A 47,480-nucleotide genomic window follows, 5' to 3' on the forward strand; every position below is an offset into this window, starting at 1 on the left:
TGGCTAGTTGTGGTGGTGTTACTATTTCAACCCTTAAAACTTATATACAGAATCAAGATGAAATCAAATAAGGACGCGATTCATCTCACGCTTATTTGAGAAAATAAAGCTTGAGGCTTCTCGCGGTTAAGCTAAGTGCGTAGCTGGCGATCGCAGGGTTCAGTTTTAGCTATTGTCTCCTGTGGTTGACACAACAACGGTTCTAGGTGCTTCAAAGCGATTAAATTCTTCTGGAGGAACTTCTGTAAGGGGACTTAAATCGTCAACGGAATTAATCACAGCTCCTAATAGCGGTAATTCTCCTTCCGAAAACTGTTCGATAGTTTCATTAAGCAGACTTTTCTGGGTGATTCCAGGACGAGTAACTAAAACAACCGCATCGATAAGAGACTCTAATAAGAGAGCATCGTTACAAGTAGCCAAAGAGGGAGTATCGATAATTACCAAGTCAAAACGACCACGAGCATCTCTAAGCAGTCTTTGCAATTCGTTAGATTCAATGATGCTCACTGCTTGTTTTTGTGGACCTGTGCTAGGAAGTAGATAGAGGTTTTCTTGCTCAGGGACTAAATTAATACAATCACCACGAGAACTATAGTAGCGTAATGGTTCGGTTTTAGCTTCAGGGGAGACTGTTAGATCAAAAACTGACGCTAAAGAAGATGAGCGTAAATCTGCTTCTACGAGTAGGGTACGTTTTCCTGCTTGAGCTGAAGCGATCGCTAAATTATAAGCGGTAACGGTTTTGCCTTCAAAGCGATTAATACTGGTTACTAGAATTAATTTATAGGATTCTGTACCAAAACGACGAATATTACTCCGCACTCGTTCATAAAAAGCTACATAGGGTGAATCGGGGTTTTTTAAGACAGAATGAGATATTTCTCCTGGTTGGTTAGCAATAGCAGGTATTTGTCCTAAGACTGGTAAATCTGCACTTCCGAGGGTTTCCCGTAATTCTTGCGCGGTATGGAGGCGATCATCTAGAGTAGCTAGTAGGAAGGTTAAACCGCTGACTGCTAAACCTCCTAAGACAACACCTCCACCGAGAATTAATAGAGGGTTAGTGGGTAATTCTAGGGTAGGAATCGCTCTCGGAACGTATGGCTCTTGTGCGATAACTAAACTACTTACTGTTTCTGCTTCAGCGGCTTTAGCATCAGTGAGAGCGGCTAAGATAGTTTGATAGAGGATACGTTGACTTTCCACCGTTTGGACTAATCGAGCTTGTTGTAACTGTTTATCGGGAGAAGCTTCGTATTCTTGACGTAATTGTTGTTCTAATTCTTCTAAAGCTACTAATTGACTAGTTAAACCTTCTTTTTGTGTTTGCAGGGCGACTAATTGATTAGCTAATTCTTGTCTAGCTAAATCTAGGTTACTTTCTTTACGAATATTTTCGGGTAAGGAGGTTAAGACTCCATCATCACCTATTAATTCTTCGGCGCGTTGTTGTAATAATCTCTCTGTGGCTTGTTGTTGATTATATAGCTCTACCATAGTGGGATGTTCTGGGCGCAGTTCGTTTTGTAGTTGTTCGATACCTGCTTCAATTTCCAGAATTTGTGCTCGTAGAGTAGCGATAATTGGGTCAGCACTAAGCACTGATGAAGTATAAGCTTGTTCTGGTGTTAAACCTAATTGCTTAACGATACTATCGATTTGAGCATTAATTTGCTCTAGAAATAACCTAATTTGTCTTTGTTGAGTTTGAGCACTAGTAATGCCATTAAATAGACTACCATCTTCTAAGGCTAACAAAGCCGAACCGTCGGTGCTAATATAACGGTAAAATAATTCTTCTGCTTCTGTCAGGTCGTTTTGTACCACTTCGAGTCTTTCATCAAGAGCGTTAATTCTTTCTCTAAGTTGATAACCATTTAACCAACGACTGTAATTAACCATCTCTTCCATGAAGACTCGCAGAATAAAACGAGACTGCACAGAATCTACAGTACCATTATATTCTAGGGAAATTAATTGTTCTTGTTGTGGGCTTCCTGGTGGTAGATTGGCTGTGCTAGGGAGGCTAACCTTTAATTGTCTAACTATAGCTGCGAGTTGATTATTATCTATATCAAGGGAATCTCTGACAGCTTCTAAAACTTGGGGAGATAGTAATAACTCTTGAGAGATCAAACTTCTTCCCTGGATTTGTACTTGTTCTCCTGTTGCGGTAAAAATAGGTGGAGGGTTACGAAAAGATAGTGTACCTAATGCTCTATAAGTTACTTGAGGTTGTTCTGGTTTAGGTCTAAGGGCTAAAACAACGGAAGCACCAATTATTAAGCTAAATAAAACTATATTGAGAAGTTTATGCTCATTTAAGGCTATTAAAAAGCGTTTGACTAAAGGTGGTGTCATATTTTTTAAGTTAATCTTATGGTTAATCTTGTCTGGGAATTGTTTCTACTACTATTTAAAACAATATTATATTAGCTTTTTTCCAAACTTTATCTTATTTGATAACCATATCCCCTCTAGGGGGATTGAAAGAAACCAGTCAAAAGGATCATAATAAGGGATTGAACAGGTCTGGTCAATAAACATGAAGCAAATAAAGTGGTTATCACCGTTATTATATTTGGGTATCTTAACTCAATCGGGAGAAGCACTAGCTCATGGTGCTCACATTACCTACCAGGAAGCCACTGGGATTCAGATTATAGCTACTTATGACCAAGGAGATCCCATGAATAATGCTCAAGTAGTTATTTATGCTCCTGATGATCCCACAACTCCTTGGTTAAGGGGTGAAACCGACTCACAGGGTAATTTTAGCTTTGTACCAGACGTTAATCAGCCAGGTAATTGGGATGTTCAAGTACGTCAAGCTGGTCATGGTGCTATGATTAGTATTCCTATTGGTGCTGCATCTTCTAACCCTGAAACGGAAATTATTACTGTTACTACTCCAGAGTCAGATTATACTTTTCGTCAAAAAATTTTGATGAGTGTTAGTGCTGTTTGGGGTTTTGTGGGTACTGCGTTATTTTTTTCGCGTCAACCTACTAAAAAAAGTTAAGAATTTATGCACATTCCTGATGGTTTTCTCCCTCCTAGTATCTATTTAGCTGGTTATTCTCTCACAGGAGTGACGACTTGGTATTGTTTACGTCAAATTCGTCGCGCTGCTATACCTCCTGAACAAGAAATTCCTAAAGCTTCATTATTAACTGCTGCTTTTTTTGTCTCTTCAGCTATCTATCTCCCTATTCCTCCTACTAGTATTCATTTTGTCATGAATGGATTAATGGGAATACTATTAGGTTATTATTCTTTTTTAGCAATTTTAATCGGTTTATTTTTTCAAGCCATAATGTTTGGACATGGGGGTATGACTAGTTTAGGTCTTAATGCTGTAATTATGGGTTTCCCTGCTTTAATTGCTTATTATTTGTTTGGTTTAAATTTTTTACCACTGAAATTAAGAAGTTTCCTGGTTGGGGCTTTGGCTTTGGCTTTATCTGCGGCTATTTTTACTGTTGTTATGATTAGTTTTATTCCCGCTGATATCGATGCTGATGTAGAAAGAAAAGCTATTTTATTTAGTTTAGTTGGTTATGGTATTCAGTCGATTATTGAGGGTATTTTTACGATGATTATTGTTAGTTTTTTGAGCAAGGTAAAACCAGGTATATTAACTGATAAACATGAAACTAATTCTTGATCAACACGCTCATCTAGATTCTTTGATTCATCGTTGGGAACAACGCTCTAAAATAGTCGCTTTATTTGGGTTAATTATCGCTTTTGCTTTTGTTAATCAGTTGTTTTTACTCCCAATTATTATAGTGCTTACAGCTATTTTATATGCTTTATCTAGGTTGCCATTATCATTTCTATTAACTCGGTTACGCTATCCTGGTTTATTTATCGTAGCGATGGTGGTTGCTCTTCCTTTAGTAGCGGGAGAAACGGTAATTTTTCAGTTGGGTTGGCTCAGTATTAGACAAGAAGGTTGTTTAGCTGTTTTGTTAATTATTACTCGCTTTGTTTGTATTTTAACGGTTAATTTAGTTTTATTTGGTACTGCTCCTTTTTTGACTACTATTCAATCTCTACGCTCTCTTTATGTATCAACAATTATCGTGGATATGATGTTATTATCTTATCGTTATTTGGAGGAATTAGCGGAAACTTTAACCACTATGCAAAGAGCGATGCAGTTACGAGGTTTTCAAGCTAATCGCTTTGATAAACGCAATTTGTCGGTTTTAGCTCGGTTAATGGGAAGTTTGTTAATACGCAGTTATGATCAGTCTAAACTAGTTTATCAAGCCATGATTCTGCGAGGTTATGGTTATAGTAAAATAATGCCAATTAATCAGAAAAATAGTGATATAATCAGCAGGGTTGCTTCTACAGTGACTCTGAGTATTGCGGTTAGTTTAATGATTTTAGAAATAAAGGTTAATGGCTGAAAATAACCTGGCTTTGAATATTGAGAATCTAGATTATGAGCTAGATAAACACACAATTCTGCATAACATTAATCTGCGCGTAACTCAACCAGAAAAAATTGGTGTCATCGGACCAAATGGAGCAGGTAAAACGACTTTATTTTTGTTAATGTGTGGGATACTTTCACCTAGTGGGGGAAGAATTTCTTTATTTAATCAAGAGGTTAAACCTGGTAAATTTTATCCTGATATCGGTTTGGTTTTTCAAAATCCTAATGACCAGTTATTTTGCTCTACAGTAAGAGAAGATGTGGCTTTTGGTCCTGAAAATATGGGGTTGAGTCCAACATCTGTTAAGCAAAGGGTGGAAAATGCACTATCTGTGACTGGAACTCTTCCTTTAGCTAATCGTGTTCCCTATCAATTATCGGGGGGTGAAAAGTGTATGGTAGCAATTGCTACAGTTTTAGCGATGCAGCCACGGTTAGTACTATATGATGAACCTAGTGCTAATTTGGATTTACGCGCGCGTCGTCGTTTAATTCGGTTTTTACAGTCAGCTTCACATAGTTATTTAATCGCTTCTCATGATTTGGAGTTGATTCGGGAAAGTTGCGATCGCCTAATTTTATTGAGTGGGGGTGAAATAGTTGCTGATGGGATACCTAAAAAGATTATGAGCGATCGCTCTTTGATGGAAGCTAATTGTTTAGAAGTTCCCGCTTCTTTGTTGTAAAAGCTAATGTTATAGTCTAAGATTGTGAGCGATCGCACTTTGAGGGATACCCATTCTGCGGATGGACAAATTAAATTTCATTTTTAGTACAAATGAATTGCTATAACTTTTGTCCTCAGATGCAAGATCTAAGTTTAGAGATACCCATCTCTTTTTTTCCTTGACTTAGTAACTTTTGAATGGTTGCTGGTTTAAGGGGTTTTTGCTGTTTATATTTTTGATGAATTAAAGGTTGTTCAGGATTTAAGATAGCTAAATTAATGGGCATTTGTTGCCATGATTTTAATGGTATAATAATACTTTTTTGACAGTCATAAGCAATTAAAATATATTCATTTTGTTGAACTAAATTGTTAACTTTTAGTTGACTAATTTCTTGAGAATTTAACCCTAAATAATTTAATAATAAAATTAACTTAATCCGCACATCGCATTTACTAAATGTATATTGTTTTTTAAAATTATCTTGGAGTTGTAAATTTAATAATTCAAATAAATGGGGATACTCTTTTTTAGTTAAGACTTTTTGTAAATCTCGCAGACGTTGTATAGGAAGATATGCTTTTATTTGTGGGTATAAATCAATTTGATTATTATTAACTAAATCCACTAAGGCTTTTTCTAATCCTTGGGGAGTGGTTTCAGTATCAAGACAGATATAAATGGTTAAATCGGGTAAATCTTGAAGATATTTTTTAATTAATTGATAAACATCATTCCAGTTTAACCCACCGCGATCGCAACCTAATTTAGGAAAAGCAACAGAAGTTATTCCCCATTGGGGGTATTGTTGGACAAAATCTTGTAAACCTTGTTCAATCCAGGAGAGTTTAGATGGATATTTCCAATGATTTTTAGTAGGAAAATTAATAATAATGGGTGTATAATCATCTCGATAATAACTAAGTTTGCCTACTTTAATTTCTTGTCTGCGACAACGAGAGACGTAATCTACATACATTTTGGGGAAACGTAATTTAAATTCTAAAGCTAAACCCGCACCCATAACCCCGACACAGTTAACGGTATTGACGATTGCTTGAGCATTAGTATTAAATACAGTAGTTTCAGTTTCGTGTAACATGAGTGTTAAAAATAGAGATTGTGGTTAACTTCTACAGTCACAGGGAGATGATTTAATTTAGAGAGAGTATTTTGACCATAACAGAAAACTTTGTTGATTTTAGCTACTGCTATTCTTGGATAAACTAAAACTTCAGCGCATCTAATTCTTTTACCATCTGGTTGATCACTCCAATGAGAGGATTGTCGGATTATCTCCCAATTTAAGCGAGGAAGATTGCTGAGATTAGCTTCATAAAAACTAGTCTTCTCCGAAGCTGCATTCCCATCACTAAAAACAGTATAAGGTTGAAATAAGACATAAGGATCGATTGCGAGGATAATCAACTTAGATTGTTGAGACCTACGTAGGAATAACATAGGGTTTTTGGGATTAAAATAAAGAGGGACGTATTGATGTAAAGGAATTCCCTTGATGATTTTACCATCTCTGAGTTGTTGTACTTGAGAATGGGAAATATCGGTATATTTAAGGTTATGTTGCTGAATGTATTGATGAGAGAGAAGACCACGGAATAAAATTGAGTCAAGATTAGCAATAGAGGTTATATGGTAGAGATATTCTATACCATATTTTTTTAAGATTGTTTGACCTCTAAAGTTTTTCAAGATTATAGCGCTACTTGAAAAGGGAATAGGGAAAAGACGGGGAGACGGGAGTAGGGAGCTTCTGAGTATGTTATCTAGAAATAATAAAACCTAACCCCTAACTAGCCTTATTATAGCATAGCTGAAACTTACTGACTTAAAGCTTTAAGAAATTGTTGTAAACTTCCGAGTAAACCTGATTTTTTCTTAGCTATAACAGGGGTAGGGGGGGTATCTTCAGAGGTACTCGGTTGAGTTAAGATCCGTTCTAAAGCTTCTCCCATGGGTTTTTGCGTTTGTTCACAGAGTAATTCATAGTTGTTATTATCTGCTGTTTCTACCCAAACTTGCCAAGTCCCGGGATAAACTTTGATTACTGCTGCTCCTTCTAGGGGTCTAAAATAGTAACAGGATTCTATGGTACTCAGGAAACGCTCTCGCAATTGACGCGCAGCTAAACCAATACCGACTATAGATACGTCTTCGAGTTGGGGAATTAGTAACACCACAGGGCGATCGCCTGGGAGATTACAGAGTTTTTCGACCTGGTTTACTTCTACCGCGGAAGGAGATACCACTAGGAATAATTGATCACTATCGCTAATTCTACGCTCTACAGGGCTACGAGACGTACCGATATCGGTAATTTTAAAGGTAGTCTCACCCCAATCTCTACGGGCTAAAGCTGCTGCTCCTGTATCGGGGAAGATTACTTTTAAACCTGAACCATAATCAGAGAAGATAGTGGTAAATTCTAGAGCTATTGCTTGAGCTTGTAGGGCTATTTCTGGTATAACTAGCTCTACTTGTACACGTTGATAACCATCAGCTAGAGCTGCTTTTACTGCTGTTTTGGCGTTGCTAATTGCTTCTTCTAAACTTTGAGGTACAGACATAATGTTAAACTGTGAGTAATTGAGGTTTGAGACGTTGAAGAATTTGTTTTAAGACCATAGCTGTCCAATCTATATCAGCAATCTGAGTATCTTTACCTAAAGTCAGACGAATTCCTCTAATTGCTTCACTTTGAGAGTAACCCATAGCTAATAGTATGGGACTAGGATTGAGTTTACCACTTTGACAAGCTGAACCAGAACTTATTCCTATTCCTGCGAGGTTAAGTTGACGTACCATGGTTTTACCAGTAATCTTCTTATCAAAATAGTTGGGATTAATAATAAAGCTGAGGTGATGAGGTAAACGATTGATTCTATCTCCTGTAGGGATAAGGTAGGGAGAATCTGCTAGGTGAGTAAAGAGGCGATCGCGCAGTTGTTGTAAACGTAGTGATTCTCTACTTAATTCTTGTTTAGCTTTTGCTGCTGCTGCCCCAAATCCTGCTATGATAGCTATTGGTTGAGTACCTGGGCGTAATCCTTGTTCTTGTGCTCCTCCGTATAAATGGGGTTCTATCTGTACTCCCTGACGTATATATAGTGCTCCTACCCCTTGTGGTCCATAAAGTTTATGACTAGACATGGAGAGTAAATCAACCCCAAGGGTTTCTACGTCGATATCTACTCTTCCTGTTACTTGTACTGCATCTGTATGCAAGAGAATTTGATTATTTCTAGCTATTTGGGCTAATTCTGCTATAGGTTGTAAAGTTCCTACTTCACTTTGTCCATAGATAATGGAGATTAAAACTGTATTTTTTTGTATAGCTGCTTTTAAGTCTAGGGGATTGATTCTACCTTGAGTATTGACTGGTAATTGGGTGATTTCCCATCCTGATTGAGCAAGGATTTTGACTGGTTCGCTAACTGCGGGATGTTCTACACTAGAGATGATTATATGTTGGGGTTGGCTATATTGTTTAGCTATACCAAAGATAGCAAGATTATTACTTTCTGTTCCTCCTGAAGTAAAGGTAATGTCTGTTGGTTGTGCGTTGATTAAATCAGCTACCTCTATGCGCGCTATTTCTAAAGCTGTAGCTGCTTTTTCTCCCCAAGAGTGTAAACTAGAAGCGTTACCCTCTAGCGCGAAGATTTCTTGTACTAGAGCGATCGCTTCTGTACAGGGTTTGGTTGTGGCACTATAATCTAGATAAATTTGCATTGTTTCTGCTGAATAATTTAACCTCCTGGTTTACATACATTGTAATCTTCATGAGAAATTACCGCTTCAGGGTTGACAAAACTACCATGGTCTCGACAAATTAAACGATAATTACGCGTGACTGGTATGCTGATGATAAAGCGATCGTGTCTAAGACGCTTCCCGTGAAAATCTCGGTAGTTTCTGTGATTTTGTAAACCTTTAATAATGGTACGCGCTTTTAAGACAACTTTCTTAGGAAGTGCACTTAAATCAATGGGATCATGTGCAAAAGTTGCCTCCCATTCTATTTTATGGGTTTTTTTGTCTTCCTTCTGAGAATGTTGAGCGGCGCATTGATGACAAATTTGACCATATCCTCGATGACCGCAGGAAAACCTCTTTTTTCTCTTGGACATACATTTACTCAGCTCTTATTGCTTCGATTTTCTCCTGAATTAGAAATCAGGATGGTGTATCTTAACTTGTTTATAACCTTATTTATAACTTTACAATAACTTTACAAAATTGAAACTAAGACTTGCTAAGACGCTAAGTTTCAAATATAGTGAAGTTAAGTCTAAATTAAGAGAAAATTCGTGAAACTAGTCCAATATCTACTCTTAAGCCTATTGGTAATCTGTTTGAACGCTTGCTCAGTTCAAGCCGAACAACTCAGAGTAATCACTTATAACGTTGAATCTAATCCCATTGAAAGAACTAATCCACGCTTAGTCGCAGAAGATATTAAGTTAATCCCACCTGCTGATATTTGGGGTTTAACAGAGGTAGGAAATGCCAATGATGCAGAAATTTTTACTCTCGCTATAGCTAGGGGTAATCCTAATTATCAGTCCATCCTAGGCACAACAGGAGGACGCGATCGCCTACAAATTATCTTCAATAGTCAAAGATTAGCATTAATCGATAGTCGAGAAATAGCTAATATCGGCGGAACACGCGCACCCTTGGTGGCTAAATTTAGGTTTCTCCCCAATAATCAAGAGTTTTTATTCGTGGTTAATCACTTTAATCGTGTTGACGCGGATAAAAGAGAGTTACAAGCGGAAAATTTACGGAATTGGGGGCGATCGCAAGGACTACCCATCATCGCTGTAGGAGATTATAACTTTGATTTCTCTATCTCTAGTCAAAGAGGTAACCAAGCTTTCGATATTTTCTTATCTGATGATACTTTTGTGTGGTTGAAACCGAATTGTTTAAGTAGGGGTAATTGCCCCACAACAGGAACACAGTGTAACCCTAGATACGATGGTATCCTAGATTTTATCTTTCTAGGCAATCAAGCCCAAACTTGGAGGGGGAGTTCAGAAATTCTCTTCAAAGATAAGCCGGTGTGTGAGAAAAGAAATCGCGGTTACTCCGATCATTATCCCGTAGAAGCAGAAATCCTGATCACCCCTGTTGGTACTAATATAACTGATAATGCTGTGGTTATCCTAGGGCTTTTACCTCGTCCCGAAGAAGACGAAAGTAACAACGAAGCTGCTATCATCGGTAATTATAGCTCAAATCCTGTTAATCTCCAAGGATGGCAGTTACGCGATCGCGCTCAAACTACTTGGGATTTGGACGAGTTAGGTATCCTACAACCAAGAGAGAAAAAAGAAATCAAGCGCAACGGACAACCAATGATTCTTAACAATAATGGAGACAGTGTTGATTTACTCAACCCCCAAGGTGAGATAATCGATTCGGTCACCTATTCTAGAGCTAAATTGGGAGAATACATTTATTTTCACTAAAATAATTGAGAATAATCACAAAAAACACCTATGCTAAAAGTCAAACTATACGCCAGCTTATTTAGTGCTGCTCTTATTTTAACCACAGGTTGCGCTCAAGAACAAAATCAAGCAACCGCACCCCAAGCTTTACCCGTTAAGTTAGAAACCCTCGAACAAACTAGCTTAATCAATAGTAGCCAATTTGTCGGGAGTCTCGAAGCCACTAGGACAGTCAATCTCGCACCTAGAATCAGTGGTAGAGTTTTAGAAATACTTGTACCTAGTGGAACTATTGTAACCAGAGGTACACCTTTAATGTTACTAGAGCCTGAACAACAACAAGAAGAGGTTAACGCTAGAGAAGCTAGGGTACAATCAGCTAGAGCGGATTTAGCGGCTACCCAATCTCAATTAATCAGTGCTCAAGCTCAAAAAGCCGAAGCAGAAGCTAATTTACTCAGAGCTAAAGCTCAATTAGAAAACGTTACCGCTAACCTGGATTTAGCCCAAACTAACTTTGCTCGTGCTCAGTTTTTAGTAGAAGAGGGAGTAGCTTCTCAACAAGAATTAGATAATCGCACTAACGAATTAAAAACCAGTGAAGCTAATGTAGAAGCTCAAGAAAAAACCGTCAGCGCTCAAGAGCAAGCACTAGAAGCAGCTATACAAGGTATTGAACAAGCTAAAGCTAATATCGCTCGTGCGGAATCACAAGTAGCAGCAGCAGAAGGTGAATTAGGGGTAGCTAGAGTTAGTTTACAAGATAACCAAGTTGTCGCTCCTGTTGATGGTGAGGTGGGCGATTATATCCCCCAAGCGGGAGATTTCGTTAATGTTGGTCAGGTTGTAACTACTTTGACTGATAACCGTGAGTTTGATTTACGTATTTTTGTCCCTGTTGAGCAAAGATCTTTATTAAAGTTAGGTCTTACTGTAGAAATTATCGACGGTGGAGGAACAGGAGAAGGTCAGACAGGTACAATTACTTTTATCTCTCCTAATGTAGATCCAACTACTCAAAGTATCTTAGCTAAGGTAACTTTTCCTAATGATGGTATTCTGCGTAATGGACAGTTTGTCACTGTCACAATCATCTGGAATGAACAACCAGGATTATTAGTACCAACGATCGCTGTTTCTACTCTCGGTAGTCAGAGATTCGTCTTTGTCGCTGAACAAGGGGAAGGGGATTCTGGTTTAGTCGCTAAACAGACACCAATACAAGTAGGACCAATCCAAGGTCAAGCTTATCAGGTAATCTCGGGATTAGAGCCAGGAGATCAAATAGCTGTGTCAAGAATACTTGACTTGTCTAATGGACGACCGATACAACCCGATAATACGCAATCTCAAGCTAATTAGGACAACTCCCATGACTAAACAGAAAAATTCCCTCAAAGACTGGTCTTTTGATGACTGGATGAATCACATTCTTTTTGGAGGTACTATTTTGTTGTTGATTTATTCCTTCTTCTTTGTATGAAGAGAATCATCTTATCTTCTCTAGCCATTTTCCTTTTAACTTCTCAACCTATCAAAGCACAACCAAGCAATGCTTTTACGGGAACCCCCCCAACTTTCGTGGGGGCTACTGTTCCTCATAATAGTGTAGGTTTTAGGTTGTCTTGGTATTATTTTACCACTAATTTACCCGTTGATTCTCAACAATCTTTGGGAAAACTTACTATTACTCCTGGTTCGAATTTTAGCACAATCGATTTTAACCTGAATGAAACTCAAGCTTTTCTTGGGAGTTTTAGAAATCGTGGTGAAGCTATTAATATTCAACAAGTCAATTTAGATCCTGATAATCAAACTATTGAGATTATTTTTGCCGAACCTATCCCCCCAGATACTGTTTTTACAGTTGGTTTAAGGGCTAGACAAAATCCAACTTCTGAAGGCGTTTATTTGTTTAGAATCTATGCTTTTCCCGCGGGAGATAATCCCATAGGCTTAGATTTAGGTGTGGCTAGGTTAAGTTTTTATCAATCTTTTTGGTAAGTAAATAGTATAGCGCTATAGAACAAAAAATGAACAAATTTGTGATAAAAATGGCTATGTATCCTCAAGCTCATTTAGAAAAATAAATAATAATGATGGGAGCTTTTCGCTCCCTTTTACAATTACTAATTAAGTTAGAGATTCTATAGTAAAAACTATTTTTGTTTCTTGAGTTTCTCCAGGTTCAGCTATTAGTAATTTCTCACCTGTATTGAGTGCATTACGAGGAGAACTCCAGGGTTCTAAACAATAAAAATCTTTGTTTTTGACTGTCCAAAATACTAAAGTACTGTAATTTTTATCGTATTCAATACTTAGCTTGAGTTGTCTGTGTTTATCAGTAACCGTAGCTATATTAGCTGAAAGATTAGTAAAAGCTACATCAATTTCTTCTCGGTTAAAATCAAATTCACCTGTGAATTGTTCCTTTTTGGTATCTCCTTTAGCTTGATATTCTGTGGCGGGAATCTCCAATAACAATTGACTTTTATCTGCTACGTAAAAATAAGGATGTATCCCAGTGGCAAAAGGCATTGATTGGTCAGAAAGATTCCGATGACGATAAACTAATTCTAGGGTATTACCTTTAATTGTGTAAATAAAGTCTAATTCAAAATCAAAAGGATACACTAAAAGAGTTTCTGCATTACTTTTAAGACTAACAGTGATACTTGCTTTCCCTTCTCTAGACTCTTGAGTCACTTCCCAGGGTAAATTACGAGCAAATCCATGTTGGGCTAACTTATAAGTCTTTCCCTCATACTCATAAGTATCATCAACCAAATTACCACAGATGGGGAATAATAGAGGAATACCACCTCTAACAGATAATTTAGGATCTTGGAATCTCTCTCTATCTAAATAAAAAATATCTTGATTTTGCCAGCGCCACTCGGTTACTATACCACCTCTTTCTGGTACAACGCTAATTTCGGATTGTCCTATTTCATCAGAAAGATGATAGGTTTTGTATAATGATTGTGTAGAGGCGATTTTAAACATAGGTTTACTTTGGTGATAATGGTAGATAAGTTGGTTGTAAGGTAAACTGGAACATTAGTCAAGGATTTTTTAGATTAATCTTATTAATCAGGGTTGTTGCGTTACTTGTGTTAGAATTAATTAAGAATATTTACTTAAAAAATAGCTTATAATAGCATTAGTAAAAGTTTGTTGGATTGAATAAAGAGAAAATGATGTCAGAAGAAATCAAAAATATGTCTAACAATTTTACTCAAACTTTCCGTGTTAGCCCCTCTCAAGCGGTTGTTATTGGTTTGGGTACAATTGTTCTTGCTCCTACTGTGTTATCTTTACTAAAACCTGTTGCTAAAGCTACTCTCAAAACTGGAGTTGTTTTTTACGAAAAAACTAAAGCTAATCTGGCTGAAACTTCAGAAGTCATTGGCGATATCATCGCTGAAGCTAAAGCCGAAGTAATCGAAGAACAAAAATAAGTTTTGTTACCACTTTCGCTACACACCTTAATCTTTTACTCCTCGCCTGGTAAATGGCGAGGGTGCTCCCGTCTTTCTAAACCTCTTCTCTCAGCAAAGAGGATTTTTCTCTATTATTGACGACTTCCCAGACTTCTCCCCAACGGGATTTAATCATACTCCTAATTTTAACCGAATTATACAACCGATTTGGGTAATCACCTTTAGATCTACTCATCATTGACTTGCTCTCTCAAATTTAAAGACAAAGATTCTCACTAGCTATTGAACCCATAGCTAGCTTTTATCTCTAAAAATATTATACTATTTACCCAAACTTATTGCAAATAATTAGCAATAGTGCTAAGATTCTTTCTAGTGGTTCTTTAGCATCTTTTCCGGGAAAGACACAAATAACCTCCTGTAGCAGTTTAGCTTTTAGCCCTCCTGTAGGGGGGTTGTTTCTTGTACGCAAAATGAAGATAGAACAAAGAATCAGGTATTATATCGCTCAAACATTGGATAACCCCGATATAGACTCTTATTTTTGCCTCAAAACCAAGGTTAAAACTATTTCTGTCTATATAAGTCCTGAGTTAGAAGGTAAAGCCCAAAAATTATTCACCATTTTGCAACATTATCCCATTGGTTATATCGTCAACGACTTGATGTATGGTCGCAAATTGTCCATTTATTTGAAACAAAAACAGGTATAAACTCATGTCTCGATATTTACTCAAAACAACCGCTATCACGATTGGTACAGCCTTAATGGCAAGTGTTCCTTTAGTAGCACAAGCTGCTGACTTTAGATTTGATTGGACTGGTCAAATCGCCGGTTTTGGCGTCAGAGGTACATTTGGTTATGATGAGAATCAAAGCTATCCTGGTGGCATTGTCAGTACAGGTGATTTAGATTATCTCAATGTCTCCTTTTATGCTCCTAATGGGACTCTTTTGAGAACTTATAACAATAATCATCAAGATCCAGGAGTCAATTTTAATTTTAATATCAATACCATGGAAATCCTCCAAGCAGGTAGTTACAATGCTCCTGACGGTATTAGTATTGGAGCACCCAATTATGACAGAGAAAGTGGTAATGATCCAACAGAAGCGAGTGGTTTAACTTTTTGGTCAAAACCCCCAAGAAGCGAAACTCCTCATCTTCATGTAGATGATTGGGCTGATGAGTTTGGTTTCCCTATCGGTTTTAGTACTCATGAAGAGGTTGCTTTTCCCACTCGGACAACACAAGAACTCATTGATGATGGTAGGGTAGGTGAAGCGTACTTACCTCCTTTAGGCAACCCCGTTACTCCCTTGGGTGAAAGAGGACAATTTGCTCAGGTTACTCCCATAAATGATCCTGTTATTCCTGAACCAACCACGATTATTGCTTCTGTTTTGTTGGCAGGTTTAATGCCTTTAAAACGAAAGTTGAAGGTTTAAGTTAGTATAATGCGCCAAGGACAGGTAAAAAAGCCTTGGTGCATTTCTTATAGATTTTGTAGATGTTCAGAAAGAAATAAAGCAGTCTTGTTTAGATTATGTTTTTCTAGAGTATTAATATATTCCAAGGGACTTCTAGCCGGATTTTTGAGACGTCGCCGCACTTTACCTAAAGAATAACAAACTCTAGCTAAGTCTATATTAATCAACTCCATAAGTAAGTCATCTGGATGTGTCACTTTGATACCATATTTATCTAAAATCCTTGTGGGGAAATCAGTTAAATTAAAAGTAATGATTTGAGCATTAACCTGAATCGCCGCGGCTAGAATATGTCTATCTTTTGCATCTGGTAAAGTCAGATTTTGGTTGACATCCTCCCGGAATCTTTAGGTCGGGGATTCTGAACAGACAATTGCTTGTCCGTTTATCCACTCAAACAGACTTAGCTGTAGAGGGTTCTTAGGCTCAACAACTAACGCCATTGAGATTTCCTGACTATTTCTAGCCAAACCTGTTAGTTCAGGTTTAAGCGTGACTTCCTGAGTAACTCCCAGTAGCTTGGACAAACCTAGTCCAAGAAGTTCTAATCCTTTCTTGCCTATATTAATTGCAGCTTGATTGTCAGCATCAGCTATGAACCCACAATTAGTACAAGTAAATTTTTCTTTTACCCTACTTGCAGAATCAACATGACCACAATTAGAACAGGTTTGAGACGTGAATTTAGGGTTAACTTCTAATACGATACAACCAAACTTTTCAGCTACAGATTGTATCTTTAATTTCAAGTTGCCCCAGGAACAATCTCTAATCAACCTATTTAAAGCTTGTTTTGCTGCTTGATTATTCTTAATGTATTTGCCTGCCTCATTTTGTTTAGGTGAGCATCTTTTGCTCATACCCTTAACATTTAAATCTTCCAATATAATTACATCAGCTAATCTAACTAGTCTATTTGCTACTTTCCATTGGTAATCATCCCTTTGGTTAACTATTTTTTGGTCAATTTTAGCTAATCTTTGATATGCTTTTTTCTGATTACTTGACCCTCTTTTTTTACGACTAGCTCGACGTTGTCTAATTCTTTTAACTCGCTCTAGTTGTTTCTCAAACTGTGGGTTACTTATTTGTTCCCCATTGCTTAGAGCAACTAGCTTTTTAATCCCTGTTCTAAAAGTGTAATCAAGTAAGGACGGGAAACATTTAAAAGTTCTGCCGCTTTATCAGTAGTTAATTCAGCACTAATTAGGGTAATAGATATAGCATTACCTTGATTTATTTGTAAGAGTAAGTTTTTTAAACCAGTTATAGCTGTAGCAGATAGGGAAAAAGTAACACCTGATTCTGTTTGGATGTGAATCTGTTCGCCATGAAGATTAGATAGAAGAGTTCGTGCTTCTTCAGCTTCTTGTGCAGTGGGTATAATCAAATTGTGGTGGCTTAATGAACTCATTATGAACACATGAAAGTGAGTAATCTAGTTTACTTACAATCTAGCGAATAAATGCAATAAGTGCAATAAAGCACCAAGGACAGGTAAAAAAAGCCTTGGTGCATTTGATGATGTTCAAACGAGCTACTACTTATTTAGATGTACTAAACCGTTTTTCTCACTAGAGTAAGGAGTTGGTAAAAATTTAAGCTTTGTTGGCTGTGGAGAGACTTTGTTGTCTTCTAACAAAGATATACCACTTTTAATAATAGCTTTGAGAATAGGACGACCTAATTTCACTGATGCAGGAACAATAGTAGTACCTAATAAAATTAATCCTAATCCCGCTAAAGCTGTAGTGTCACCTGATTTGTAATCGTCTAGTATTTCTTTAAGATGGAAACTTACTACCGATCTATCCCAATGAACAATTGACATGATTTTTTCTCCTGGTGCAATTGCTACTAATTCTAACAAATCTTGAGAAAAGTTCTTATTAACTTTGACAGGGTTTTGAGACAAGACGATGTTTACCGTGACGGTGTCGATGACCTTTTGAGCGGGAGAATTGGTGTGTTTCTCCTACACAACGAGAGAAAGCGCGAAGGTGATTTTCAAAGAGAAGCTCTTTTTAGATTGAGAAAGACGCGTTGTACATCAGGATATTCCGTGGTTAGAGCTAATAATCTGTTAGACATTATTTCATTTTCTCTTTCGGCGATAACACCTTGTTGACAAGCTTCTAAGACGGAATCAGGTGCAGTTACTCGCTCTGCCCAATTATCGATAGGAATAGTCAAATTATACTTGCGAAAAAGTCGCACTAACGCCTGAATGTGTCTTTCTTCCGATTGGACAATATTAATGAATGGTCGAATTGGTGCAAATTTTTCGATAACGAGACTATAAGTCGCACGAGCTTTATATTCGTCTTGGATTGCTTCTACAAGTGCTTTTTCGAGCTTATTTAACATAATTTTCGATTTGATGTTGAGCTAAAGGTCGTAAACTATTCAAACCTGCGGCGATCGCTGTACCATTATGAATAGTAGTAGCCAAAAGAGGGTTAAGTCCGACGGTAGAGGCTAAACCCAAAGCGAGTAAATTAGGACCTACTACCAATAGTATATTTTGGTCGATGAGATTTCTGGTTTCTCTAGCGATCGCGATAGCTTCGAGAATGCTATTAAGGTTATTATTCATTAGAACCACGTCTGCTGTTTCTCTAGCTACTTCTGAACCATGAGCAAAAGAGATAGAGACGTCAGCATAAGCTAAAGCTACTGAGTCATTGAGTCCATCTCCTACAAAAGCGACTGTTCTTCCTGAGCGATGTAAATCGCGGACAATTTGCGCTTTTTGTTCGGGGAAAGCTTCCGCATATACTTGAGTTTTGGGAATATTGAGAGCATGGGCTACTTGCATAGCGCGTTCTTGATTATCTCCTGTTAATAAATGAACAGATATTCCCCAATCTTGTTGTAGCTTAGTAATCAGGGCTGAACTTTCAGGACGCAAGGGATCAGCGTATTGGATAACTCCTTGAAACTGACCATCACAAGCCACGTAGATTAGAGATAGTTCTTCACCAGAGTAGGAAAATCCCTCTAAGTCTATATCTTGTTGTTTCAGGAATCTTTCACTACCTATTAACACGGTTTTACCCGCGATCGTCGCTGTCATACCTAACCCTACGCTATATTCCCAATTTTCCCGAGGGAGAATTTCTATACCTTGATCTTGAGCAAAAACGGCGATCGCTTCAGCGAGAGGGTGAGTTATGCGCTGTTCTGCTGATGCTGCTAACTGTAATAAATCATGCTCTGATAGTCTTCCTGCTACGGTTTGGATACCTACTACTACTACTTCTCCTCGGGTGAGAGTACCTGTTTTATCAAAAACGAAGGTATCTATTTCTGAGAGTAACTCTAGGGTGCGTCCACTACGTACTAAAATACCATGTCTGGTAATATGATTTAATGCTCCTAGAAAAGCGGTAGGGATAGATACTCTAATTCCCGTGACAAAGTCGAGGGTAAGAATAGAAGCAACTCTACTAGGATCTCGGGTTGTTACCCAAACCAATCCCGCCCAAGTCAGAGAGGGTATAATCAGTTTATCGGCTAGTTTAGCTGCATAATTAGCCATACGGGTATCATGAACTGGAGCTTTTTGCAGTAATTCCCAACTAGCTGCAGCGCGGGTTTGATAACCGACTTTTTCGGTAGAAATATGGATTTGACCTGAACGTAACAGGGTAGAAGCATAGACATAAGTTCCCGTTTGAGCGACAATAGGCATCGATTCCCCTGTAAGTTGTTGTTGATCGATGGTTGCTTCTCCTTTGAGCACTACTCCATCTACGGGAATCTGTTCACCTGGATAGACTATGACTATCTCTTCGGGAATAACGCAGTCACTGTTGATTTGGATAAGTTTTCCTTCTCTTTCTACCCAAGCATAACGCCCAATGGTGTCTAGTAACTCGGCAGTTTGTCTTTCTGTAGCTCTAGCGGTGCGATCGCGGATTAAGTCTCCTAATTCATGAAGAGTTATCATCAGTGCAGGGGTAATCAATCTTCCCTGTAAACCGCTAAAAACAATCGCTAACAAGTCTAAACAGTCAATATTGAGTTTTTGCTCTCGAAAGATGTTGTTAACAGCTCTTTGCGCTACAGGAAGGGTAGCAGCGATAAGTGAAGCGATCGCCCCTACACGTAAAAAAGGTAGTCCGAGTTGCCTACTTGTTACAGCAAGACTGACAGCTACGAGAGGAAGGGTAAGACTCGACCATTCTTCCTCTTGTAGTTTGGGTGAAGAAGATAAAGAGGAGGGTTTTTGACCAGCTTCGGCTAAAATTTCCTGTAATTGTGGAATAATATCCTGATTTTCCCTTTGATGATAATGAATCACCACCGAAGTTGCCCAAGTATTAATCCGAAACTTTTTAATCCATGTTTCTGCTGTTAATAATTCTACCAAACGATTAGTAAAGGCTTTATTTTCCAACAGAGGAACTCTTAATCTTAACCTTCCTGGTAAGATATGGATAACTTCTGATTGAGATTCTAATACAAGTCCTGTCATCATCTACTAAATTTGATTATTTTCTACACCAGGAGAGGTGATTGTTTCTTCTGCTTCTGCTCTACTGATAATATTCAATAGCTGCATACCTAATTCCATTTCTGATGCTCCCGAGGCTTCATAATTAATTGCTACTGAAGCTGCGGCTTGATTTACTCTAACTTTGAGTACATATTCATTTTCGTTGAGTAATCTTTCTAACCGTTTAGCAAATAAGGTGTCATCCCTTAAACGTTCAATCTTTAAACGGATTCTTCCAGGTACTGAATGAATAATGCTATAACCTTGAGCAATTTCGTTGTTTTGCTTTTGGTTATTCTCTTCTGGTGGTGTTGTGGTTGATTCTGTTTGAGTTTTTTTAAGCTGTTGAAAAATTTGTCGAGATATTCCCGCGATTAACAAATTAGCCAACAAAGCGTTAGCGCCTCTTAATCCTAAACGACTAGTAGCAAATATGCCAATTACCACAGGTAGAATCATCTCAATTTCTTGATGTTCTTGTAAAAATTCGGCTACTTTAGCTTCTGTTGCTTCTTCGGTTTGATTGTTTAATGTTGATACGGTTAATTCAGTCATTTTTCTCCTCATCTACTGTTTCAACTACGAGAGCGTCTGCTTCTTGTTTGCGTAAACTTAGGTGAAATCCATTGAGTAGGATATCAATTGGGTGACCCATTGAACCTACCTTAAGCACGGTAAATTCTGCTCCTGGAGTTAATCCCATCGAAACTAATTTTCCTCTGTAACCCCATCTCGCCTTGTCGTACCCTACAACTATACATCTTGTACCCTCTGGCATTTCTCCTAAGAATGTTTTGATATTGCTTTCTGCTGTAAAAGGTTCATCTCTAACCCAAACTTTTTGAGCTAATCCTGCTCCTATACCGATTTGCTTATTGTTCATTTTTACTACAACTGAACCACTTGGTTGACGGCTAACTATTGTTACTTCCATCCCCGTAGTTAATCCCATTGATAAGAGATGCTCCATGCTTTTTTTTCCTTGAGATCCAATTAACCAGACTCGTTTACCTATTGCAGCTTCTGCTAAGGGGTAACCAGATCCAGGATTTACCCCTTCTTCTTGCTCACTAGATCCACCAAAGTAAGAAAAACTCCAACTTTGCTGACTGTCATTTATCTGCCAATCCATTTAACCACCTTTTTGCTAGTTATTTTTAATAAATTTTTTCTGTAAAAATTGATAATCGTGAGAATATCGGTCTTGATTGGCTCAAATGCCTACCAAAACATGATTTTTTCGAGTGTAGCATTAAACTACTTGCTAACTCGAGTAATAACTAATTAGTAATTATTCTCAAGTATATCTTAAGATTATACCTAAAGGAAGCAAAATTTTCCTTAAGAATTTCTTAAATATGAAATCTAGTTAAATCTTAAGGTTTTTTCTAGAATTGTCTATCGAATCACTGATCTATACTAAAGTTAGTGAGCAAAAGTATGGCTCTCCCTATATTTAGGTTGATAAGCATTCACTTACTATAGAGAAAAGGGAAGAGGGAAGAGGTAAAAGGGAAAAAAGTGTAATTTTGTCAGGAGTGCGCTTTCGCACCGCAGAGACAACTTAACTCCTACCGAAAGAGCTTGTTATTTTAAATCTACACGAGGAAAGTAGAAATGGTACAATTGAATTATTCTAGCCAAGAATCCGAGAACTTGGCTTATACAGGAAATGAAACTATTCCCCAACAGCATCTGATTCAACCCCACGGGGTGTTAATGGTATTAAGTGAACCAGAATTAACTATAGTACAAATCACAGCCAATGCTTCTAGACTATTTGGTCTAAGATTAGAAGATATACTAGGTCAAACCCTAGACGACTTATTAGATCCATTTCAAACAGAAGGAATTAAACAGGGATTAGCTCAAGATAATCTAGACTTTATCAATCCTACCAAAGTATGGGCAAGAAAAAGCGGAGATGAATACGTAGTTTTTGACGCGGTTTTCCATCGTAATAGTGACGGTTTATTGATTTTAGAACTAGAACCCGCTTTCGCTCAAGAAAATATCCCCTTTTTAAGTTTCTATCACTTAGCTAAAGCATCCATCAAGCAACTTCTCGAAACAGTTAACTTAAAACAATTCTGTGAAGTAATCGTTAAAGAAGTGCGCAAAGTAACAGAATTTGACCGCGTGATGTTGTACAAATTTGCAGCAGATGGACACGGAGTAGTCCTAGCTGAAGAAAAAGTACCAGAATTAGAACCCTATCTAGGTTTACACTATCCCGAATCAGATATACCCCCAGCTGCGCGTAAATTATTCGCTTCTAACTGGATTCGCTTAATTCCCGATAGTCACGCAGAAGGAGTTGGTTTAGTCAAAGCAGCTGATGATCAAGAAAATAACCCTCTAGACTTAACCCATTCTATCCTGAGAAGTGCATCTGGTTGTCACTTAGAGTACTTGCACAATATGGGTGTAGGAGCATCTCTAACTATCTCCTTAATTAAAGACGAGAAACTCTGGGGTTTAATCGCTTGTCACCATCGTACACCTAAATACGTACCTTACGAATTGCGTAAAGCTTGCGAATTTTTAGGACAAGTCATCTTCTCAGAAATATCAGCAAGAGAAGAAACAGAAGACTATAACTATCGGATGAAATTAACTTATATACAAACAGCGTTGATAGACTATATGTCTAACGATGAAAGTTTTATTGAAGGGTTGACCAAACATCAACCTAACCTGTTAGAGTTAACTAGTGCTAAAGGTGCAGCGATTCTGTTTGGTAATAAATGGACGGTTATCGGTAAAGTTCCCTCAGAAGAGGATTTAAACCTATTAGTGCTATGGTTACGTAAAAACGTCGATGGAGAGGTATTTTATACCGATTCCTTGGCGAGAGTTTATCCCGACGCAGATAAATATAAAGACTTAGGTAGTGGTTTATTGGCTATACCGATATCTAGTAAAAACTTCGTCTTGTGGTTCAGACCAGAAGTTATTCAGACTGTCAATTGGGGAGGTAATCCTAATCACGCTTACGAAGCTAAACATAAAGAAGGTAACCTAAAACTATCTCCGCGTAAATCCTTTGAACTGTGGAAAGAAACAGTTAGACTAAAATCTTTATCTTGGCAACAAGTAGAAATTAAAGCCGCTTTAGAATTAAGAAAGGCTATTATCAATATTATTCTACGCCAAGCCGATGAATTAGCGCAACTAGCCCACGATTTAGAAAGATCTAACTCAGAATTGAAAAAATTCGCCTATGTAGCTTCTCATGATTTACAAGAACCTTTAAATCAAGTAGCTAACTATGTACAGTTACTAGAGATGCGCTATAACAGTCAACTAGATACAGACGCTAAAGAATTTATCGGTTACGCGGTAGAAGGGGTAAGTCTGATGCAAACCCTGATAGACGACGTTTTAGCCTATTCTCGCGTTGATACCCAAGCGATCGAATTTGAACTAACCGATGTCCAAACACCCCTAGAAATGGCTTTAGGTAACCTCAGAAGACGCATTAAAGATAATCAAGCTGTCATTACTTCTGAACCACTACCAACGGTTATGGCTGATAAAACTCAGTTAATGCAGTTATTCCAAAACTTAATCGCTAATGCGATCAAATTCCGCAGCGACGCGGCACCTAAAATTCAGATCAGTGCAACTAGACTAGAAGAAGAGTGGTTATTCTCTGTAGAAGATAATGGAATTGGTATAGATCCCCAATTTTCAGAACGAATCTTTATTATCTTCCAAAGATTACACACCCGAGATGAATACCCAGGTACAGGTATGGGTTTAGCAATTTGTAAAAAAATAGTAGAATGTCACCGAGGTCAAATCTGGGTAGAATCAGAGTTAGATCAAGGGGCAAAATTCTATTTTACTATTCCAGTAGGAGGACGCGATCGTGAGCTTAGAAGAGGGCGAAAAGCTTAAACTCATTTTCCTAGTAGAGGACAATAAAGCTGATGTTCGTCTGATTGAAGAAGCTTTAAAAAATAGCGTTGTACCTCATGAAATCGTAGCGGTCAAAAATGGGGTGGAAGCAATGGCGTACTTACGTCAAGAAGGTGAGTACGCCGACGCTCGACGTCCTGATATTATTCTGTTAGACTTGAATTTACCCCGTAAAGACGGTCGAGAAGTGTTAGCAGAAATTAAAGCAGATCCCCAACTCAAACGTATTCCTGTAGTAGTTTTAACAACCTCAAAGAACGAAGATGATATCTTTCACAGCTACGATTTACACGTAAACTGTTATATCACTAAATCTCGGAATTTGAGTCAGTTGTTTGAGATAGTTAAAGGAATTGAGGAATTCTGGCTCAAGACTGTTACTCTACCATTAGATTAGTTAAGAGGGAAAGATTGGGAAATTTTCCTCTCTTTTTTCTTGATATATACTCCCGAGTTAGTGAAGAAGGGGAGCAAAGTAAAGAAACCATGTTGACAAGTTCAGTAAAAATCTTGTTGATTGAGGATAACTTGGCTGAAGCGAGATTATTACATGAGATTCTCAAAGATGCCAATGGTAATACTTTTACGCTAGTTCATGTACAGCGTTTAAAAGAGGCGATCGAACTCATTAAGAGTGACAATTTCGATGTGATCTTATTAGATTTAACTCTACCAGATAGTCAGGGTTTAGCTTCTCTAATACCCTTGAACTGTTATGCTCCTAGTATTCCTGTGGTAGTACTTACTAATACTAATGATGACAGGTTAGCCCTAGAAGCAGTTCGTCAAGGTGCGCAAGATTATTTAATCAAAAGACAAGTTAACTTACATTCTTTAGTACGCTCTCTCTATTATGCCATTGAGAGAAAACAAAGCGCAGAAAATCTCCGTAAAGCTCATGAACATCTTAGCCAAGAAGTACAAAAACAAAAAGAGGATTTAATCAAAGCACAAGAGATAAATCAACTTAGAGCAGAATTAGTATCGATGATTTCTCATGACTTTCGCAATCCTCTAACCACTATTCTACTCTCTACAGGACTACTTGAAGACCATGAGCAAAAATTAACCCCTGAACAAAAGATTAGACAATATCAACGCATTCGTGACGCGATTAAAAATTTAACAGGTTTACTCGATGAAATCTTATTAGTAGGTAAAGCTGAAGCGGGTAGATTAGATTGTGACCTAATGTCTTTACCTTTAGAACCATTTTGTCGTCAATTACTCGAAGAGTTGGAATTAACTCTCAATAGTCAGCATAAAGTGGTTTTTATCAGTGAAGGTGAGTTAAATTCGGGTTTGTGGGATGAACAGCTACTTAAACATATTTTATATAACTTACTTTCTAACGCGATTAAATATTCTCCTGATGGAGGAGTAGTGATATTAAATCTTCAACGTCAAGGAGAAATAGTAATCATGGAGATTAAAGATCAAGGGATTGGTATCCCTGAAATAGATTTACACGCTTTATTTGAACCCTTTCACCGTGGTGATAATGTGGACAATATCCCGGGAACAGGTTTAGGTTTAGCAATTGTTAAAAATTGTGTGCAGGTTCATGGGGGTACAATAGAGGTAGTTAGTCAATTGGGAGTGGGGACAACTTTTACAGTTACCTTACCCTATCTTACGTGAAGACAAAAAATAGATGATCGCACAGGGTGAATTAGTAGAATTAGAGATAGAAGACCTTAATCATCAAGGTGAGGGTGTAGGACGTGTTAACGGTTGCGTAGTTTTTGTCCGGGATACAGTGATAGGCGATCGCGTTTTAGTGCGTATTTTACGTCTGCGTAAACAATATAGCGAAGCAAGATTAGAAAAACTCTTAGTTAGTTCTCCTCACCGTGTTCGTCCCTATTGTATCGTAGCTGATAAGTGTGGGGGGTGTCAGTGGCAACATATCGACTATGACTATCAACTTCAGGTAAAACGTCACCAGGTGGAAGAAAGTTTAATCAGGGTTGGGGGTTTCTCTAATGTACAAGTAGCTGATACTCTCACACAAGCTAACTCCCTCGGTTATCGTAATAAGGTTACCTATCCTCTTGGTTTGTCTGCAACTCAACAAGTACAAGCGGGTTATTATCGCAAGGGAACTCATAAGTTAATTAATCTCAATCAATGTCCTGTACAGGATTCTCGCTTTAACTCTCTGTTGAGTGAATTAAAACAAGATATTCAACAACGGGGTTGGACTATTGATCAGGATTTAACTGGTGTGGGACAATTGCGTCATCTCTCTTTGCGTGTAGGAAGACGTACAGGAGAGATTTTACTCACCTTAGTTACTACCACTTGGGATTTACCAGATATTGTACCTCAAGCTCAAATCTGGTTAGAACGTTACCCCGCTTTAGTTGGTGTCTCCTTAAATCTTAATCGCTGTAAAAGTAATGTTATTTTTGGTCGAGAAACTCGTAATATTGCAGGACAACCCTATCTGAGAGAAATTTTTGCAGGGTTGGAGTTACGCTTACTTCCTGATACTTTTTTTCAGGTTAACACGGAAACCGCTGAAGCGCTTTTAACCATTATTCGTCAACGTCTCTGTCTCCAAGGTCATGAAACTCTCTTGGATGCTTACTGTGGTATAGGTACTTTTACTCTACCTCTAGCTCAACAAGTAGCTCAAGCTATTGGACTTGAAGTACAACAAACCGCGGTAGAACAAGCAAAAATTAACGCATCTCTCAACAATATCACTAATGTAACTTTTTACGCAGGTGCAGTAGAACACCTCTTATCTCAATTTTCTCGTCCTGATATTCTTCTTCTCGATCCTCCTCGCAAAGGTTGCGATCGCCTGGTAATTGAAACTATCCGCAAAGTTTCTCCCCCGAAGTTAGTTTATATCAGTTGTCAACCCGCAACTCTCGCTAGAGACCTCCAATTACTTTGTCAAGATAATCTCTATCATCTCACTTTTACTCAACCTGCTGACTTTTTCCCTCAAACTGCTCATATTGAAGTGGTAGCTTTTTTAGAAAAAAGTTAGTTGTTATGCTATAATTTACCTAGGTGGACAAATAAGTTTTTTAAAGACTTTTTAAAGTTATTTCTTAAAACTTAATTGTTTACAAACAGCAAAACTTGATAGCTTTTGGGGTAAAGTCTATTGCTCTTTACCCAAAGCTCATTACAACCTAAAAAGAAACAATGATTTAACTAGGATAACTCTGAACCCTACCCTATTAACTAACCTTACGTTCAACTAAGTCCAACTATTAATAATAAGAGGTAAAAACTTGTGATTGCTATCTCGCTACCTCTCAAGAAGACAAAGTGGAGTACTATGAGTTTCGCATCTACTTTGTATTTATACCCTATACTAGACCTGTTACTAGCTAATATTCCCTCTGAATTACAAGCAGAGATTAGGCTAGGTTTACAAGAAGCCTTAGTCAATGCTGCTAAACACGGTAATAAACTAGATCCGAGTAAAACAGTAGTAGTACAATTCTCTCAAACTAAAGAAGGATACTCCTGGATCATTACGGATCAAGGTTGTGGGTTTGATACCCAATGTTTTTGTGAACTTAATTTAGAAGAGGGAATTTATCCTTCCGAAGAAGCAGAAAACGGTAGAGGGATGTGTATCCTACACCAAATCTTTGACCAAGTACACTGGAATCATCAAGGAACAGAAATAAGACTATGCAAAAATACTAATTGTGCTTCAGACTTAAATTAACTACAATAGAAAAACAGTAAGGGGTTTAAATATTAAACCGCCTTTTTTTTGAGTATTAGTATGAATAACGACGTAAACGAAAAACAACCTAAATCTTTTGAGTTACCAGGTGCAAAACCACACTATAATCCCGATAAACCAGGAAAAGTTGAACATATCTTTTTAGATATTAGTCTAGATTTGACTCAAGCTAGTCTAACAGGAACTTGTTATCTGAGTTTAAAACCCCTACGTCAAGGGATAGAAGAATTAACCCTCGATGGAGTGGATTTGCACATAAACTCAGTGTTAGTCGATAGTATTAGTCAACCCTTTGATTACGATGGGGAAAAACTTTACATACATCTGATCCAACCTACTGGTTTAGAAACCATCCAACTAGCGATCGCCTATCAAGTGATCCAACCCCAACGAGGTATCTATTTTATTAAACCCGATTCAGATTACCCCGATAAACCAATCCAAGTATGGACTCAAGGAGAAGACGAAGACTCCCGCTATTGGTTTCCCTGTTTTGATTATCCAGGACAATTAGCTACCTCAGAGATTAGAGTTAAAGTAGCTAAACCCTATCTTGCAATTTCTAATGGTGAATTAATCTCTACCTCAAGTCAAGATAACGAGATTATTTATCACTGGTTGCAAAAACAAGTACACCCTACCTACCTCATGACTCTCGCTGTAGGAGATTTTGCGGTAATTGCCGATCAATGGGGTGATATACCCGTAAACTACTATGTAGAAAAAGGAGGGGAAGAAGATGCTAAACGCAGTATGGGTAAAACACCTAGGATGATCGAGTTTTTTAGTCAGAAGTTTGGTTATCCCTATCCTTACCCTAAATATGCTCAAGTCTGTGTAGATGATTTTATCTTTGGAGGGATGGAAAATACCTCTACTACTATCTTAACAGACCGCTGTCTCTTAGATGCTAAAGCAGCTACAGATAACCGACGTACTGAAAGTTTAGTCGCACACGAATTAGCCCATCAATGGTTTGGTGATTTAGTAGTGATTAAACATTGGTCACACGCTTGGTTAAAAGAGGGAATGGCTTCTTATGCTGAGGTACTCTGGACTGAGGTAGAATATGGTCAGGATGATGCAGCTTATTATCTGTTGGGAGAAGCACGCAATTATCTACAAGAAGACTCTACCCGCTATCGTCGTCCTATTGTAACTAATGTCTATCGAGAAGCGATCGAATTATACGATCGCCATCTCTATGAAAAAGGTGCTTGTGTTTATCATATGATTCGTACTATTTTAGGAGATGAGTTATTTGACGCGACGATTAAGACTTTTGTTAACGATAATGCCCATCAAACCGTAGAAACTATCGATTTATTAAGGGCAATCGAGAAAACTACAGGATATAACCTCAATTCTCTTTTTGATCAATACGTGTTTAGAGGTGGTCATCCCGATTTTAAAGTTAACTATAGTTGGGATAATAAAAATAAACTCGCTGAAGTGAAAATAACCCAAACCCAGGGTAAAGACAATCCCAAAGAGTTATTTAATCTGACTATACCCCTAGCTTTTGGTTATGTAGAAGGAGAAGAGGTAGAGTTAAAAACAGTTACTCTCAATCTGTTAGAGTATCAACAGAGTTTTTATTTTCCTCTAGAGAAGAAACCAGATTTTATCAGCTTTGATGTGGGTAATAATTACCTGAAAACCGTCTCTCTAGATTATGCTTTAGCGGAGTTAAAAGCCCAACTAAAATCTGATCCCAATCCTGTTAGTAGAATTTACGCAGGGATAGCGATCGCCAAAAAAGGTAACTTAGAAGCGATCACAGCTTTACAACAATCTCTCACTAACGATCGCTTTTGGGGTGTACGTAAAGAAGCAGCTAAACAATTAGGTAAAATTAAACTAGATCAAGCTGTCAACGCATTACTCTTAGGTTTAAATGATGATCATCCTCAAGTCAGAGGAGAAGTAATCGCAGCTTTGGCTAAGTTTAAAACCACTCTTAGCTACGATACTCTCAAACAATTACTCTCTCAAGGAGATAGTAGTTATTATAACGAAGCCGCGATCGCTAAATCTTTAGGAACAATAGTAGTAGGAAATCTAGAAAAACAACAATCAGAAGTCATCGAACTACTTACAGAAGTTTTAAACAATCAACCAGGGTGGAATGAAGTAGTCAGAAGTGGGGCGATCGCTGGTTTAAGTCAATTAAAAACCTCCCCTGAAGCTGCTGATTTAATTCTAGAATACACCAATAGAGGCATACCTCAACCCTTACGTCTAGCTGCAATTCGGGCTTTAGGAACGGTTGCTAGTGGTCAAAAACCAGAAAAAATCGAGAAAATCTTGCAAAAACTAGAAGATATCGCCTCAGAAAGCTTTTATCTCACCCAAGTAGCCGTTACTAGTGCTTTAAGACAAATACAGCATCCCCAAGCCCTCGAAATTCTCGACAACTTAGCCTCTCAATCCCCCGACGGTAGAATTAAACGTATTGCTTCAGAAGCTAAAACTAAAGTACAAGGAAAAATGGGTTCAGATCAAGCGATTAAGGAATTAAGACAAGAAATCGACAAGTTAAAACAAGAAAACCAGGAGTTAAAAAGTCGTCTAGCTAAGCTAGAAACCTAAGTTTTGACGCTCACCGACCTACACACCTTCTTCCTTTCATGAGTGCATGTGCAGTATTTAGTTGAGTAAGGTTCAGAGGTCGCCCTCTTCCCCTCCTCTAAGAACCGTACGTGACTATTTCTAATCATACGGCTCATGCACTATTTCGAGCCTTTGGACTTGGATTTACTATGTACCTGCTTGTGACACGCTTTGTGTAGGTGGACTAGATTCACCGCGTCGTCAGTTCCTCCATCCTTAACAGGTACTATGTGATGGATTTCTATTTTTTCTCCATTGAATAAGGATTCTCCACAAACAGTACATCTCCACATTTGTTCTTTGGCTATCAGTTCATACTTAGAACCTTTCGCCCAGTATAATTTTCCTGTTTTTTCTCTGCGTTTAATCCAATACTCTCGGAGCGAAGCATCATCAGGTGACGCATCACCTTTGACCTTTACATGCCTCATAATTGGTGTACTAGCAAGCTTGTAGAGTACAATGAGTTTTTCATCACCTTCCCTTCTTCCTGCTCCACGACACATAAATGTCCAACTATCTCCTTTATAGAAATGAAAGTATTTATTCTTAACCCATTTTAATCGTCTTTTTAGGTGCTTACGCTTGCACCAGTTCCAGAGGTATTTATAGACCCTATAATCTATGTAGCTAAAGGTTTCTTTACTAATTACTCCTCGATAATAATTAGCAAAACCACGAAGAAGGGGATTGATGGCTTTAATTAAATCCTCTTGAGTGGCAGCTTTCATACTGTTAATGGTCTTCCCGACCTTTTTACAGAATTCTAATACTTTCTGCTTCATTGGTTTAATCAATAGCTTGCCACCATAATGGCGTAGGTTGAATCCGAGAAAATCGAAACCTTCATCAATATGGGCTATCCTTGTCTTCTCCTCGCTGATACTTAGACCTTTCTCTGACATCCATTGCTTTATCTGGACTAGTACTTTTTCCAAAGATTCTTTATCTCTTGCTGTCACAACAAAGTCGTCTGCATACCTGATGATGCCTAGCTTTGGGTTGTATTCTTTTATGGATTCCTCCAACCCGTGCAATCCAATATTAGCTAATAGAGGACTTATAACACCACCTTGAGGCGTACCAGTTTCTGTTGGGAATAACTTCCCGCCGTCCATAAATCCAGCTTTTAACCATTCCTTAATAAGTTCACCATGTGGTATTGAACCTACTTCTTTGAGAACAGATTCATGGGCAATATTATCAAAGAAACCTTTAATATCCGCATCTAGAACCCATCTATCTTTTGAGCGTGCGTGTAATCTGTTGAAACATTGCTCTATAGCATCTTGGCAGCTTCTTCCTGGTCTAAACCCATAGGAGTTTCCCTCGAAGACTGCTTCCCATTCTGGCTCCAGATAATTTTTAACTATTGCTTGTGCGACTCTATCCCTTACGGTTGGGATTCCTAGGGGACGTTTCTTCCCGTTTTTTTTAGGTATATAAACCCGTCGCGTGGGTTTTGCTGTCGCCATTTCCCAGTTATTCACAAGTTTTACTCTGTCGTCAGGTGTTATTATTACCTCCTTATCTACACCTGCAGTACCTTTGCCTTGGTTCACTTGAGTAATTTGTCTAACACTCAGCAATAGATTTGCGTAACTACGTAACATCAACTTCTGCAGTCTTCTTAGCTGCTTCCATTGACCAAGTCTTCTAGCACGAAAGATTCTTTGTCTTAGATTCTTAACAGCTTTTCTTACCGCCTTCCAATTAACTTCCGACCAGTCTTTCAGCTGTTTGGTTTCTCCATTTATAACGTGTGTCATATCTAACTTCTGATTCCATTAAGTTTCTTTGTCATTGTTTCTTTCGTATAGTACATAGAGTAAGTCTGCTTCCGTTTCCGTCAGGGACAAATTTTGAATCCCTATCTTGTTTATTACAAACAAGCATTCGCTTTTTACTCCTTCCTTTACCCTCCAGAGAATTCCGTCTCAGTTACCTTTGACCTACTAAATATTTCGACCTATATTTAGACTCTGTAGGGTTTACCCTGTTGCGTCATTTGAAGTTTTTGATGTTAGTTAGGATGGATACCTTTGCTACGATAGGAATTGTGTTTCTACTTACATACGACTAGATAACGTATGTACCACCTATTTACCATTTTGGTTAGAGCATGTCAAGGCGTTTTGCTCTTCGATTTATCACGTAGTTTAAGCGGTATCTTAGACCGTGTTCATCCTTCTACATCTTTCCCTATTGCTCCCTAACCAATTGCCTTATTGGTTTTGGGCTACTTTCGGGGGCTGCATTCCAACTGTTTCGTTACCTACTCGGTTGTGCCCAAACTCAGAGAGTTCTTTCCGTAAGGGCTAGGGGTAGAAATCCCTAGGGGACGAGGCGTCCCGTTCCGAATGACCAGTTCAGGTCGCACATCTAGCTAAATCGCGCAATTACCACTTTCTAGCTTCAATATATCATCACCAGTAACGGTGAAGGCAACTGCCTGCAAAGCACGTAGCATAATGTTACGTGCGCCATTTACATCTCTTGATAATTGTGTACCACATTTAGGGCATTTAAATACTTTTGCTCCTCCTAATTTAGAGTGAATATGCCCACAGTTTCCACAAGTTTTGGATGTATATGCTTCACTTAATCTTATGACTAATACTCCTCTTCTTTTAGCCATTTGCCTTAAGTGTTGGCAGAATTTATAATGACTCCAGGTCAACATATTTCTAGCTGATTTTCTGTTTATCTTTCTTTGACTTTTTATCACCATATTACTAGTTTCAAAAGGAGGGAGAAAGATGACTTTATAATTGCTAGTCAAGAAGTTGGCTACTTTATTATGCAAGTCTTTAACTAAATTATTTATCTTTTCTCTTAGTCTATAACTTGCTTTTCTCATTTGTCTGCGTTGACGTTTATATGGGGAAGTAGTCATTTTACTTATTAGTTGGTCAAGATGCGAGCATAATCTATTTATGCGCCCGATATCGTTCTTGCCTACTTCTAAAATGCTTTCTCCATCGTAGCCAGTTAAGAAACTTCTATTCCCTGGGTCTAATGCTATTACTTTTGATTTATCAGTTTTAGGTTCGTTTTTAAGAGTAGGAAAACAAGCAAACCATTTACCACGAGTATAGACTAATTTAGTTCCGTACTCACAATTATTAGGAATAGGTTGAGATGCTTTAAACTCCATTCCTTTGGTTAATCTAGAGTACCATGTCCCATTTTTAAAGTTACCTACTTTAAATGATATTGCTTGCCGAGAGGCTCTACATGACTTGAATTTAGCTTCCCCATTATTTGCTTTTGCTTGTGAAAATGCGTCTCTAGCTTCTACACAAGCTTCTTGTTTTTGATGTCCTGGTATTTCATTTACCCAATCAGGTATATCTTTTGCTTCCCTGACTAAGGTTTGTAAAGTAAATCCTGATCAAGAGTTATCTTGTTGGAGCTTATTAATACACCAGTTATAAACAAATCTGTAGCCTGCTAACCATTGTTTCCAGACTTTATGTAACTCGCTTGACGGGTACACCCTGATTTTCAAGACATTGTTTGGAGGCAGCTTTGTCTGGCTTGTTTGATGACGTTTGGTTTTCTTGTAGCTCTTGCTTGATTTGTTTTTTGTACTTTCGTAATCCGTAGAGACGGTTAGAGAAGCAGTGGATGATGGAGAGCATATCCTGCACAAGTTCTTGCTCTGGTGATAGCTTTGTGTCATAGAGAACCACGAGTTCGCATTCAAAGTATTCGCAGAGCCATTTGACCATTTCGAACCCGAATCTAACGAGTCGGTCAGGATAGGCAACCACAAGACGTCTGATATCTTTTGTGACAATGCGTTCCAAAACGGTGATAAATCCAGTTCGCCTGAAATTGAGTCCTGAGCCAATGTCTGATATGACTTCTCCTTCCGGATAGTGTTGACGTAGGAAATCAATCTGTCTCGTAAGATCGTCTCGTTGAGATGAGGTTGAGACTCTACAATAGAGAACAGTTGTAACTGATTGGGGTTGTAATGTTTTTTCGATTTCGGCGATCGCATATCTCCTGTGTCCTGCAGGTGTTTTAATTGACTTAATTTTGCCTTCAGATTCCCAACGACGAAGGCTGCTGACACTTACAGATAAAGCTAGTGCAGCTTCTTTAGGGGTTAGGTATTTCATTATCTATTACTAGCTTACTAATTTTAGTTTAGCAGATTATTGCTTATTTAAGCGCTTTGACGAGAAATTTGGTAGCTAATAATGATGTCCTCAACCTCTGGAGTAGAAAATTAATCAATTTTGCTGGTATTTCCCGCTTTTACCCAACCTTCTAGATTAGTACCAGGAATAATAACTCTTTGCCAAGTTTCATCAGGGTTAGTCCCAAGTACAATTAACTCTTGATTGTACGCTACTCCACCGAGACGTTCAGAATCAGGATCAGGTTGAGATCTCAGACTCAAACCATCCGACCAAGTAACTATAGCGCGATAACCTTCAGGCTGGGGTATTTCTTCTTCCTCTGCTTCTTCAAGGGGAGAAATATCTATAACGACTTCCTCTTCTACAACAGGTGGAGACATAGTTTCAGCGAACAAAGGTTGAGAAGGAGTGTCAGCTAATTTACTTAAAAGATAAACAGCAATACCCGCACCGATTCCCGCGGTAAGCAGAAGACCTAAAACAAAACCCAAGATAAATTGTACAATCTTCCAGAAAGTCTGCATTATGAACTAAGCTAAATGATTAAAATATAACCTTAATTGTACTCAAATTAATGCTCAAAAAAGTACTTAAACAACAACCCTTTCTCGCGCGTCAAGTACGTCTAGCTAAACGCAAAAAACGATCTATCGTAGATCGTCCCCATTGGGAGGAGTTTGTTAACTCTGAAGCCATTGCTTGGCATAACATCCTAACACAAGCTAAAACAGGAGAGTTGATTTTAATTCCTACTAGTATTGGGGGAGACATTCATCTGATCTCTATAGAAAGTCTTTTAGCAGTAGCTTTGACACTGAGAGGAGCACAAGTACATTTTCTTCTCTGTGATGGTATTCTTCCGGCTTGTTTTTGGTGTGATGCGACTTTTTACCCTAAACAGGAATACTTTGCTAAAACCGGTCCACAACAAGATTTATGTAATCTCTGTTATCCTTTTGCGCAAGAAGTTTTACAACCCCTAGGATTAACTATACACCGTTATAGTGATTTTCTCACCGAACCAGACTATCAAGAAGCAGCTAAACTCGCTAACTCTCTATCTAGAAAAGAAATACCCCAATATACCTGGTCAGAAATTAAAGTAGGTGAACACGCTTTAGCTGGTGCATTAAGATTTTATGCTAGTGCGTCTTTAGAAAGTGAGTCACAAGGTGAAGAGATTTTACGACGTTATTTTCAAGCAGCACTTTTGACTACGTTGGCAACACAAAAACTACTCACAACCCATAATTATCATTGTGCAGTATTTAACCATGGTATCTACGTACCTCAAGGATTAACAGGAGAAGTAGCGCGTCAACAAGGTGTCAGAATAGTTAACTGGAATCCTGCGTATCGTAAACAATGTTTTATTTTTACTCATCACGATACCTATCATCATCAATTGATGTGGGAAAATGTCACTAATTGGGAAAATATCCCCTGGAATAAACAACTAGAACAACAATTACTCGATTATCTTAAAAGTCGTTGGGTAGGTAGTAACGATTGGATCTGGTTTCATGAAAACCCCCAATTTGACTTAAAGGCGATCGCTAGTGAAATTGGGGTGGATTTTACCCTTCCTTGTATTGGCTTACTAACTAACGTCATGTGGGATGCACAATTACACTACCCCGCTAACGCTTTTAAGAGTTTACTAGATTGGGTACTCACCACTATTGAGTATTTTAGACAACGTCGGGATTTACAATTACTGATTAGAGTTCATCCCGCAGAAATTAGGGGTACTTTACCTTCTCGTCAACCCATTATCGCTGAAATCGCTAAAGCTATTCCCAACCTTCCCCCCAATGTTTTTATTATCCCTCCAGAGAGTCAAGTTAGTACCTACGCTGCTATGTTAGCCTGCAGGGCTGTACTTATTTACGGGACAAAAATGGGTGTAGAGTTAACTAGTATGGGTATTCCCGTCATCGTCGCAGGTGAAGCTTGGATACGCAATAAACAAATTACTCGAGATGCTACCTCTATTGAAGAATATATCAGCTATCTAGACCAATTACCTTTGAGTGAGGGTTTAAGTGATGATACCCTAATACGAGCACGTAAATACGCTTATCACTTCTTTTTTAGACGTATGATACCTCTAGAGTTGACTACTCAAGCTCAAAATCCTTCTGAATTTAAACTGAAACCTGATTTAAAAATAGCTGATTTATTACCTGGTAATAGTCGTGGTTTAGATTTAATCTGTGATGGTATTCTCCAGGGAAGTGAGTTTATTTATCCTGCTGAATTAGATTAAAATGCTAAAAATAGCTATCGATGTAACTTCCCTACGTTCTAAACCTAGTGGGATTGGTGTTTATATTACTAATCTTGTCCAAGGTTTAATTAAGCTGCAATCTGAGTCTAATTTCAACCTTTCTTTAGTCTATCAACCTAGTTTTAAAAAATGGTTAAGGGGTGATTTATCTCCTAGTTATAACCAGAACTTTTCTCTTGAGACTCATTGTCTCCCTCTTCCCGTCACTCTATCTACTTTACTAACTAATTTTCCTAATCCCATTTTATCTCTATTAGAACCTTCTTTAGGTTCTCCAGATATCCTACAGGGTACTGACCATTTTGTCTATCCCTCTCACAAAAGTAAGAATATTTTAACTATACATGATTTAACTTTTATCAAATATCCTCAATATGTTAATTCTATTGTCAAAACTTATTATTCTCGCTTGCAAAAATGCTTACAATGGACTGATTTAATTATCACTTTCTCGGAAAATACTAAACAAGAAATTAACTATTATTTCAATATATCTCCAGAGAAAATTATAGTAACTCCTCAAGCTAGTCGCTTTTTCTTAACTCCGACAACTCTTAATAAATCTCAGGTAAATTATGACTTTTCTGTACCCTATTTATTATTTGTAAGTACTCTTGAACCGAGAAAGAATATTGTTAATTTAATCAAGGCTTTTAATTATCTCAAAAAACAACATGACATCCCTCATAATTTAGTTTTAATTGGACAAAAAGGCTGGTTTTATCAACCAATCCTAGAAGCGATCGCTAACTCTCCTTATACTGAAAATATCCATCATCTTGATTATCTTTCCGATGAGTTAGTAGTTTTATTCTATCGTCAAGCAGATGTATTTGTTTATCCTTCCTATTATGAAGGTTTTGGATTACCAGTTTTAGAAGCAATGACTCTAGAAACCCCTGTAATTACTTCTAACACTTCTTGTTTACCCGAAATCGCCAAAGATGCAGCATTATTAATTAATCCCGATGATTATCAAGAATTAGCCACAGCAATCTTACGAGTAATCAGCGATCGACAATTGCGTCAAGACTTAATTCAACGCGGTAAAATCAGAAGTAGTCTTTATTCTTGGTCAAAAACTGCACAAGCAACCTTGGAAGCTTATCAGTTATAGCGCTACTTTCTAAGGGAAAAGGGGGGAGAGGGGGAGCTCACAGGTGTAGGTTTTTAACATTTCGGTGAAGACGAGACAAGGAAGGAACGAAGAATGGGGGACAAGGTAGATACTACAATTCAAAAAGTGTGTTTTTGATTCAAGGTAATATTTAAATACATATACTTCGAGAGTCTACTTTCCCTCCTTGTCTGCCTTGTCTTACCTTGACTACAAACTTATTGTAAAAAACCTACCCTTGTCAGGAGAGGGGGAGACGGGAGAGGGGAGTATGATATATAGGAATAATAACACCTAATACCTAATACCTCATACCGAACTCTAGTGATAATGACCTAGTTTAAATTCCGAAACTGGGTAGCAAAATTTTCGGTTCGATTTGGCGAAAGTTGACGGGCTTTGAGAATAGCTGCAATCAAAAATACATAACTCAAAATACCCGAGAAAGCTAAAAAAGAATACACAATCAAAATGTTGTTAGAAACACTAGCTGCAGCGTTCCAGAAACCGTGTAAAACTGAGGATGTTAACCAACCAATTAATAACAATGACCGCCGTTTAGATGGTTTTAACATACTTAACCCGATAAAATAACCAAAATAGCCACTATAAGCCATATGTCCTGTGATTGAACCTAAAGTACGAGGAATTAATAACTGTAATCCCGCTAAATGTCCTCCCTGTTCGATCATCATTGGTACATATTGTCCTAAAGTTTCAATAAAGGTAAACCCTGCACCAGCTGCTGCTACAATTAAAATCCCGTCTAAGGGTTCCCAAATCCCGATTCTTTCACGCCAAGGTGATCTCAAAATGGAACTAAACCAAATCAAAACAAAAGCTGGTAAAGCTTTAAGTAATTCCTCCATTAAACCAGCACCAAAAAAGTTAGCAATAAAAGCACTAGCAAAGTTATTTTGCTCAATTCCTCCTGGTAAAACTCCCCGAAAGATAATTATAAATATTATTAAAAGTGGACTTACTAAGATAATAATTTCAGCAATAGCTACACCCAACAATAACCACCAGGGCTTATGCTTACCACACAAACGGTAGATAAAATAATAAGCTAAGGTAATAATATACGTTCCCAATAAAATATTAAACAGTACAGGATTATTAATAACAAAAAATAAACTGACAATAAAAAAACAAGTTAGTATTCCTGGTATTAAAAATCCTTTATTAAATAAATTATTTTTTTTTGATAAAATTGGCACTAATTGGGTTAGTCTTAAAGCTTCGTTATTGTTATTATTATTTGTTCTTAAAGACTGTAGCAAATTATTAAAGACAAACTCAGGACCATCTTGACTAAGTTTAATGATATCTCCTGGTGTTAAGATCTGACTTCCCTGTAGGCGAACATTATTAACAAAAGTTCCGTTAGAACTATGGTCATATACTTCCCAACTGACTACTTGTTGGGTTGTTGGGTAATTAACAGGTCTAATTTCTACATGGACTCGCGATACTGTCTGACAAACGTTAGAATCTATGACAATTTCACACTTACTAGCGTCTCTACCAATACATAGAGACCTATCTGTAGATAGAGGGTAATCGATTGCTTGTCCTCCAATAATCTGGTGAGGTTTTTTGGGAGTTATATAAGCATTCATCTTTGACTCACTATTTTATTTAGACGTAATTTAATTCTACTAGAAAGTTGTCTATAAAGTTTTGTTAACTAATTTACCATTAAAATCTAAATAAAAGTTAATAAAATGTTCCCTTTCCGCAAAGATTGTCTAGAATTTACCAAATTACTTGCAAAATAAACTGAGAATTTGGTTATGTCTTATACTTTTGACATCATTGGTGTAGCTCCAGTTCTAAATTTCTTTTACCATCAAGAAAAAGTGGAAAAAAACCCTAAACGGAGTAAAGCTTATTTAGGAAGCGATCGATGTACTTTAGATGCTTTTATGCGTTCAGCTGAATTAATCTACGCTAAACCAGATTGGAATTGGGATAAGGTTATGAGTACCATGGTTAATTTTTGGCTAAAATACCCCGAATCAATCCAATATTGGCAAGGAGAGTTAGCTAAAGCGGGTTCAGAAAACTTGATAGTTGCCAGAATTGCTAATGTTGATGTTTTGAGAAATGAACTAGAATATATTTTTCAAGATTAACAACCATAACCAAGGTGAGGCAATCAATTTCCTCACCAATAAGATTAACATCAGTAAAGCACTCAGGCAAGAGTAGGGAGTGTGGGAAGATGGGGAGACGGGATTAGGGGAGAATTCCGAAGAAAGGAAGAAAGGAATTGGGTTTCACCGTTCCACCATTCCACCGTTCCACCGTTCCACCATTCCACCATTCCACCATTCCACCGTTCCACCGTTCCACCTAAATTACTTTTAAGATTATGTTACCTCAAAAACTTCCAGTAATTAATAATCACGAACTATTTCAACAAGCTTTAACTCATCGTTCCTACGCTCATGAATCCCTTTGTAAAGCAGATAATGAAAGACTAGAATTTCTCGGTGATGCGGTGTTAGGTTTTTTGATAGCTGAATCACTCTATCAACGTTATCCCGAGTTAGATGAAGCAGACTTGACTAAACTACGTGCTATGTTAGTAGATCAAACACAATTAGCTAATATAGCGCAAGAAATGGGATTAGGTAAACTTATTCGTATCGGTAAAGGTGCAGAAAAAAACGCCGTTAGAAATAGTTCTGCTGTACTTTCTGATACCCTAGAAGCGGTTATTGGTGCTTATTTTCTCGATCAAGGAATTAGTGCGGTTAAAGAATATATAGAATGTTTATTTATTCCCCTAGCGGATGAAATCCTCTCTAGTAAAGCTTCAGAACCTAAAACTTATCTCAATGATGCCAAAAATTTACTGCAACAATGGGCAATTGTTAATATGGGAGAAAATCCGATTTATAAACTACTCAATGAGGTTGGTCCTCCTCATGCTAAAACTTTTACCATAGAAGTCCAAATCAAAAGTGGAGTCTATGGAGTCGGTGAGGGATCTCGCAAACAGGAAGCAGAAAAAAAAGCCGCTTTAGCAGCTTTGAAAAAGTTATCTATAATTTAAGATGATACAAACATTAACCCAGTCTATCGAAATAGAAGCAAGTCCTGCAGTAGTCGAACATTGTCTGAGCGATCGCGTTTTGATGCACCGTTGGTTGAATCCTATGTTACGTTGTGAACCTATAGGGGAATGGAGTACCGAGTTAAATAGTCGCAGTCGCTTTATCATCAATATCCCTCTCTTACAACCAACTCTAGAAAGTCAGGTAATCCAGAGAGAGTCAGGATTAATCCTCTGGCAATTTACAGGTTTTTTTCAAGGATGCGATCGCTGGGAATGTCAACCGATACCCACAGGAACTAAACTAATTAACAGTTTTGAATTCACTATCCCCAACCCTCTAGTTAGTTTTGGCTATAATCTTGTGGCTGCTAGATTAACCAAACAAGATATGGAAGCACAACTAAAAAGACTCAAACTCATAGCAGAATATCATCAACTTAACAAAAATTAGTTAGACTAGAAAAAAGTAACCTTAAATAATAAAAGTGCTTTTAAGCTATCTATAGTAATTAGGAAACAAAATTTAAATAGAATACAATGACAATCGATAATAGCCGTTTACGCACTGAGATATTAAATACAGAAGTTATTACTCGTAACACTGGCAAAAAATTAGGAGTAGTCAAAGAATTATTAGTTGATGTAGATGGACGAGAAGTAGTAGCTCTAGGATTAAGAGATAACCGTTTTGCCGTTTCAGGGTTACCAAAATACTTATATCTGAGTAATATTAGTCAAACAGGGGATGTCATCCTAGTAGAAGACGAAGACGTCATCGAAGATGTAGATGTAGAAGTCTATAGTCAACTAGTCAATAGTGAAGTAATCACCGAAACAGGAGAGCCACTAGGAAGAGTCAGAGATTTTCAATTCAACCCCACCGATGGTAGAGTCTCCTCGATTATTATCGCTTCGGTTGGTTATCATCAAATTCCCGAACAATTGATTAGTACCTATGAATTGTCTATGGATGAGGTAATTAGTGGTGGTCCTAATCGCTTGATCGTTTTTGAAAGTGCAGAAGATCGCTTGACTCAAATAAGCGTAGGTTTATTGGAACGCCTCGGAATCGGTAAACCTCCCTGGGAAAAAGAAGCAGAAGAAAGCTACTACCCACCAGTTACCCCCGCAGAAAACCAACTACCTAGTCGTATCCCCATCCGTACACCCGTCGCCGAAAAAGTAGAGGAAAAAGTCCCCATTTCTCAAGAAAATTGGCATGATGATGATTGGGAAGATCCCTACACTCCTGTTACTCCCCAAAAACAAGCAGAATCAATCCGTTATCCTGAATACGAAGAAGATCTAGAAGAGAGTAACTGGGGAGAAAGTGATGATTATGAACCTACTCCCCCTGTTTATCAACCCCTTAACAAACAACCAGATTATGATTATGACTATGATTATGATGAGAAAAGCGATATCTGGGATGATGATGTAGAGCCACAACCTCTACAAGCACCTAGAATTAATCTGACTGATAAACAAAAAGCACGAGAATACGAGGAAGAAACAGATTATTAACATCTGCGTAAACGAGATAGTAAGATTATTATCTCGTCGATCGCCTCTTGTAAAGCCCTCCCTGATTGTTCAGATTGGTTGATCATAATGCTAAACACAATTGGTTGATAATCTTTTGGAGTTAAGTAGCCACTTAAGGAAGATACACCGCTTAAATAACCTGTTTTAGCCTGTAATTGCTGATCAGCTAATCTATGTCTTAATGTACCTTGTCCTGGTTGTGGTAAAGACTCACGATAAACAGACAATTGAGCCATTAAAGTAAGAACTTGTACTAAAGCTTCGGGAGATACTAGGTTATGACGAGACAACCCCGAAGCGTCAGCCATTTGATAACTACTCGATTCAACCCCTAACTCAGTTAAAATCTCTTGGAGAGTTTGAGTAGATTCTTGTTGCAAGATTTTGGCGATCGCTTCTGCGTATAAATTATTACTCTCTTGATTAACCTTGACTATCAGTGTCTCTAATGGTGGTGAAAGTAATTCAGTAAATCTAGTACCTAAATTCTCAACAGAATCAGAGGTGAGAGTTTTATGACTAACTTGAATGTTTTCTACCAACAAAATACGAGACAAAGACTCTAGAAAATAATTACTGGGATTGGCGATCGCTAAATAATAAACTAGAGGTTGACTCTCAGTAGATATCTCTCCCTCTATCCTTAACTCTGATTTAGCCCATAAGCCATCTAAACTGATTCTAGCCCTATCTTGGTCGGTTACACTCAAAACCTGATTATCTACTCGCCATTGTTTAAAGGTGTTAGGATTTGACCACTGTAATTGGGCTGTTTCTCCCACCTCTTGGGGTATAATGGTTAGAATGACTCTGTTTTCATCCAGAATCAGACTATTGACTCCAACCGCGTAATAAAAATATAAATCTGACCATTCCCAAGTTGGGTTAATCTCTGAATCATTGAAATAATTATCAACAAGGATTAACTCATTAATATGATTAATGCCTTGTTGCTTTAATTCTCTAGCCAAACCTCTAAGGTGATCGCTAGTTAAACTCGGATCACCTTTGCCTACTATAACCAATCTCTCCAGTCTTGGGGCAGATCCTGTGACATAAACAGGAGTAGCGATCCTAAAATCACTCCCCAACCCTTGGATAGCTGCTGCTGTAGTTAGTAACTTCAGACTCGATGCAGGTAAAAAATACTTCTCACCCTCTAGATTATAGATAGTCTCCTCCCCATCTAGGGTACGTACCAATATACCCCAACGAGATCTGTTCCATTCGGGGCGATGGATTATTTCTTGAACTTCCTTCTCTAAATTTGATACACAGACAAACTCTGATTCTGCTTGTACAGAACTACCAGAATTTAGCCATGGTATAATCACTCCTAGAGCGATTATTTTTCCCCACCAACAACATTTTTTCCTGAGCATATGAACAGCGACGAACTAGCTAAATATATTGAAAATATAGACGGAATTTCCAAACCTTGGTTATTAATTCAGTTGCGTCTGAAAAAACTTGAGGAAAGACGTCATACTCTCGCTGATAGTGAGTATATTGCAACCTTAGCAGAAATCCACCAAGACATGATGAATCTCGGCGAATGGTGGTTAGGTAGAGAAGATGAAGTATTCGGTTAATGTTGTATTTCTTCGTGACTGCGACTAAGCATATTTTCGTGAATATGTTCTTCGTGTTTTCTGTCTTGGGCTAATAATTCTCTAGCTCTTTCTTCAGTATTACTTATTTCTAATTCTTCTACTTCTTCAACCGCTCTAGTTAGCATATTATCATGAAGATTGCCTTCGTGTTTTCTGTCTTGGGCTAATAATTCTCTGGCTCTTTCTTCAGTACTCATAGCTGATCCCCTGGTATTTTCTGTATCTATTACTACTATATAAGTTCCTTTGAACCAATGTAAACCAAAGTTTAGATAAGTTAATATAAGGGAAGAGTGGTAAGAGGCCAAAGTAAGTATATTATCTAAAAGCAATAATACCTAACACCTAACTCCAGACCCCGCACCCTAACTTAACCAGTAAGTTTTGATAAAAATGCTTGATCTAGGTTAAAGTGATTGATAGAGATACATAGCAATCTACTTATGATTTCACTACCGCCTAGTTGTCAAAATTTACCAGAATTAGTCACCACTCTCCTAGAATTGTGGTCACTTGAATCAAGCTTAAAATCACAACATGATCCTACTCCTATAGAAACATCCCTGAAAAAAGCGATCGCCCCTCAATTTGAGATTGTCTTCGCGGGAGCTTTTAGCGCGGGAAAATCTATGCTAATCAACGCTATCTTAGAGAAAGAATTACTTTATAGTTCAGAAGGTCACGCTACAGGAACTGAATGCTATATTTATTACGCTGAGTCTAATCAAGAAAGAGTGGTACTCACTTTTTTAAGTAAACAGGAAATCAGCCAACAAGTAGAAGTTTTAACTAGTATTCTCGGTATTAATGGGGAAATCAACCTCGAAAAAATTACCACAATAGAGGAAATACAACAGTTAGCCGAGAAAATTATTTACTCAGAAGGAGGAGAAAGTAAATCAGAAAAAGCTAAACAAGCTAAAGCACTACTTTTACTATTAGAAGGATATCAACAAAATAGTAATTACCTCCATCCTTCCCAGAATAACACCTACTCAATGGAGCAGTTAAATTTTGGTAATCTCAATGAAGCTGCTAGTTATGCTCGTCGGGGAAGTAATAGCGCTATTCTTAAAAAGCTAGAATATTATTGTCATCATCCATTGCTACAAGATGGGAACGTTTTAGTTGACTTACCAGGTATTGACGCTCCCGTTAAAAAAGATGCTGAGTTAACCTATCAAAAAATTACCGATCCTGACACCTCTGCTGTAGTTTGTGTACTTAAAGCAGGTGCAGCAGGAGAAATGAGCAGTGAAGAAACCAGATTATTAGAAACAATTAAAAGCAATAAAGGAATTCGCGATCGCGTTTTCTATGTATTTAATCGTATCGACGAAACCTGGTATAACGCTCAATTGCGTCAGCGATTAGAAAACCTGATTCAGTCACAATTTTATGACACCAATCGAGTATATAAAACCAGTGGATTATTAGGATTCTACGGGAGTTTAATTAAGCATAGCAATAGTAGCGATCGTTGGGGATTAAATTCATTCCTAGCTAAAAATGTGAAAAATTTAGGAGGGGAAGAAGATACACCGCAATTTGTCAGTGAATTTAACAATTATTGTGCTAATTCCCAAAAACTAACCCGCACTAAATTTCGCGTTGACGTCAAAAGCTACGAAACCGCAGCAGAAAACTACGTTAGAATTCTAGCAGAATGGGGACAACCATTGATTGAGCAGTTAATTAACGATAGTGGTATAGAAGAATTTCGTCAGGGAATGACTCGCTATCTCACCGAAGAAAAACGCCCCCAATTATTCTCTAATCTCGCTGACGATTTACAACCCCTGTGTATCAATCTGCGCAATCACTACTTAACTCAAATAACCGAATTATCCAGTCAACCTCAAGAAATAGAAGCGATGAAAGCGCAAGAATTAGCGCGTCTTCATCAAGAGTTGCAACAAATTGGCGAAGAATTTCAACTGCATATCAGTCAAGAAGTCAATCTTATCATAGTGAATCAAAACGAGGAATTTGAGCAGGATTTCCACCGACTCCAGGGGAAAATGGTTAATCGTCTCGATGAGTTATTACACAGTTTTTCTGTAGCTAACGCTTATAAACGTGCTACTCTGGCTCATCCTCGCAACGCTACTGCACCACTTATCGCTATTTTAGTAGAAGCACTGTATTATCTAGCTAACGAGCTTGAGGATGTCTTAGTATCAGAATCCCAACGCATCATTACTAACGTCAGCGAAAGATTGTTAAACACTATTGGCAATACCGACTATTATCGCAAACTTTATCGACTCCTAGGCAATGATGGAGGTATCACCGAAAGTATTAAACGGCTAGAAATTGCCTTAAATCATGCTATTGTTAGTCAAGCTAGAACAGAATGCGATCGCTATGTGCGTGAAAGTCCTCGTTTTTACGATGAGGGAACATTTTCTATCTACCAATTTCGGGAAACCCTCCAACAAACGTCACAAGGGTATGATTGTGAAACTATGGTAGAAGCAGAGCCTGCGATTCGTCAACTCCTTAAATTAGATTTTGAACCCAAAGTATCTGCAACAATTCGCCGTAATTTTCGTCAGACATTTAATCAGACATTGAAAACGCAATTATTACCAATGGCTGAACAACAATCAGAAGAAATTATCCAACAATATACAGCAGCTCGCGCTTATTTAGAACAAAATCTAGTCAAAGAAGCTGAGGAAAAAATAGCTCGTAATTCTCAACTACAAGCTCAAACTATAATTAATATGAAAAGATATAATGAAGCGGTTCAAGGTATTAATAATTGTTTAGAGTCTATGCAGGTTTACGAATACCAATTACCCCTAATCAGCCCAACAGAAATAACTACTGAGGAAGTAACAGAATGAGCCAACATTATTATTTAGACGACTGTGGTCAAGAAGATATTTTTTCTTTCAATGAAGAGATTGTTAAAGCTTATTTGCTTAAAGAAGCGATTCAATTAGCGGTTAAGCAAGAAATACCTAGGGTTATAGAAGACGCTTTTAAAGCTAAAAAAGTTAATATTAATTTGCAAAAAGATGAAGAAGAAAATGTCTTACAATGGTTAGGTCAATTGGTAGAAAATAAACCAGAAATAGGAGAAATGCTCCTAAAAGAAGGGATACCATGTCAATTACTAAAACCTCAACAAAATTGGCGCAAAGGGAAATTACAATTAAAACTTTCCTTAGAATTTATTCCCGAACAGAATCAAAGTAAAAACTACTCATCTTCTTTAGATGATTTGCGTTAATAGCAAAGGTGTGGATTTCCAAAGGTAAAAATATCCTGTTCTCCCAGAGTGACATACTCCTACACCGAATCAAAGATTACGCTGTAGGCTTCTTATCTTTCACCTTCAGAGATGATTGACCGTTTTTGAGTGAGGCGATGCCCATCCCCACTTTTTTAATTA

At 37.8% G+C, this 47,480-nt stretch carries 41 protein-coding genes and 5 pseudogenes; 25 read left to right on the top strand and 21 right to left on the bottom strand.

Features of this window, described 5'->3' with window-relative positions; translation table 11 throughout:
• Positions 1-165 precede the first annotated feature (165 nt).
• Positions 166-2,364 carry a polysaccharide biosynthesis tyrosine autokinase gene (locus EA365_11780; GenBank protein ID TVQ43694.1) on the bottom strand — a complete coding sequence of 733 codons (2,199 nt, stop codon included), beginning with the start codon at positions 2,362-2,364 and terminating at the stop codon, positions 166-168.
• 184 nt (positions 2,365-2,548) lie between these two features.
• On the opposite strand from EA365_11780, the gene EA365_11785 reads away from it, so the two are divergent.
• Genes EA365_11785 through EA365_11800 form a run of 4 tightly spaced genes read left to right on the top strand, consistent with a single transcriptional unit; the run spans position 2,549 to position 5,139 of the window.
• The gene (locus tag EA365_11785) at positions 2,549-3,025 is read left to right on the top strand and encodes a carboxypeptidase regulatory-like domain-containing protein (protein TVQ43695.1); all 477 of its coding nucleotides are present in this window, start codon (positions 2,549-2,551) and stop codon (positions 3,023-3,025) included.
• A gap of 6 nt (positions 3,026-3,031) precedes the next feature.
• Complete coding sequence (gene cbiM, locus EA365_11790; protein ID TVQ43696.1) at positions 3,032-3,670, top strand: cobalt transporter CbiM; 639 nt, start codon at positions 3,032-3,034, stop codon at positions 3,668-3,670.
• Positions 3,654-4,424 carry a cobalt ECF transporter T component CbiQ gene (gene cbiQ / locus EA365_11795; GenBank protein ID TVQ43697.1) on the top strand — a complete coding sequence of 257 codons (771 nt, stop codon included), beginning with the start codon at positions 3,654-3,656 and terminating at the stop codon, positions 4,422-4,424. Before cbiM ends, cbiQ begins: the two co-directional genes overlap by 17 nt.
• Positions 4,417-5,139, top strand: a complete 723-nt coding sequence (locus EA365_11800; GenBank protein TVQ43698.1) for an ABC transporter ATP-binding protein — start codon at positions 4,417-4,419, stop codon at positions 5,137-5,139. The genes cbiQ and EA365_11800 overlap by 8 nt, the downstream gene beginning before the upstream one ends.
• 115 nt (positions 5,140-5,254) lie before the next feature.
• Here the strand turns inward: EA365_11800 and EA365_11805 are convergent, their stop codons facing one another.
• From EA365_11805 to EA365_11825, 5 genes are read right to left on the bottom strand one after another with little or no spacing between them, the layout of a single operon-like run.
• Complete coding sequence (locus EA365_11805; protein TVQ43699.1) at positions 5,255-6,223, bottom strand: hypothetical protein; 969 nt, start codon at positions 6,221-6,223, stop codon at positions 5,255-5,257.
• Between the two features lie 5 nt (positions 6,224-6,228).
• Positions 6,229-6,900, bottom strand: coding sequence for a DUF4433 domain-containing protein (locus tag EA365_11810; GenBank protein ID TVQ43700.1), 672 nt, complete (start codon positions 6,898-6,900; stop codon positions 6,229-6,231).
• Between the two features lie 59 nt (positions 6,901-6,959).
• Complete coding sequence (locus tag EA365_11815) at positions 6,960-7,706, bottom strand: DUF1995 family protein (protein TVQ43701.1); 747 nt, start codon at positions 7,704-7,706, stop codon at positions 6,960-6,962.
• A gap of 4 nt (positions 7,707-7,710) precedes the next feature.
• Complete coding sequence (locus EA365_11820; GenBank protein TVQ43702.1) at positions 7,711-8,871, bottom strand: cysteine desulfurase; 1,161 nt, start codon at positions 8,869-8,871, stop codon at positions 7,711-7,713.
• A 17-nt stretch (positions 8,872-8,888) separates the two neighbouring features.
• Positions 8,889-9,269, bottom strand: coding sequence for a hypothetical protein (locus EA365_11825; GenBank protein ID TVQ43703.1), 381 nt, complete (start codon positions 9,267-9,269; stop codon positions 8,889-8,891).
• Between the two features lie 165 nt (positions 9,270-9,434).
• Between EA365_11825 and EA365_11830 the strand changes: the two are divergent.
• The 3 genes and pseudogenes from EA365_11830 to EA365_11840 all read left to right on the top strand — a co-directional run bounded on the left by EA365_11830 (position 9,435) and on the right by EA365_11840 (position 12,602).
• Positions 9,435-10,268: pseudogene (locus EA365_11830) on the top strand (endonuclease).
• A 378-nt stretch (positions 10,269-10,646) separates the two neighbouring features.
• Positions 10,647-11,960, top strand: coding sequence for an efflux RND transporter periplasmic adaptor subunit (locus EA365_11835; GenBank protein TVQ43704.1), 1,314 nt, complete (start codon positions 10,647-10,649; stop codon positions 11,958-11,960).
• Positions 11,961-12,077: 117 nt separating this feature from the next.
• Positions 12,078-12,602, top strand: coding sequence for a DUF2808 domain-containing protein (locus tag EA365_11840; GenBank protein ID TVQ43705.1), 525 nt, complete (start codon positions 12,078-12,080; stop codon positions 12,600-12,602).
• 129 nt (positions 12,603-12,731) lie between these two features.
• Here the strand turns inward: EA365_11840 and EA365_11845 are convergent, their stop codons facing one another.
• Positions 12,732-13,604 carry an aldose epimerase gene (locus EA365_11845; protein TVQ43706.1) on the bottom strand — a complete coding sequence of 291 codons (873 nt, stop codon included), beginning with the start codon at positions 13,602-13,604 and terminating at the stop codon, positions 12,732-12,734.
• A 194-nt stretch (positions 13,605-13,798) separates the two neighbouring features.
• Here EA365_11845 and EA365_11850 point away from each other — a divergent pair, with 194 nt between their 5' ends.
• From EA365_11850 to EA365_11860, 3 genes are all read left to right on the top strand, one after another.
• Entirely contained in the window at positions 13,799-14,059 is a 261-nt protein-coding gene (locus tag EA365_11850) for a DUF5132 domain-containing protein (GenBank protein TVQ43707.1), read from the top strand.
• A gap of 320 nt (positions 14,060-14,379) precedes the next feature.
• Positions 14,380-14,754, top strand: coding sequence for a hypothetical protein (locus tag EA365_11855; GenBank protein TVQ43708.1), 375 nt, complete (start codon positions 14,380-14,382; stop codon positions 14,752-14,754).
• A gap of 4 nt (positions 14,755-14,758) precedes the next feature.
• Positions 14,759-15,490: a PEP-CTERM sorting domain-containing protein gene (locus EA365_11860; protein TVQ43709.1), complete on the top strand. Its 732-nt coding sequence runs from the start codon at positions 14,759-14,761 to the stop codon at positions 15,488-15,490.
• A gap of 389 nt (positions 15,491-15,879) precedes the next feature.
• On the opposite strand, the pseudogene EA365_11865 reads toward EA365_11860, so the two are convergent.
• From EA365_11865 to EA365_11895, 7 genes and pseudogenes are all read right to left on the bottom strand, one after another.
• Positions 15,880-16,659 (bottom strand): annotated as a pseudogene (locus EA365_11865) (transposase).
• The gene (locus tag EA365_11870; GenBank protein TVQ43710.1) at positions 16,644-16,946 is read right to left on the bottom strand and encodes a hypothetical protein; all 303 of its coding nucleotides are present in this window, start codon (positions 16,944-16,946) and stop codon (positions 16,644-16,646) included. Before EA365_11870 ends, EA365_11865 begins: the two are co-directional and overlap by 16 nt.
• A 225-nt stretch (positions 16,947-17,171) precedes the next feature.
• Positions 17,172-17,363 (bottom strand): annotated as a pseudogene (locus EA365_11875) (hypothetical protein).
• A gap of 58 nt (positions 17,364-17,421) precedes the next feature.
• Positions 17,422-17,899, bottom strand: a pseudogene (locus tag EA365_11880) (DUF2202 domain-containing protein).
• Complete coding sequence (cadA, locus tag EA365_11885) at positions 17,889-20,012, bottom strand: cadmium-translocating P-type ATPase (GenBank protein TVQ43711.1); 2,124 nt, start codon at positions 20,010-20,012, stop codon at positions 17,889-17,891. The pseudogene EA365_11880 and the gene cadA overlap by 11 nt, the downstream one beginning before the upstream one ends.
• Positions 20,013-20,018: 6 nt before the next feature.
• Entirely contained in the window at positions 20,019-20,588 is a 570-nt protein-coding gene (locus EA365_11890; protein TVQ43712.1) for a metal ABC transporter ATPase, read from the bottom strand.
• The gene (locus tag EA365_11895; protein ID TVQ43713.1) at positions 20,581-21,165 is read right to left on the bottom strand and encodes a ferrous iron transport protein A; all 585 of its coding nucleotides are present in this window, start codon (positions 21,163-21,165) and stop codon (positions 20,581-20,583) included. Before EA365_11895 ends, EA365_11890 begins: the two co-directional genes overlap by 8 nt.
• 485 nt (positions 21,166-21,650) lie before the next feature.
• Between EA365_11895 and EA365_11900 the strand changes: the two genes are divergently transcribed.
• The 6 genes from EA365_11900 to EA365_11925 all read left to right on the top strand — a co-directional run bounded on the left by EA365_11900 (position 21,651) and on the right by EA365_11925 (position 30,270).
• Complete coding sequence (locus EA365_11900; protein ID TVQ43714.1) at positions 21,651-23,936, top strand: GAF domain-containing protein; 2,286 nt, start codon at positions 21,651-21,653, stop codon at positions 23,934-23,936.
• Positions 23,908-24,354, top strand: a complete 447-nt coding sequence (locus EA365_11905; protein TVQ43715.1) for a response regulator — start codon at positions 23,908-23,910, stop codon at positions 24,352-24,354. Before EA365_11900 ends, EA365_11905 begins: the two co-directional genes overlap by 29 nt.
• A gap of 89 nt (positions 24,355-24,443) precedes the next feature.
• Positions 24,444-25,598: a response regulator gene (locus tag EA365_11910; protein ID TVQ43733.1), complete on the top strand. Its 1,155-nt coding sequence runs from the start codon at positions 24,444-24,446 to the stop codon at positions 25,596-25,598.
• A 13-nt stretch (positions 25,599-25,611) separates the two neighbouring features.
• Positions 25,612-26,961, top strand: coding sequence for a 23S rRNA (uracil(1939)-C(5))-methyltransferase RlmD (gene rlmD, locus EA365_11915; GenBank protein ID TVQ43716.1), 1,350 nt, complete (start codon positions 25,612-25,614; stop codon positions 26,959-26,961).
• Positions 26,962-27,213: 252 nt separating this feature from the next.
• A complete protein-coding gene (locus EA365_11920) occupies positions 27,214-27,657 on the top strand; it encodes an anti-sigma regulatory factor (GenBank protein ID TVQ43717.1) in 444 nt (147 codons plus the stop codon).
• Between the two features lie 60 nt (positions 27,658-27,717).
• Positions 27,718-30,270 (top strand): DUF3458 domain-containing protein, encoded by a 2,553-nt coding sequence (locus EA365_11925; protein ID TVQ43718.1) that lies wholly within the window; start codon positions 27,718-27,720, stop codon positions 30,268-30,270.
• 140 nt (positions 30,271-30,410) lie between these two features.
• Here EA365_11925 and ltrA read toward each other — a convergent pair whose 3' ends face one another.
• The 4 genes and pseudogenes from ltrA to EA365_11945 all read right to left on the bottom strand — a co-directional run bounded on the left by ltrA (position 30,411) and on the right by EA365_11945 (position 34,969).
• Positions 30,411-32,060, bottom strand: coding sequence for a group II intron reverse transcriptase/maturase (ltrA, locus tag EA365_11930; GenBank protein ID TVQ43719.1), 1,650 nt, complete (start codon positions 32,058-32,060; stop codon positions 30,411-30,413).
• Positions 32,061-32,677: 617 nt separating this feature from the next.
• A pseudogene (locus EA365_11935) lies at positions 32,678-33,790 on the bottom strand (transposase).
• A complete protein-coding gene (locus EA365_11940) occupies positions 33,765-34,421 on the bottom strand; it encodes an IS607 family transposase (protein ID TVQ43720.1) in 657 nt (218 codons plus the stop codon). Before EA365_11940 ends, EA365_11935 begins: the two are co-directional and overlap by 26 nt.
• Before the next feature lie 110 nt (positions 34,422-34,531).
• Positions 34,532-34,969 carry an SH3 domain-containing protein gene (locus EA365_11945; protein TVQ43721.1) on the bottom strand — a complete coding sequence of 146 codons (438 nt, stop codon included), beginning with the start codon at positions 34,967-34,969 and terminating at the stop codon, positions 34,532-34,534.
• Between the two features lie 50 nt (positions 34,970-35,019).
• On the opposite strand from EA365_11945, the gene EA365_11950 reads away from it, so the two are divergent.
• The gene (locus EA365_11950) at positions 35,020-36,714 is read left to right on the top strand and encodes a capsule biosynthesis protein (protein ID TVQ43722.1); all 1,695 of its coding nucleotides are present in this window, start codon (positions 35,020-35,022) and stop codon (positions 36,712-36,714) included.
• A 1-nt stretch (position 36,715) separates the two neighbouring features.
• Positions 36,716-37,852: a glycosyltransferase family 1 protein gene (locus EA365_11955; GenBank protein TVQ43723.1), complete on the top strand. Its 1,137-nt coding sequence runs from the start codon at positions 36,716-36,718 to the stop codon at positions 37,850-37,852.
• 335 nt (positions 37,853-38,187) lie between these two features.
• Here the strand turns inward: EA365_11955 and EA365_11960 are convergent, their stop codons facing one another.
• Positions 38,188-39,474 carry a PrsW family intramembrane metalloprotease gene (locus EA365_11960; GenBank protein ID TVQ43724.1) on the bottom strand — a complete coding sequence of 429 codons (1,287 nt, stop codon included), beginning with the start codon at positions 39,472-39,474 and terminating at the stop codon, positions 38,188-38,190.
• 174 nt (positions 39,475-39,648) lie between these two features.
• On the opposite strand from EA365_11960, the gene EA365_11965 reads away from it, so the two are divergent.
• The 4 genes from EA365_11965 to EA365_11980 all read left to right on the top strand — a co-directional run bounded on the left by EA365_11965 (position 39,649) and on the right by EA365_11980 (position 42,443).
• Entirely contained in the window at positions 39,649-39,990 is a 342-nt protein-coding gene (locus tag EA365_11965) for a hypothetical protein (GenBank protein ID TVQ43725.1), read from the top strand.
• A 239-nt stretch (positions 39,991-40,229) separates the two neighbouring features.
• Positions 40,230-40,916, top strand: a complete 687-nt coding sequence (gene rnc / locus EA365_11970; protein TVQ43726.1) for a ribonuclease III — start codon at positions 40,230-40,232, stop codon at positions 40,914-40,916.
• A 1-nt stretch (position 40,917) separates the two neighbouring features.
• Positions 40,918-41,370, top strand: coding sequence for an SRPBCC family protein (locus EA365_11975; protein ID TVQ43727.1), 453 nt, complete (start codon positions 40,918-40,920; stop codon positions 41,368-41,370).
• A gap of 86 nt (positions 41,371-41,456) precedes the next feature.
• A complete protein-coding gene (locus EA365_11980; GenBank protein TVQ43728.1) occupies positions 41,457-42,443 on the top strand; it encodes a PRC-barrel domain containing protein in 987 nt (328 codons plus the stop codon).
• Here EA365_11980 and dacB read toward each other — a convergent pair.
• Positions 42,440-43,846, bottom strand: coding sequence for a D-alanyl-D-alanine carboxypeptidase/D-alanyl-D-alanine-endopeptidase (dacB, locus tag EA365_11985; GenBank protein TVQ43729.1), 1,407 nt, complete (start codon positions 43,844-43,846; stop codon positions 42,440-42,442). The two genes, EA365_11980 and dacB, sit on opposite strands and share 4 nt — an antisense overlap.
• Between dacB and EA365_11990 the strand changes: the two genes are divergently transcribed.
• Positions 43,847-44,056: a hypothetical protein gene (locus EA365_11990; GenBank protein TVQ43730.1), complete on the top strand. Its 210-nt coding sequence runs from the start codon at positions 43,847-43,849 to the stop codon at positions 44,054-44,056.
• Here the strand turns inward: EA365_11990 and EA365_11995 are convergent.
• Complete coding sequence (locus EA365_11995; protein TVQ43734.1) at positions 44,053-44,274, bottom strand: hypothetical protein; 222 nt, start codon at positions 44,272-44,274, stop codon at positions 44,053-44,055. The two genes, EA365_11990 and EA365_11995, sit on opposite strands and share 4 nt — an antisense overlap.
• A gap of 246 nt (positions 44,275-44,520) precedes the next feature.
• On the opposite strand from EA365_11995, the gene EA365_12000 reads away from it, so the two are divergent.
• Entirely contained in the window at positions 44,521-46,929 is a 2,409-nt protein-coding gene (locus EA365_12000) for a dynamin family protein (protein TVQ43731.1), read from the top strand.
• Entirely contained in the window at positions 46,926-47,318 is a 393-nt protein-coding gene (locus EA365_12005) for a hypothetical protein (protein TVQ43732.1), read from the top strand. The genes EA365_12000 and EA365_12005 overlap by 4 nt, the downstream gene beginning before the upstream one ends.
• The last annotated feature ends 162 nt before the right edge of the window (positions 47,319-47,480 follow it).

Source organism: Gloeocapsa sp. DLM2.Bin57 (assembly GCA_007693955.1).
Taxonomy (GTDB): Bacteria; Cyanobacteriota; Cyanobacteriia; order Cyanobacteriales; family Gloeocapsaceae; genus Gloeocapsa.

Coding starts and splice junctions, on each gene's coding strand:
- EA365_11955 (TVQ43723.1), top strand. CDS start 36,716: ATGCTAAAAATAGCTATCGATGTAACTTCCCTACGTTCTAAACCTAGT.
- EA365_11815 (TVQ43701.1), bottom strand. CDS start 7,706: ATGTCTGTACCTCAAAGTTTAGAAGAAGCAATTAGCAACGCCAAAACA.
- dacB (TVQ43729.1), bottom strand. CDS start 43,846: ATGCTCAGGAAAAAATGTTGTTGGTGGGGAAAAATAATCGCTCTAGGA.
- EA365_11975 (TVQ43727.1), top strand. CDS start 40,918: ATGATACAAACATTAACCCAGTCTATCGAAATAGAAGCAAGTCCTGCA.
- EA365_11780 (TVQ43694.1), bottom strand. CDS start 2,364: ATGACACCACCTTTAGTCAAACGCTTTTTAATAGCCTTAAATGAGCAT.
- EA365_11825 (TVQ43703.1), bottom strand. CDS start 9,269: ATGTCCAAGAGAAAAAAGAGGTTTTCCTGCGGTCATCGAGGATATGGT.
- EA365_11820 (TVQ43702.1), bottom strand. CDS start 8,871: ATGCAAATTTATCTAGATTATAGTGCCACAACCAAACCCTGTACAGAA.
- EA365_11960 (TVQ43724.1), bottom strand. CDS start 39,474: ATGAATGCTTATATAACTCCCAAAAAACCTCACCAGATTATTGGAGGA.
- cbiM (TVQ43696.1), top strand. CDS start 3,032: ATGCACATTCCTGATGGTTTTCTCCCTCCTAGTATCTATTTAGCTGGT.
- EA365_11980 (TVQ43728.1), top strand. CDS start 41,457: ATGACAATCGATAATAGCCGTTTACGCACTGAGATATTAAATACAGAA.
- EA365_11925 (TVQ43718.1), top strand. CDS start 27,718: ATGAATAACGACGTAAACGAAAAACAACCTAAATCTTTTGAGTTACCA.
- rnc (TVQ43726.1), top strand. CDS start 40,230: ATGTTACCTCAAAAACTTCCAGTAATTAATAATCACGAACTATTTCAA.
- EA365_11785 (TVQ43695.1), top strand. CDS start 2,549: ATGAAGCAAATAAAGTGGTTATCACCGTTATTATATTTGGGTATCTTA.
- EA365_11835 (TVQ43704.1), top strand. CDS start 10,647: ATGCTAAAAGTCAAACTATACGCCAGCTTATTTAGTGCTGCTCTTATT.
- EA365_11870 (TVQ43710.1), bottom strand. CDS start 16,946: ATGAGTTCATTAAGCCACCACAATTTGATTATACCCACTGCACAAGAA.
- EA365_11800 (TVQ43698.1), top strand. CDS start 4,417: ATGGCTGAAAATAACCTGGCTTTGAATATTGAGAATCTAGATTATGAG.
- EA365_11895 (TVQ43713.1), bottom strand. CDS start 21,165: ATGGATTGGCAGATAAATGACAGTCAGCAAAGTTGGAGTTTTTCTTAC.
- EA365_11940 (TVQ43720.1), bottom strand. CDS start 34,421: ATGAAATACCTAACCCCTAAAGAAGCTGCACTAGCTTTATCTGTAAGT.
- EA365_11995 (TVQ43734.1), bottom strand. CDS start 44,274: ATGAGTACTGAAGAAAGAGCCAGAGAATTATTAGCCCAAGACAGAAAA.
- EA365_11805 (TVQ43699.1), bottom strand. CDS start 6,223: ATGTTACACGAAACTGAAACTACTGTATTTAATACTAATGCTCAAGCA.
- EA365_11890 (TVQ43712.1), bottom strand. CDS start 20,588: ATGACTGAATTAACCGTATCAACATTAAACAATCAAACCGAAGAAGCA.
- ltrA (TVQ43719.1), bottom strand. CDS start 32,060: ATGACACACGTTATAAATGGAGAAACCAAACAGCTGAAAGACTGGTCG.
- EA365_11900 (TVQ43714.1), top strand. CDS start 21,651: ATGGTACAATTGAATTATTCTAGCCAAGAATCCGAGAACTTGGCTTAT.
- EA365_11910 (TVQ43733.1), top strand. CDS start 24,444: ATGTTGACAAGTTCAGTAAAAATCTTGTTGATTGAGGATAACTTGGCT.
- EA365_12005 (TVQ43732.1), top strand. CDS start 46,926: ATGAGCCAACATTATTATTTAGACGACTGTGGTCAAGAAGATATTTTT.
- EA365_11860 (TVQ43709.1), top strand. CDS start 14,759: ATGTCTCGATATTTACTCAAAACAACCGCTATCACGATTGGTACAGCC.
- cadA (TVQ43711.1), bottom strand. CDS start 20,012: ATGACAGGACTTGTATTAGAATCTCAATCAGAAGTTATCCATATCTTA.
- EA365_12000 (TVQ43731.1), top strand. CDS start 44,521: ATGATTTCACTACCGCCTAGTTGTCAAAATTTACCAGAATTAGTCACC.
- EA365_11945 (TVQ43721.1), bottom strand. CDS start 34,969: ATGCAGACTTTCTGGAAGATTGTACAATTTATCTTGGGTTTTGTTTTA.
- cbiQ (TVQ43697.1), top strand. CDS start 3,654: ATGAAACTAATTCTTGATCAACACGCTCATCTAGATTCTTTGATTCAT.
- EA365_11965 (TVQ43725.1), top strand. CDS start 39,649: ATGTCTTATACTTTTGACATCATTGGTGTAGCTCCAGTTCTAAATTTC.
- EA365_11845 (TVQ43706.1), bottom strand. CDS start 13,604: ATGTTTAAAATCGCCTCTACACAATCATTATACAAAACCTATCATCTT.
- EA365_11990 (TVQ43730.1), top strand. CDS start 43,847: ATGAACAGCGACGAACTAGCTAAATATATTGAAAATATAGACGGAATT.
- EA365_11950 (TVQ43722.1), top strand. CDS start 35,020: ATGCTCAAAAAAGTACTTAAACAACAACCCTTTCTCGCGCGTCAAGTA.
- rlmD (TVQ43716.1), top strand. CDS start 25,612: ATGATCGCACAGGGTGAATTAGTAGAATTAGAGATAGAAGACCTTAAT.
- EA365_11840 (TVQ43705.1), top strand. CDS start 12,078: ATGAAGAGAATCATCTTATCTTCTCTAGCCATTTTCCTTTTAACTTCT.
- EA365_11850 (TVQ43707.1), top strand. CDS start 13,799: ATGTCAGAAGAAATCAAAAATATGTCTAACAATTTTACTCAAACTTTC.